Source organism: Limnohabitans sp. (genome assembly GCF_031539175.1).
Lineage (GTDB): Bacteria > Pseudomonadota > Gammaproteobacteria > Burkholderiales > Burkholderiaceae_C > Limnohabitans.
Genome location: NZ_JAVKLQ010000049.1, coordinates 1 through 56,617 on the forward strand (window position 1 = coordinate 1; position 56,617 = coordinate 56,617).

At 56.8% G+C, this 56,617-nt stretch carries 53 protein-coding genes, 1 pseudogene and 1 CRISPR repeat array (1 of these 55 cut by a window edge); of the genes and pseudogenes, 22 read left to right on the plus strand and 32 right to left on the minus strand.

The window, feature by feature from the left end:
* Both RMS95_RS08510 and RMS95_RS08515 read left to right on the plus strand, forming a co-directional pair.
* A pseudogene (locus RMS95_RS08510) lies at positions 1-131 on the plus strand (IS30 family transposase); the annotation flags it as partial.
* Positions 132-241: 110 nt separating this feature from the next.
* Entirely contained in the window at positions 242-412 is a 171-nt protein-coding gene (locus tag RMS95_RS08515) for a hypothetical protein (protein WP_199171996.1), read from the plus strand.
* A 67-nt stretch (positions 413-479) separates the two neighbouring features.
* On the opposite strand, the gene minE is transcribed toward RMS95_RS08515, so the two are convergent.
* Genes minE through minC form a run of 3 tightly spaced genes read right to left on the minus strand, consistent with a single transcriptional unit; the run spans position 480 to position 2,341 of the window.
* Positions 480-737: a cell division topological specificity factor MinE gene (minE, locus tag RMS95_RS08520; RefSeq protein ID WP_310645294.1), complete on the minus strand. Its 258-nt coding sequence runs from the start codon at positions 735-737 to the stop codon at positions 480-482.
* Between the two features lie 3 nt (positions 738-740).
* The gene (gene minD, locus RMS95_RS08525) at positions 741-1,556 is read right to left on the minus strand and encodes a septum site-determining protein MinD (protein ID WP_310645296.1); all 816 of its coding nucleotides are present in this window, start codon (positions 1,554-1,556) and stop codon (positions 741-743) included.
* Between the two features lie 38 nt (positions 1,557-1,594).
* A complete protein-coding gene (gene minC, locus RMS95_RS08530; RefSeq protein WP_310645298.1) occupies positions 1,595-2,341 on the minus strand; it encodes a septum site-determining protein MinC in 747 nt (248 codons plus the stop codon).
* Positions 2,342-2,413: 72 nt separating this feature from the next.
* Here minC and RMS95_RS08535 point away from each other — a divergent pair, with 72 nt between their 5' ends.
* Together RMS95_RS08535 and RMS95_RS08540 are read left to right on the plus strand one after the other, a co-directional pair.
* The gene (locus RMS95_RS08535; RefSeq protein WP_310645299.1) at positions 2,414-4,567 is read left to right on the plus strand and encodes a TonB-dependent receptor; all 2,154 of its coding nucleotides are present in this window, start codon (positions 2,414-2,416) and stop codon (positions 4,565-4,567) included.
* Entirely contained in the window at positions 4,564-5,421 is an 858-nt protein-coding gene (locus RMS95_RS08540) for an alpha/beta hydrolase (RefSeq protein WP_310645301.1), read from the plus strand. Before RMS95_RS08535 ends, RMS95_RS08540 begins: the two co-directional genes overlap by 4 nt.
* A 105-nt stretch (positions 5,422-5,526) precedes the next feature.
* Here the strand turns inward: RMS95_RS08540 and RMS95_RS08545 are convergent, their stop codons facing one another.
* A complete protein-coding gene (locus RMS95_RS08545; RefSeq protein WP_310645302.1) occupies positions 5,527-6,504 on the minus strand; it encodes a GMP reductase in 978 nt (325 codons plus the stop codon).
* A gap of 139 nt (positions 6,505-6,643) precedes the next feature.
* Here RMS95_RS08545 and RMS95_RS08550 point away from each other — a divergent pair, with 139 nt between their 5' ends.
* Positions 6,644-9,025 (plus strand): UvrD-helicase domain-containing protein, encoded by a 2,382-nt coding sequence (locus tag RMS95_RS08550; protein WP_310645303.1) that lies wholly within the window; start codon positions 6,644-6,646, stop codon positions 9,023-9,025.
* 76 nt (positions 9,026-9,101) lie between these two features.
* On the opposite strand, the gene RMS95_RS08555 is transcribed toward RMS95_RS08550, so the two are convergent.
* Together RMS95_RS08555 and RMS95_RS08560 are read right to left on the minus strand one after the other, a co-directional pair.
* Positions 9,102-9,878, minus strand: a complete 777-nt coding sequence (locus RMS95_RS08555) for a BPSS1780 family membrane protein (RefSeq protein WP_310645305.1) — start codon at positions 9,876-9,878, stop codon at positions 9,102-9,104.
* Positions 9,879-9,881: 3 nt separating this feature from the next.
* On the minus strand, positions 9,882-10,844 hold the full coding sequence (locus RMS95_RS08560) for a homoserine kinase (RefSeq protein WP_310645307.1): 963 nt from the start codon (positions 10,842-10,844) through the stop codon (positions 9,882-9,884).
* 125 nt (positions 10,845-10,969) lie between these two features.
* Here RMS95_RS08560 and polA point away from each other — a divergent pair, with 125 nt between their 5' ends.
* Positions 10,970-13,765, plus strand: coding sequence for a DNA polymerase I (gene polA / locus RMS95_RS08565; RefSeq protein ID WP_310645309.1), 2,796 nt, complete (start codon positions 10,970-10,972; stop codon positions 13,763-13,765).
* Between the two features lie 51 nt (positions 13,766-13,816).
* Positions 13,817-14,644: direct repeats of the CRISPR family, unit length 36 nt; unit sequence GTTCCGGCTAGAGCGCATATCCCAATCGTCTAGACT.
* Positions 14,645-14,711: 67 nt separating this feature from the next.
* On the opposite strand, the gene cas2 is transcribed toward polA, so the two are convergent.
* The 5 genes from cas2 to RMS95_RS08590 all read right to left on the minus strand — a co-directional run bounded on the left by cas2 (position 14,712) and on the right by RMS95_RS08590 (position 20,164).
* Positions 14,712-15,017, minus strand: coding sequence for a CRISPR-associated endonuclease Cas2 (cas2, locus tag RMS95_RS08570; protein ID WP_310645310.1), 306 nt, complete (start codon positions 15,015-15,017; stop codon positions 14,712-14,714).
* 29 nt (positions 15,018-15,046) lie between these two features.
* The gene (gene cas1, locus RMS95_RS08575) at positions 15,047-15,973 is read right to left on the minus strand and encodes a type II CRISPR-associated endonuclease Cas1 (RefSeq protein WP_310645312.1); all 927 of its coding nucleotides are present in this window, start codon (positions 15,971-15,973) and stop codon (positions 15,047-15,049) included.
* A 2-nt stretch (positions 15,974-15,975) separates the two neighbouring features.
* Positions 15,976-19,014: a type II CRISPR RNA-guided endonuclease Cas9 gene (gene cas9, locus RMS95_RS08580; protein WP_405023374.1), complete on the minus strand. Its 3,039-nt coding sequence runs from the start codon at positions 19,012-19,014 to the stop codon at positions 15,976-15,978.
* A gap of 156 nt (positions 19,015-19,170) precedes the next feature.
* Positions 19,171-19,596, minus strand: coding sequence for a hypothetical protein (locus RMS95_RS08585; protein ID WP_310645316.1), 426 nt, complete (start codon positions 19,594-19,596; stop codon positions 19,171-19,173).
* Positions 19,544-20,164 (minus strand): nucleotidyltransferase domain-containing protein, encoded by a 621-nt coding sequence (locus RMS95_RS08590; protein WP_310645317.1) that lies wholly within the window; start codon positions 20,162-20,164, stop codon positions 19,544-19,546. Before RMS95_RS08590 ends, RMS95_RS08585 begins: the two co-directional genes overlap by 53 nt.
* Before the next feature lie 77 nt (positions 20,165-20,241).
* Here RMS95_RS08590 and RMS95_RS08595 point away from each other — a divergent pair, with 77 nt between their 5' ends.
* Entirely contained in the window at positions 20,242-21,105 is an 864-nt protein-coding gene (locus tag RMS95_RS08595) for a ZIP family metal transporter (protein WP_310645318.1), read from the plus strand.
* A gap of 1 nt (position 21,106) precedes the next feature.
* Here RMS95_RS08595 and RMS95_RS08600 read toward each other — a convergent pair whose 3' ends face one another.
* From RMS95_RS08600 to RMS95_RS08610, 3 genes are read right to left on the minus strand one after another with little or no spacing between them, the layout of a single operon-like run.
* Complete coding sequence (locus tag RMS95_RS08600; RefSeq protein ID WP_310645320.1) at positions 21,107-21,976, minus strand: sulfurtransferase; 870 nt, start codon at positions 21,974-21,976, stop codon at positions 21,107-21,109.
* 28 nt (positions 21,977-22,004) lie between these two features.
* The gene (locus RMS95_RS08605) at positions 22,005-22,901 is read right to left on the minus strand and encodes a DMT family transporter (RefSeq protein ID WP_310645321.1); all 897 of its coding nucleotides are present in this window, start codon (positions 22,899-22,901) and stop codon (positions 22,005-22,007) included.
* Between the two features lie 9 nt (positions 22,902-22,910).
* Positions 22,911-24,035: an aromatic ring-hydroxylating dioxygenase subunit alpha gene (locus RMS95_RS08610; protein ID WP_310645323.1), complete on the minus strand. Its 1,125-nt coding sequence runs from the start codon at positions 24,033-24,035 to the stop codon at positions 22,911-22,913.
* Positions 24,036-24,207: 172 nt separating this feature from the next.
* Between RMS95_RS08610 and RMS95_RS08615 the strand changes: the two genes are divergently transcribed.
* The 4 genes from RMS95_RS08615 to RMS95_RS08630 all read left to right on the plus strand — a co-directional run bounded on the left by RMS95_RS08615 (position 24,208) and on the right by RMS95_RS08630 (position 28,507).
* Positions 24,208-24,444 (plus strand): exodeoxyribonuclease VII small subunit, encoded by a 237-nt coding sequence (locus tag RMS95_RS08615; protein ID WP_310645325.1) that lies wholly within the window; start codon positions 24,208-24,210, stop codon positions 24,442-24,444.
* Positions 24,445-24,446: 2 nt separating this feature from the next.
* Positions 24,447-25,382, plus strand: coding sequence for a farnesyl diphosphate synthase (locus RMS95_RS08620; protein ID WP_310645327.1), 936 nt, complete (start codon positions 24,447-24,449; stop codon positions 25,380-25,382).
* Positions 25,383-25,384: 2 nt separating this feature from the next.
* The gene (gene dxs / locus RMS95_RS08625; protein WP_310645329.1) at positions 25,385-27,241 is read left to right on the plus strand and encodes a 1-deoxy-D-xylulose-5-phosphate synthase; all 1,857 of its coding nucleotides are present in this window, start codon (positions 25,385-25,387) and stop codon (positions 27,239-27,241) included.
* 186 nt (positions 27,242-27,427) lie between these two features.
* Positions 27,428-28,507 (plus strand): TRAP transporter substrate-binding protein, encoded by a 1,080-nt coding sequence (locus RMS95_RS08630; protein ID WP_310645330.1) that lies wholly within the window; start codon positions 27,428-27,430, stop codon positions 28,505-28,507.
* 79 nt (positions 28,508-28,586) lie between these two features.
* Here the strand turns inward: RMS95_RS08630 and RMS95_RS08635 are convergent, their stop codons facing one another.
* The 4 genes from RMS95_RS08635 to RMS95_RS08650 all read right to left on the minus strand — a co-directional run bounded on the left by RMS95_RS08635 (position 28,587) and on the right by RMS95_RS08650 (position 32,498).
* Positions 28,587-29,105, minus strand: coding sequence for a hypothetical protein (locus RMS95_RS08635; protein WP_310645331.1), 519 nt, complete (start codon positions 29,103-29,105; stop codon positions 28,587-28,589).
* Positions 29,106-29,171: 66 nt separating this feature from the next.
* Positions 29,172-30,692, minus strand: a complete 1,521-nt coding sequence (locus RMS95_RS08640; RefSeq protein WP_310645333.1) for a TRAP transporter large permease subunit — start codon at positions 30,690-30,692, stop codon at positions 29,172-29,174.
* A gap of 12 nt (positions 30,693-30,704) precedes the next feature.
* Positions 30,705-31,244: a TRAP transporter small permease subunit gene (locus RMS95_RS08645; protein ID WP_310645334.1), complete on the minus strand. Its 540-nt coding sequence runs from the start codon at positions 31,242-31,244 to the stop codon at positions 30,705-30,707.
* A 123-nt stretch (positions 31,245-31,367) separates the two neighbouring features.
* Entirely contained in the window at positions 31,368-32,498 is a 1,131-nt protein-coding gene (locus tag RMS95_RS08650; protein WP_310645336.1) for a substrate-binding domain-containing protein, read from the minus strand.
* Between the two features lie 62 nt (positions 32,499-32,560).
* Here RMS95_RS08650 and RMS95_RS08655 point away from each other — a divergent pair, with 62 nt between their 5' ends.
* The 3 genes from RMS95_RS08655 to RMS95_RS08665 are packed head-to-tail and all read left to right on the plus strand — an operon-like array spanning position 32,561 to position 34,814.
* Entirely contained in the window at positions 32,561-33,298 is a 738-nt protein-coding gene (locus RMS95_RS08655; protein ID WP_310645338.1) for an ABC transporter permease, read from the plus strand.
* Positions 33,295-33,996, plus strand: coding sequence for an ATP-binding cassette domain-containing protein (locus RMS95_RS08660; RefSeq protein WP_310645340.1), 702 nt, complete (start codon positions 33,295-33,297; stop codon positions 33,994-33,996). Before RMS95_RS08655 ends, RMS95_RS08660 begins: the two co-directional genes overlap by 4 nt.
* The gene (locus RMS95_RS08665; protein WP_310645342.1) at positions 33,993-34,814 is read left to right on the plus strand and encodes a substrate-binding domain-containing protein; all 822 of its coding nucleotides are present in this window, start codon (positions 33,993-33,995) and stop codon (positions 34,812-34,814) included. The genes RMS95_RS08660 and RMS95_RS08665 overlap by 4 nt, the downstream gene beginning before the upstream one ends.
* A gap of 18 nt (positions 34,815-34,832) precedes the next feature.
* Here RMS95_RS08665 and modA read toward each other — a convergent pair whose 3' ends face one another.
* Entirely contained in the window at positions 34,833-35,612 is a 780-nt protein-coding gene (gene modA, locus RMS95_RS08670) for a molybdate ABC transporter substrate-binding protein (protein ID WP_310645343.1), read from the minus strand.
* Between the two features lie 11 nt (positions 35,613-35,623).
* Positions 35,624-36,721: a helix-turn-helix domain-containing protein gene (locus tag RMS95_RS08675; RefSeq protein WP_310645345.1), complete on the minus strand. Its 1,098-nt coding sequence runs from the start codon at positions 36,719-36,721 to the stop codon at positions 35,624-35,626.
* A 165-nt stretch (positions 36,722-36,886) separates the two neighbouring features.
* Between RMS95_RS08675 and RMS95_RS08680 the strand changes: the two genes are divergently transcribed.
* Genes RMS95_RS08680 through RMS95_RS08705 form a run of 6 tightly spaced genes read left to right on the plus strand, consistent with a single transcriptional unit; the run spans position 36,887 to position 41,470 of the window.
* Positions 36,887-37,363, plus strand: coding sequence for a 4Fe-4S dicluster domain-containing protein (locus RMS95_RS08680; RefSeq protein ID WP_104798980.1), 477 nt, complete (start codon positions 36,887-36,889; stop codon positions 37,361-37,363).
* Positions 37,364-37,385: 22 nt separating this feature from the next.
* On the plus strand, positions 37,386-39,233 hold the full coding sequence (locus RMS95_RS08685) for an aldehyde ferredoxin oxidoreductase family protein (RefSeq protein ID WP_310645347.1): 1,848 nt from the start codon (positions 37,386-37,388) through the stop codon (positions 39,231-39,233).
* Positions 39,234-39,244: 11 nt separating this feature from the next.
* Positions 39,245-40,585 carry an FAD-dependent oxidoreductase gene (locus RMS95_RS08690; RefSeq protein ID WP_310645348.1) on the plus strand — a complete coding sequence of 447 codons (1,341 nt, stop codon included), beginning with the start codon at positions 39,245-39,247 and terminating at the stop codon, positions 40,583-40,585.
* A 41-nt stretch (positions 40,586-40,626) separates the two neighbouring features.
* Positions 40,627-40,881, plus strand: a complete 255-nt coding sequence (locus RMS95_RS08695; protein ID WP_104798983.1) for a MoaD/ThiS family protein — start codon at positions 40,627-40,629, stop codon at positions 40,879-40,881.
* A gap of 33 nt (positions 40,882-40,914) precedes the next feature.
* A complete protein-coding gene (locus RMS95_RS08700) occupies positions 40,915-41,229 on the plus strand; it encodes a hypothetical protein (RefSeq protein ID WP_310645350.1) in 315 nt (104 codons plus the stop codon).
* A 1-nt stretch (position 41,230) separates the two neighbouring features.
* On the plus strand, positions 41,231-41,470 hold the full coding sequence (locus tag RMS95_RS08705) for an oxidoreductase-like domain-containing protein (protein WP_405023375.1): 240 nt from the start codon (positions 41,231-41,233) through the stop codon (positions 41,468-41,470).
* On the opposite strand, the gene RMS95_RS08710 is transcribed toward RMS95_RS08705, so the two are convergent.
* The 12 genes from RMS95_RS08710 to gyrA form a co-directional block, all read right to left on the minus strand.
* Positions 41,467-41,757 carry a helix-hairpin-helix domain-containing protein gene (locus RMS95_RS08710; RefSeq protein WP_310645352.1) on the minus strand — a complete coding sequence of 97 codons (291 nt, stop codon included), beginning with the start codon at positions 41,755-41,757 and terminating at the stop codon, positions 41,467-41,469. The two genes, RMS95_RS08705 and RMS95_RS08710, sit on opposite strands and share 4 nt — an antisense overlap.
* Before the next feature lie 52 nt (positions 41,758-41,809).
* A complete protein-coding gene (gene rfaD, locus RMS95_RS08715) occupies positions 41,810-42,811 on the minus strand; it encodes an ADP-glyceromanno-heptose 6-epimerase (protein ID WP_310645353.1) in 1,002 nt (333 codons plus the stop codon).
* Positions 42,808-43,752: a D-glycero-beta-D-manno-heptose-7-phosphate kinase gene (gene rfaE1, locus RMS95_RS08720; RefSeq protein ID WP_310645354.1), complete on the minus strand. Its 945-nt coding sequence runs from the start codon at positions 43,750-43,752 to the stop codon at positions 42,808-42,810. Before rfaE1 ends, rfaD begins: the two co-directional genes overlap by 4 nt.
* Complete coding sequence (gene lapB / locus RMS95_RS08725; protein ID WP_310645356.1) at positions 43,749-44,900, minus strand: lipopolysaccharide assembly protein LapB; 1,152 nt, start codon at positions 44,898-44,900, stop codon at positions 43,749-43,751. The genes rfaE1 and lapB overlap by 4 nt, the downstream gene beginning before the upstream one ends.
* Positions 44,890-45,201 carry a LapA family protein gene (locus tag RMS95_RS08730; protein WP_310645358.1) on the minus strand — a complete coding sequence of 104 codons (312 nt, stop codon included), beginning with the start codon at positions 45,199-45,201 and terminating at the stop codon, positions 44,890-44,892. The genes lapB and RMS95_RS08730 overlap by 11 nt, the downstream gene beginning before the upstream one ends.
* Before the next feature lie 61 nt (positions 45,202-45,262).
* Entirely contained in the window at positions 45,263-45,580 is a 318-nt protein-coding gene (locus RMS95_RS08735) for an integration host factor subunit beta (protein ID WP_310645360.1), read from the minus strand.
* On the minus strand, positions 45,580-47,262 hold the full coding sequence (rpsA, locus tag RMS95_RS08740; RefSeq protein WP_310645361.1) for a 30S ribosomal protein S1: 1,683 nt from the start codon (positions 47,260-47,262) through the stop codon (positions 45,580-45,582). Before rpsA ends, RMS95_RS08735 begins: the two co-directional genes overlap by 1 nt.
* A gap of 161 nt (positions 47,263-47,423) precedes the next feature.
* Entirely contained in the window at positions 47,424-49,463 is a 2,040-nt protein-coding gene (locus RMS95_RS08745; RefSeq protein ID WP_310645363.1) for a bifunctional 3-phosphoshikimate 1-carboxyvinyltransferase/cytidylate kinase, read from the minus strand.
* A 46-nt stretch (positions 49,464-49,509) separates the two neighbouring features.
* On the minus strand, positions 49,510-50,439 hold the full coding sequence (locus RMS95_RS08750) for a prephenate dehydrogenase/arogenate dehydrogenase family protein (RefSeq protein ID WP_310645365.1): 930 nt from the start codon (positions 50,437-50,439) through the stop codon (positions 49,510-49,512).
* A complete protein-coding gene (gene pheA, locus RMS95_RS08755) occupies positions 50,436-51,536 on the minus strand; it encodes a prephenate dehydratase (protein ID WP_310645367.1) in 1,101 nt (366 codons plus the stop codon). Before pheA ends, RMS95_RS08750 begins: the two co-directional genes overlap by 4 nt.
* A 27-nt stretch (positions 51,537-51,563) precedes the next feature.
* Entirely contained in the window at positions 51,564-52,673 is a 1,110-nt protein-coding gene (gene serC / locus RMS95_RS08760) for a 3-phosphoserine/phosphohydroxythreonine transaminase (RefSeq protein ID WP_310645369.1), read from the minus strand.
* A gap of 6 nt (positions 52,674-52,679) precedes the next feature.
* A complete protein-coding gene (gene gyrA / locus RMS95_RS08765; RefSeq protein ID WP_310645371.1) occupies positions 52,680-55,388 on the minus strand; it encodes a DNA gyrase subunit A in 2,709 nt (902 codons plus the stop codon).
* Between the two features lie 226 nt (positions 55,389-55,614).
* Between gyrA and ompA the strand changes: the two genes are divergently transcribed.
* Both ompA and ubiG read left to right on the plus strand, forming a co-directional pair.
* Complete coding sequence (gene ompA / locus RMS95_RS08770; protein WP_310645372.1) at positions 55,615-56,232, plus strand: outer membrane protein OmpA; 618 nt, start codon at positions 55,615-55,617, stop codon at positions 56,230-56,232.
* A 69-nt stretch (positions 56,233-56,301) separates the two neighbouring features.
* A protein-coding gene (gene ubiG, locus RMS95_RS08775; protein WP_310645374.1) for a bifunctional 2-polyprenyl-6-hydroxyphenol methylase/3-demethylubiquinol 3-O-methyltransferase UbiG crosses the window boundary here: on the plus strand, positions 56,302-56,617 show its beginning. Its footprint extends 401 nt past the window's final position; 316 of the gene's 717 nt are visible here — the first part of the coding sequence; its start codon is at positions 56,302-56,304; the stop codon falls past the right edge of the window.

Genomic DNA, 56,617 nt, shown 5'->3' on the forward strand with positions numbered 1-56,617 from the left:
AAACCGTGACGGATGAGGAATTGACTATGATTGAAAACCGATTGAATCATCGCCCCAGAAAGCGACTAGGATTCAAGACACCTCACGAGGTATTCCATGCCTCGTTAAAGCGTGTTGCACTTCGTCCTTGAATCCGCCGTTCATAAAAGCCTCGATTCAAAGTCATTATGAGTCGGCTCGGGCTAAAATGCTGGGCACATGTGGCCTAATTAGGGGCTTTAACTTTTTATTTGGAAATCTCATGGGAAACAAAATCGTCACTGAAGCGGATCGCAAGCGTTCACCTAAGCCTATCGCCCTGCCAGGTACCTCGTTGCCAACAATGGGCAAAGGCCAGCGCATCAGCTTGGAGCGTGGTGTTGCAACGCGTAGCAAAAAGAACCCAGGCAAGCGTTCTTCCAAAGGCGGTTAAGTCCTCCGAGTCTGCGAAGACCCATAAAAAAAGCGACCTTTTCAGGTCGCTTTTTTGTTGGCGCTGATCACACCGCGTCAGGTAGCTCGATTTTGACTTCGAGCACTTCGAGGTTGTCGTGACGCTCCAAGTTGACCTTGATGTCATTGGGATTGATGTTCACGTACTTGGAGAGCACGGCCACCAAGTCACGCTGCAACGCTGGCAAGTAATCTGGCTGTGCGTTGCGACCTGTGCGCTCGTGCGTCAGGATGAACTGCAAACGCTCTTTCGCAACGTTGGCTGTTTTTTTCTTTTCACCGAGTAAAAAAGACAAAAGTGACATGGCTTATTTCCCGCCGAAAAGACGTTTCAGCAGACCTGGTTTGACGTGTTCAGTGAAGCGCATGGGCACTTGTTCGCCCAAGAAGCGGCTGATCACGTCTTTGTAGGCTTCCGACACATCGGTGTTGGCCAAATGCACAGCAGGCAAACCTTGGTTCGATGCGGTCAGCACGGTTTCTGATTCGGGGATCACGCCGATCAATGGAATGCGCAAAATGTCTTGGATGTCTTCCAGCGACAGCATGTGGCCTTCTTCGACGCGGCTGGGGTTGTAGCGCGTGATCAACAGGTGCTCTTTGATCGGCTCGCCGCCATCGATGGCGCGTTGTGTTTTGCTGCTGAGCATGCCCAAGATACGGTCTGAATCGCGCACCGAAGACACTTCAGGGTTGGTGACCACCAGCGCTTCATCTGCGAAGTGCATGGCCATCATGGCGCCAATTTCAATGCCCGCAGGTGAGTCGCACACGATGTAGTCAAAGCCCATGCCTGCCAACTCTTTGAGCACGGTTTCAACGCCTTCTTTGGTGAGTGCGTCTTTGTCGCGCGTTTGCGAGGCGGCCAGCACAAACAGGTTGTCGCATTGCTTGTCTTTGATCAAGGCTTGATTCAACGTGGCTTCGCCGTTGATGACGTTGATGAAGTCATACACCACGCGACGTTCGCAACCCATGATCAGGTCGAGGTTACGCAAACCCACGTCAAAGTCGATGACCACCGTTTTGAAGCCTCGCAATGCGAGGCCGGAGGAAAAACTGGCGCTGGTCGTGGTCTTGCCTACGCCGCCCTTGCCAGATGTCACCACAACGATTTTTGCCATGAAAAGCCCTAAGTTGTTCTAAATATCAAATGTCAATTTTACAGTGCTTGCATGATGAGTTTGTCATCTTGCAGGCTGATCTGCGTGGGTTTTCCCATCAGTTCTTTGGGCAGCGGTGAGTCACCACTGGTTCTGTAAGTGCCAGCGATAGACACCAGTTCTGCCTCTAAGGACGCCGTGAAGATGCGCGCTTGCGTATTACCGCGTGCGCCTGCAATGGCTTTGCCACGCAAAGGCGCGTACACGTGAATGTGGCCATCCGCCATGATTTCCGCACCGGGGTTGACCATGGCCAACACCACCAAGTCTCGGCCTTTGGCATACACGTGCTGTCCCGAGCGCAGGGGCTTGTCGATCACCATGGCAGGCAGACTGGGGGCTTGTACTTCGCGCACCACTTCGACTTCGCGAATCACCTCTTGCACCACAGTTTCAACGCGCGGCGCCACCGGTATTTGCACGTTCACGTCGCGTGCTTCAAACAAGCCTGCGGCACGGGAGTTAATCAATTGGTGTTCATTGGCGCCTCGCACGGCCACAGGCACGAGGTGGTGGGCACGCAAACAGTCGCACACGGCAGGCAAATCGAGGAGGTGGTCTGGGTCATCCAAGCCGCTGAGGTCAATCACCACCGCATCGTTGTCAAAGAAATCGGGGGTGGCACCCAAGCGACGCGACAAATCGGCTTTCAGGGTGGCGGTGTCAGCTGTTTTGAGAAGAAAAGCGACCAAAGGCAGCGTGGCACTTTTGATCTCGTAGGCGTGTGGCGCAGAGGCTTGGCTCATGGATAGACCGGCAGAAAATAAAAGGTGAACTTTACACGGCAAGGTCTTGCCTGCCCCATTAAACTTTTTGGCATGAATTCATTTCCCTTCGCGCGCCGTCTTGTTGCCACATTTCCTTTTGTTTGTACCGCTGTGGCGGTCATGGCCCAAACTGCGCCCACTGTAGATATGGGGCGTGTCGAAGTGACCAGTGGCCGCGACAACGACACGCAGCAGCGCCGCGAATCGACCGCCAGCAAAATCGTCATTGGTCGCGAAGAAATTGAGCGTCAAGGTGACTCCAACCTTGGCGAAATTCTGAAGCGCATGCCTGGCATCACCTTGGGCGGTGCGCCCGGTCGTGGCAGCGGCATTCGCATGCGTGGTTTGAGCCAAGGCTACACACAAATTTTGCTGGATGGGCAACGCGTGCCACCAGGTTTCAGTGTGGAGTCCCTCACACCCGAGATGATTGAGCGCGTCGAAATTTACCGCGCACCCACGGCAGAGACCGGCGCACAAGCCATTGCGGGCACCATCAACATCATCACGCGTGAGGGTCGCAAAGGCATGCCCACGGAGTTGAAAGCGGGCTCATCGTTTCAAGGCGGCTACGCGTCGCCCAGCGCGTCGTTGGTCAAGTACCACGATGCTGAAAAATGGACAGCCAACTACACCTTGTCCGTCAACCGTTATGCCGCACCGGATCACAGCGAGAATGATTTGACCCGTACAAACAGCGCGGGCACCACCGTGCGCCATCGTGTGAGCGACAGCCATTACGGGCGTGAGGGCATGAATGCCACCGCACGTTTGCAGCTCAAAGGTGATCCGGGTGAAACCTTGACCTTGATGCCCTTTGTGGCGCTGTCACAGGGGCGCACGCCAGGGGTGATGCAAGCGACTGAAACGCTCAACGATGTGGCGGCTGTGGGCAATCCCGCCACCGCGAACAATGAAAACAAAAACCACTTTGCAGTCGCACGCCTCAACGGCCAGTGGCGACGCAAGCTGTCGGCGGACAGCAACATGGAGTGGAAATTCAATGTGGGTGGCTGGAACAGCCACAACGAATTTCAGCAAAGCTCAACCAATCCCTTGCTGATTCCGCGTGTGGCAGAAGATTCCCATGTGCAAGACCGCTCCGCCAACCTCAGCGGCAAATACACCAATGTGATGGGTGGGGGACATCAGTGGGTGAGTGGCGCAGAAGTTGAGTCCGTGCGTCGTACCCAAAGTGTGGTGGGGGCCTACCAAGCCGTGTCTGGCAGCGCAGACTACAGCGCCAGTTCTATGCGCTACGCGATGTATTCGCAAGACGAGTGGCAACTAACCCCCAAATGGTCCTCGCATGTGGGGGCTCGCTACGAAGGCTTGACGACCGAAGGCAACACCAGCACCGGTTTGGTAACGAACAACAACAGTGTTTTTACCCCTTTGCTGCACGCCATGTGGCGTCCCAACCCCGACAGTCGCGATCAAGTGCGCATGAGCCTCACGCGCAGTTTTAAAACGCCCACCATGCCCACCTTGTTAGCGCGTCGCACGTACACGCGTGACGAGAACAGCGCCACCAACCCAGACGTGTCGGGCAATCCCAACTTGAAGCCTGAAGTGGCCACCGGTGTGGATGTAGCGATCGAGCGTTACTTGCCGCAAGGCGGTGTGTTGAGTGCCAGCGCATTTCACCGCCGTGTGCAAAACCTCATTCGCAATGTGACGACACAAGAAAGCAGTGGCCGCTGGCTGTCTAGCCCACAAAACATCAGCGAAGCCGTGACCGAAGGCATTGAGCTGGAAGCCAAGTTCCGCATGGACCAGTGGATTGCGGATGCCCCACACATTGACTTGCGCAACAACCTGAGCTTTTACCGTTCACGCGTGCTCAGCATCATGGGGCCAGACAACCGCCTCGATCAACAGCCCAGCATGACCGCCAATTTGGGGGGCGATTACCGCTTGAAAACGGTGTCACTCACCATCGGCGGCAACATCAATTACAACCCTGGGTACACCACCCGCTTGAGTGCCGAGCAGCTGACCACCATTTCGCAAAAGCGTGTGATGGATATGTATGGTTTGTGGCGCGTGGACAGCAGCACCGCATGGCGCTTGACCTTGAGCAACCTTGATCCGCGCAACTACAACACGGGCAGCGTCTACAGTGGCAATGGCGTGGTTGAGAACAGTCACACCCAAAACCGCACTTGGACCAACGTGCAAATTCTTCTGGAGAAAAAACTATGACGCAACGCGACGGCGCTTGGTATGACCGCATGTACAACAACCGCGCCTTGGTGCCCGAGCACGCGGCGCACTTCGACCATTGGCGGGAGGCATCTGCGCAGGTGCGTGCCTCGCAGCGTTGCTTTTTAGATGTGGCTTATGGCCGTGACTTGAACGAAACCTTAGACATTTTCCCCAGCGATACCGCGCAAGACAAAGCGCCAGTGGTTGTGTTCATTCACGGCGGCTATTGGCGCTCGCTTGACAAGGCCGACCATTCGTTCATCGCACCCACCTTCACGGCGCAAGGCGCGCATGTGGTGATGCCCAACTACGCGCTGTGCCCTGCGGTGACGGTGTCTGACATCACCTTGCAAATGGTGAAGTGTGTGGCTTGGGTGTGGCGCAACATCCATCGCTTTGGGGGTGATTCCAGTCGCATCACGTTGGTCGGGCACTCGGCAGGCGGCCACTTGGTCGCCATGTTGCTCGCTTGTGATTGGAAAGCTTATGCGTCTGACTTACCTGCCCATTTGGTGACCAAAGCGTTGTCAATTTCTGGTTTGTACGAGCTTGAATCCGTGCAAGCCACGCCGTATCTCAAGGACAGTCTGCGTCTTACCGATGAGGTGGTGCTGCGCAACAGCCCAGCGTGGATGCCTGCGCCCAAGCAAGGCACGCTCTACAGCGTGGCGGGTGGCATTGAGAGCGAAGAGTTCTTGCGCCACAACCTGTTGATTCAGCAAGCTTGGGGCAAAACCCGTGTACCCGTGGCTGAGTCGTTGGACGGCTTGCAACACTTCAGCATCGTCGAGGCGCTCACACAACCCGGCCATCGCTTGCACACGCTGGCGCTTGAGCTGCTGCAGAAGTAAATCGCTCAAGCAAAGCGCAGCGCCGTCAAAGCCCAATAAAAAAGCCTGTCATGCATGCAGCAGACAGGCTTTTGATGGGGCCGAAATTTGGCCACTGACTGAGGTTTACATCAACAGATGTTCGCCCGCGTTATCGCCACCCAAGATGACGTAGTTCACCTTGCGCACGTCCATCAGCTTGGTGCCGCCGGCGTAGCTGATCGAACTTTGCACGTCTTGTTCCATTTCGATCAGCGTGTTGGCCAGTTTGCCTTTCACGGGCTCAAGAATGCGCTTGCCTTCTACGTGCTTGTATTCGCCTTTGTTGAAGTCAGAGGCAGAGCCGTAATACTCTTTGAACAACTCGCCGTTGACTTCCACGGTCTTGCCGGGCGACTCTTCGTGGCCTGCAAACAGCGAACCAATCATCACCATGCTCGCGCCAAAGCGGATGCTCTTGGCAATGTCACCGTGGCTGCGAATGCCGCCGTCCGCAATGATGGGCTTGGTGGCCACGCGGGCACACCACTTGAGCGCTGACAACTGCCAGCCGCCGGTGCCAAAACCTGTTTTGAGTTTGGTGATACACACCTTGCCAGGGCCCACGCCCACTTTGGTCGCGTCAGCGCCCCAGTTTTCGAGGTCAATGACGGCTTCTGGTGTGGCCACGTTGCCCGCGATCACGAAGCTGTTGGGCAGTTTGGCTTTGATGTAGCCAATCATGTCACGCACGCTGTCGGCGTGGCCGTGAGCGATGTCGATGGTGATGTATTCAGGCGTGAGGCCAGCGGCGGCCAAGGTGTCCACGGTTTCGCGGTCTGGGGCTTTCACGCCCAAAGAGATAGAGGCGTATACGCCTTTGGCGTGCATGTCTTTCACGAATTGGACGTTGTCCAAATCGAAGCGGTGCATCACGTAAAAGTAATTGTTTTGCGCCATCCACAAGCAGATGTTTTCATCCACCACGGTCTTCATGTTGGCGGGCACGACGGGCAAGCGGAACTTGCGGCCACCGAGTTCAACACCTGCATCGCATTCAGAGCGGCTTTCCACGCGGCACTTGCGTGGCAGCAACAAGATGTTGTCGTAATCAAAAATTTCCATATCCCAAGCTCCAGAATAAAACGTTCGAAGATTGAGCGCTTGGCTTGGCCGGTTTTTTCAGGTGCAAAAGGCAGACATAAAAAAACCGAGCGCAAGAATCTTGGGCCCGGTGGCTGATTCTAAACTCTAAAATCTTCGCATGCACTCTTTTGATGGGTTTGACACCCAATCGGCTTCGGCCCCTTCCCACGCTGGCGCGTTTTCCTCTTCCTTGTTAGAGGGCCTCAACCCTGAGCAAATGACGGCGGTCACTCTGCCATCAGCCCACGCGCTGATCTTGGCGGGCGCGGGTTCAGGCAAAACGCGGGTGCTCACCACCCGCATTGCGTGGCTCATGCAAACGGGGCAAATCTCGCCCGGTGGCATTTTGGCGGTCACCTTCACCAACAAGGCCGCCAAAGAAATGTTGACGCGCCTTTCCAGCATGTTGCCCGTCAATGTGCGCGGCATGTGGGTGGGTACTTTTCATGGCTTGTGCAACCGCTTTTTGCGGGCGCATTGGAAACTGGCGAACTTGCCCCAAACCTTTCAAATTTTGGACACCCAAGACCAACTCAGTGCCATCAAGCGTTTGAGCAAACAGTTTCAGGTGGACGAAGAGCGCTTTCCTCCCAAGCAAACCATGCGTTTCATCGCTGCTTGCAAAGAGGATGGATTGCGCCCCAAAGACGTTGAAGTACGCGACCCCGACACCCGTAAAAAAGTAGAGCTGTACGAGCTGTACGAAATCCAATGTCAGCGCGAAGGCGTGGTGGACTTTGGCGAGCTCATGCTGCGCTCCTACGAACTGCTGCGTGACAACGAGCCAGTGCGTGAGCATTACCGTCGCCGCTTTCAGCACATCTTGGTGGATGAGTTTCAAGACACCAACAAGCTGCAATACGCCTGGCTCAAACAGCTGGCGGGGCCCGTGGGTCAAGGCGGCGGCTCTATTTTGGCCGTGGGCGACGATGACCAAAGCATTTACGCCTTCCGCGGCGCGCGCGTGGGCAACATGGCCGACTTCGTGCGCGAATACAACGTGCAACACCAAATCAAGCTGGAGCAAAACTACCGCAGCTACAGCAATATTTTGGACAGCGCCAACGCGCTCATCAGCCACAACAAAACCCGCTTGGGCAAAAACCTGCACACCACGCAGGGGGCGGGTGAGCCTGTGCGCATTTATGAGTCGCCCACCGACTTGGCCGAAGCCCAGTGGATGGTGGAAGAAATGAAGCAATTGCTGCGTGAGGGCCAAAATGGCGATGGTCAGCAAGGCATTCAACATCGCACCGAAATCGCGGTGCTCTACCGCAGCAACGCACAGAGTCGCGTGATTGAAACCGCCTTGTTCAACGCGGCCATGCCGTACCGCGTGTATGGCGGTTTGCGCTTCTTTGAACGTGCCGAAATCAAGCATGCACTGGCCTACTTGCGCTTGCTCGAGAACCCCCGCGATGACACCAGCTTTTTGCGCGTGGTCAACTTCCCGCCGCGTGGCATTGGCGCGCGCAGCATCGAGCAATTGCAAGACGCCGCCCGCGCCATGGGCTGCCCGATTCACGATGCTGTGACGGCCGTGGCCGGCAAAGCGGGGGCCAACTTGAGCGCATTTGTCGCGAAGATTGATGTGTTGCGCGAGCAAACCCAAGGCAAAAACTTGCGCCAGATCATTGAGCTGTTGCTGGACCATTCGGGGCTGATTGAGCACTACCAGTCCGAGCGTGAAGGCCAAGACCGCATCGAGAACTTGCAAGAATTGGTCAACGCGGCAGAGAGTTTCGTCACGCAAGAAGGCTTTGGCCGCGAGGCGGTGGCGTTGCCCGTTGACGGGCAAATGATCAATGCCGACACGGGTGAAACCTTGTCACCCTTGGCCGCCTTTTTGACGCACGCCGCCTTGGAGTCGGGCGACAACCAAGCCCAAGCGGGGCAAGACGCCATTCAGTTGATGACGGTGCATGCCTCCAAAGGCTTGGAGTTCGACTGCGTGTTCATCACCGGCATGGAAGAGGGCTTGTTCCCCCATGAAAACTCCATGAACGATTACGAAGGCTTGGAAGAAGAGCGCCGTTTGATGTATGTGGCCATCACCCGCGCACGCCGTCGTTTGTATTTGAGCCACTCGCAAACACGCATGTTGCACGGACAGACGCGTTACAACATCAAGAGCCGTTTCTTTGACGAGCTGCCAGAACACGCGCTCAAGTGGATCACGCCGGCCCGTTCAGCCTTTGCAGATGCTCAGCCGTCGCGTCGCGATGCGTGGCAAAACCAATCGGGTTGGTCCAACAACCCGTGGGGTGGTGGTGCCGCTACGGCCGCCGCACCCGCGCCTGTGGTGCAACGTGCAGCCCCCGTCAGCAGCGGGCCCAATGCGTGGGTGCGCAGCGGTGTGCAGGTGTTTCACACCAAGTTTGGTGAGGGTACGGTCGTCAGCATCGAGGGTGTGGGCGATGACGCCCGCGCACAGGTGAAGTTTGGCCGCCACGGCGTCAAATGGTTGGCGCTGAGTGTGGCCAAGTTGACGCAGGTTTGATGAGGGGCTGCACGGCCAGATCAGGCCGCGCTCTGGAGGCGGCACACTTCAGGCCGGCCTCCTCACGCCGCGTGCCTTAGGCGTAAAGCGTGTCGGACGTGAAGCAGTCGCGAAAGCTGAAGTAGGTCGAGCAAAAGAACATGGCCGCCAGCATCAACATCGCGGGGAGCAAGGTCAGCGAGGCAAAGTCGCTGTCACCGATCAAGCCCGACAGCAGCGTGATGATCAGGGCGGTGGCCAAGAAAATCACCGACCACAGCGACCCAAACACCAAGAACGCACGCCAATTGCTGATGCACGCCACGGTGCTGAAAAACAAGCTCTTGACCGCGGGCACCCCGTGCCAGTGGACCAAGGCGGGGGCATGCCAAAACACGGCCGACAGGGGCATGTACAGCAGCAGCGACAGCCACATGGCGTTTTGAAACTCGGGTTTCATGACCGTGTCTGCATCGAGCGTGCCGCCCATGAGGTACAGCTTGGCAAAGTCGCCCCCGTCCATCAGGGCCGATACGCCCATCACGCCAATGAAGCAGCAGGCGTAGAGCACACCCAAGATCAGCATGTCGCGCAAGCGTTCTTTGCCTGCGCGAAAGCCGACCGCCAAGATCGCAGGCATGGGGAACTTGCCCAAATCCACCTCACGCGTGGCGGCCATCAGGCCAAGCGTGGCCGCAGGCAGCAAGGCCAGCGCCACAAAGCTGCCCACGATCGGTACCAACGACGACACTGACATGATGGCCATGAACATGAAGAACAAACCGCTCAAAGCGATGGGTTGTTTCCAAAATGCCCGAATGCCTTGGCGGACCCAAAGCTTGCCTGTGCTGGCGGGAACGACGTTGAGTTTCATGGCTCAGAGTGTGACAGGTTGGGCAACGCGCTGACGCAACACGCGCTCGAAGTGCGTGGGGTCGTGCGGTTGCAGCATGCTGGCTTCGCGTGGCAGGTGGAAGTCCCACAAGCGCGAGGTCCAAAAGCGCAAAGCACCGGCGCGCAGCATGGGATTGAGCAATTGGCGCTCGGCAGCGGTGAAGGGGCGCACGGCTTGGTAGGCGGTCAGCAGAGCCTGCGCTTTGGCGGCGTCGTGTGTGCCATCGGCGTGGTGGATGCACCAGTCGTTCAGGCACACCGCCACGTCAAAGAGCCATGTGTCCACGCCTGCAAAGTAAAAGTCAAAAAAGCCGCTCAACTCGGGGGCCTCTGCGCTGCCATCAAACATCACGTTGTCGCGGAACAAATCGGCGTGAATGGGGCCGCGGGGCAGGGCGGTGTAGGCCGATGAGGCGGCGATGTGGTTTTGGTACGCCAGCTCGGTTTGAATCAGCGCAGCTTGCGAGGCGTCTAGATAGGGCAACACCACGGGCACGGTGTCGTTCCACCAAGCCAGACCGCGCAAATTGGGTTGCTGGCGCTTGTAGTCAGCACCGGCCAAATGCATGCGGGCCAGCATGTCGCCCACGGCGGCGCAATGGGCGGGGGTGGGGCTGAGTTCGCTTTTGCCTTTGAGGCGGTTCACCACAGCAGCGGGTTTGCCTTCGACGGTCAGCAAAATATCACCGTTTTTGTCGGACACGGGATCTGGCACCGGAATACCGCCTTGCGCCAAATGCTTCATCAGGTACAGATAAAACGGCAGTTGCTCGTGCGTGAGGCGCTCAAACAGCGTCAGCACGTAAGGGCCTTCGCTGCTGGTGAGAAAGTAATTGGTGTTCTCAATGCCGCCTTGGATGCCTTTGAGTTCAACCAACTCGCCGAGGCGAAGCTGGGTCAGCAGTTTTTGCGCGGAGGACTCGGAAACTTCGGTAAAAACAGCCATGACAACCAAGGGGTTAAAAAGTTCGCACATTGTAGTTTGCACGTTTGTCACGCTTTGGCAGGGTTCGCTCAGCGGTTCGGCTCCAAGACGAGGGCTTCGTTTTTGTCACGGCACAATTGGCCGCTATGAGTGAATCCAAAACATTGCTGCTGGTCGACGGCTCCAGCTACCTTTATCGCGCCTTTCATGCCATGCCCGATTTACGCGCGGTACCCGGTGACCCCACGAGTGCGGCCACCGGCGCCATTCGCGGCATGATCAACATGATGCAGGCGCTGCGCAAAGAAGTGCCCACCCAGTTGGCCGCGTGCGTGTTTGACGCCAAAGGCCCCACCTTCCGCGACGAGATGTACCCCGCGTACAAAGCCCACCGCTCGCCCATGCCCGACGATTTGCGCGCGCAAATCGAGCCCATTCACGCCATGGTGCGCATGTTGGGCTGGACGGTGCTGGATGTGCCGGGGGTCGAAGCCGACGACGTGATTGCCACCTTGGCCGTCACTGCCGCCAAACAAGGCGTGACGGTGGTGGTGTCGAGCGGTGACAAAGATTTGAGTCAATTGGTGAACGAACACATCACCATCATGGACACCATGAATGGCAAAAAACGCGATGTGGCGGGCGTGACTGCTGAGTTCGGCGTGCCCCCCAGTTTGATGATCGACTACCAAACATTGGTGGGCGATACGGTAGACAACGTGCCCGGCGTGCACAAGGTGGGGCCCAAAACAGCGGCCAAATGGCTGCTGGAATACGGCTCACTCGACAACTTGCTACAAAACGCTGCCGCCATCAAAGGTGTGGCCGGCGAGAATTTGCGCCAAGCGGTGGAATGGTTGCCCACGGGCCGCCAGCTGGTGACCATGAAAACCGATTGCGATTTGTCGGCCTATGTACCGGGTTTGCCCGCGCTTGATGCGCTGCACTTGGCCGAGCCCGACAAGCCCGCACTCAAAACCTTTTACGAAACCTATGGCTTCAAAGGGCTGGCCCGCGCTATCAGCGAAGGCACCGATGTGTTGACGTCGGCACCCGCTGCCGCTGCAACGCCTAAGCCCAAGTTTGAACCCAACCTTGGCTTGTTTGACGAACCCGAACCCACCACCTCCCAAGTGACCGATAAGGCCTATGACTGCGTGCTGACGTGGGAAGCCTTTGACACCTGGCTAGCCAAGCTACAAGGCGCAGAGCTGGTGGCGTTTGACACCGAAACCACCTCACTTGACGCCATGCGCGCCGAGATTGTTGGCTTGAGTTTTTCGGTCAAACCCGGTGAGGCTTGTTACATCCCGCTCGCCCACAGCTACGGTGATGCACCCACGCAGTTGCCCATCCACGAGGTGTTGGCCAAGCTCAAGCCTTGGTTTGAAAATTCAGCCATCCACAAGTTAGGTCAGCACATCAAATACGACCGTCACGTCATGGCCAATCACGGCATTGAGGTGAAGGGCTATGCGCACGACACCATGCTGCAAAGCTATGTGCTGGAAGTGCACAAGCCTCATGGCTTAGCCAGTTTGGCCGAGCGTCATGTGGGCCGCAAAGGCTTGAGCTATGAAGACTTGTGTGGCAAGGGGGCCCACCAAATTCCGTTCTCGCAAGTCGATGTGGCGCGAGCCACGGAGTATTCGTGCGAAGACTCTGACATGGCGCTGGAAGTACACCACGTGCTGTGGCCACGTCTGCAGGCCGATGACAAACTGCGGTTCATCTACCAACTGGAAATTGACAGCAGCGAAGCGCTGTACCGCATTGAGCGCAACGGTGTGTTGATTGATGCCCCCACACTGGCCGCACAAAGCCACGCGCTGGGTCAGCGCATCGTGCAGCTCGAAACTGAAGCGTATGACATTGCAGGCCAGCCGTTTAATCTGGCCAGCCCAAAGCAACTGGGCGAAATTTTCTTTGACAAACTGGGCTTGCCCGTTATCAAAAAAACCGCCACGGGCGCACGCAGCACCGACGAAGAGGTGCTAGAAAAGTTGGCTGAAGACTACCCACTGCCTGCCAAAATTTTGGAGCATCGTTCTTTGAGCAAACTCAAAGGCACTTACACCGACAAGCTCGCGCTCATGGCCTTGCCACGTACTGGCCGCGTGCACACACACTACGCGCAAGCCGTGGCCGTGACGGGCCGCTTGTCTAGCAACGACCCCAACTTGCAGAACATTCCAATCCGTACCGCCGAAGGTCGCAAAGTGCGTGAGGCTTTTGTGGCCCCCGTTGGTTGCGTGATTGCCAGCGCCGACTACAGCCAGATTGAGCTGCGCATCATGGCGCACATCAGTGGTGATGAGGCCTTGGTCAAAGCCTTTCACGAAGGCTTAGACGTGCACCGTGCCACCGCCGCAGAAGTGTTCGGTGTGGCTGTGAGCGATGTGAGCACCGAGCAACGTCGCTACGCCAAGGTGATTAACTTCGGCCTCATCTACGGCATGAGCGCCTTTGGTTTGGCCAAGGCGTTGGGCATCGACAATACCGCCGCCAAGAACTACATCACCCGTTACTTCGAACGCTTCGCAGGCGTCAAGCGCTACATGGACGACACACGCGAACAGGCCAAAGCCCAAGGCTATGTCGAGACCGTGTTTGGCCGCCGCTTGTACTTGCCCGAAATCAACAGCCCCAACGGTCCACGACGCGCAGGCGCAGAGCGTGCGGCGATTAATGCGCCTATGCAAGGCACAGCGGCCGACCTGATTAAGTTGAGCATGGTGAAAGTGCAACAAGCCATTGACCAACAACAACGCCAAACCAAAGTCATCATGCAAGTGCACGATGAACTGGTGTTTGAAGTGCCCGAGTCAGAAGTGGCATGGGTGCGCACCGAAGTGCCACGCCTCATGGCTGACGTGGCGCAGCTGAAAGTGCCGTTGTTGGCTGAGGTTGGGGTGGGGTTGAATTGGGATGAGGCGCATTGATCGACCTGTAGCCATCTTGCTTCACGGCCCTCTTTTGAGGGCCTTGTTTTTTTATCACGCAGAGCGCATATCCCAATCGTCTAGACTCCAATGAGCGCGGTGATGTGTGAGGCCTTGGTTCCGGCTAGAGCGCATATCCCAATCGTCTAGACTCACCCCAATGTGGTCAAGGTCGGCTCCTGTGTTCCGGCTAGAGCGCATATCCCAATCGTCTAGACTTGCGCGCGGAGGTCAGTGTTGAAGGACGCTGTTCCGGCTAGAGCGCATATCCCAATCGTCTAGACTTGGTGCAGCCAGTGATGGCCAGCAACATTGGTTCCGGCTAGAGCGCATATCCCAATCGTCTAGACTCATCCACAAGCAAGTGGGCGAGTGGGAGCTGTTCCGGCTAGAGCGCATATCCCAATCGTCTAGACTCCACTCGCCAACGGCAACTACTGCATTTTGGTTCCGGCTAGAGCGCATATCCCAATCGTCTAGACTCAATGTTCGCAAGGCTTCCACCGATCATTCGTTCCGGCTAGAGCGCATATCCCAATCGTCTAGACTCCCAACCTTGCGCAATACCGTGCTGCGTTTGTTCCGGCTAGAGCGCATATCCCAATCGTCTAGACTTGTTGTCGGGCGCGCAAAAAATAGCCCCTGGTTCCGGCTAGAGCGCATATCCCAATCGTCTAGACTCTGGCCTTGAGGCACAAATCCGGTCTTGGAGTTCCGGCTAGAGCGCATATCCCAATCGTCTAGACTTTGATGTGTTTTGATGCGCTCTGCGGCCGCGTTCCGGCTAGAGCGCATATCCCAATCGTCTAGACTTCCCTCGATGTAGTCAACCAAACGTATGAGGTTCCGGCTAGAGCGCATATCCCAATCGTCTAGACTAGGCAGCACGTAACCTCTTGTTTTACAAGAGGTTATTTGCTTTTCGGCGTTCAAAAAACCGGCTGATTCAAAACAAATCAAACTGATCTGGCGTTTTTTTAGCAGGCATGCATTTGCGTCCCTGAAAGCTAATGATGCGTTCGTACTGCTTGTCGGTCATTTGCAGAATGTTGACTTGTCCTCCTAGCGGAAGTGCCTGTTCTACACGTTGGCAATAGGTTTGCACTTGCGTGTGGCTGGTGCAAAAGCGCATGTACACACTTAGCTGGCTGCGCAGAAAACCCATGTCTAATAAATTGAGCCGAAACTCATTGGCCGCTTTGCGTTCGGGTTTTGTCACCACGGGTAAATCAAACATCACTAGCATCCACATGAGTCTGTATCCGCTCAGCATGTTGCAAATCAATCGCGCATGTCCTGCACATGCGCTGCGGGCACGCATGGGGGCGGCAGGTCAAGTGCCGTGCGCTCGTTGGTCAGCACTTGGGCCAAAGATGTAGCCAGTTTCTGTATAGCCACCAATACAGGTGTGTTGCCAGCTGGTGTAGCAAGGTCTAGGTACAGGCTTTTGACCAAGGCGCGTTTGGTGTCAGGGTTAACGTGGCAGGGCTGGTTGTGTTGCAGTTGCCAAACGGTCCAATCAACCACAGGTCTGAACGGCTCCATCAAGTCATCCACCAATCGCATGGCGTTGTTGTCATGGCTATGGTGCAGCCCAATGCTGGGGTGCAAACCTGCGGCAACTACTGCACGGGCCGTGGCAGCCCGCAGCACGGTGTAGCCATAGTTCAGCAGCGCATTGAGCCCGTCAGCGTCTTGATCGCGCCTAAACAAAGTGCCAAACAACAGCCCCCAATATTTGCGTGCGCCTTGGGCTTCAAGATTTTCGGGGTCACCACTGCGTACGTTTTTGGCCAATGTTTTTAAATGCGCTGCAGCTAAGCCTGTGGCTTCTAGAACTGTTGCTTGTTGCATCAGTTTGGCTTTTACAAGTCTGGCCCACAAACGTTTTTTAGTAGGCAATGGGCAGGCGATTTGGGCATCAAATCGGTGGGCTTGCAAGTGGTGGCCATCTAAGGGCCACAACATGCCAACAGGTTTGTGATTGGCTGCGCACAGCACAAAAGGCACGCCTCGTTCAGCCAGGGCTACCAGCAAGTTGTTGGTGTAGCTGATGCCGTGCGCGCTGGCAATGAGCGCAGCCATATCGTCCAGCGCTACACGGCCTAACTCTTGGCGTTCATCGCCTGTGCTGTGCACCAGCATGAAGCCGCGATAGACCGACAGGTGTCTTCGGTCATCGGCAACTTCAACGATGCGGCCTTGCATGCTTAGCCTTGAAAGCCTGGGTCTTTGAGTTCGCCAATGGGGGAAACGGTGACGCGGCGACCATTTGCTTTTTGAAGTGAACCTGCCGTTTTAAATATGTAGGCGAGTTCTTTGCTTCGTGTCCGCCTATCGACATTGGCTTCGTGACATTCAGCGAATGCCATAGTGCCTACCGATGCCATGTAAGTCAGTCGCAAAACGTTTTGGTTGCCATCAATTGTCAAAATCACAGTGTCATCAATGATGAGCCTCATCACTAGCGGTTTTCCAGTAAGGCTAATTTTTTTATTCCTAAGTCTTTGCGTGCCATGAGTGCGTGCGATTTGATAGGCCTCAAATGTAGAGACAACTTCGCCCTCCCATTTGCCTTTTTCATTGCGCACAATTTCGATGCAATAGTTGCTGTCGCCTTTGTAGCCTTTATAAGGTTTGGGTTCGCCAGTGGGTAACACACCGTGACGTGCTGGTGCTTTGGGTTCGCTGAATGCAATGACTTTCAGTGAGCTTTCTTCCAACGTACGAACGCCTTCCACCATTTTGTGTAGGCGTACTTTTCCATTTGCGCCCAAACCATAGGCTGTGTCGTTATGCATGGCTCCTTCATGCCCATGATCAGGCTTATGACTGACCCAAATGTTTTCGATGGCACGTTGCACATGCTCACGGTAGGTGGTCCAAGGCATGGGCATGGTGTCTACCAGTTTGCCAAGCTGCTGCTGGCGTGCGCTGGCGCTGGCTTGTGCAAAGCGTTGCAGCATGCCATGGTCTGTCACTGCAATGACGCAAGCATCTACCGCGTGATGTCGGTGGTCGTTGCGGTTTTTCTCACCATCTAGGCCAAGTATGTTGTTAAGCCCAAACTTGCCACGCAACATGGCGGTCAACTGGCCTGGCACAGCACGCGTGTCTTGGGGGCAGATAAGGCTCATGTATTCCTTGGCCACGCGGCTAAGGTGGCGTGTGTCGTTCAGTGCGCGCGCTAAAAAGCCTTTGTCATCACGCAGCCACTGTGCGTAGCCGGTCTCGCTAAAGCGATAGCGTTTGTTTCTTGGCATCAGTTCGGCGCGTGCCAGCATGTCTTCTGTAGCCCATCCTTGTTTTGCAAAGTCATCTTTGGCTTGCCAAGGGGTGCGGTTGCCTTTGATGCGGTTGGCTTGGCGCATGGCCACTGTTTTGTTGCTCAGGCTGTCATCCAAAGTTTCTGAGAAAGGCAAGATGTGCTCAATCTCCACTTGGTCGCTAAACAGCATTTGCGCGCTAATTTGCACACCGCTGTAAGGGCAGCGTCGGTCGGCCACATTGAAACTCAACTCTTCCCACAAAATCATTTTTTGAAGATCGGCAGTTTTGACACGATCTGCACTGATGTGCAGCAGCGCAGCAATGTCTTCGCGCATACGTTGGTTGCGCTTTTGGTTAGCGGCTTGGCGCTGTTGTTCTTCTTTGCGTTGCTCTTGGCTTTGTTTCAAATCGCGGGCCAGTTCAATGATGACTTCACTTGGGTGGCCATAGCGCTTGATCAGCGCGTTCACCACCGTGCGAATTTGGTTCAACCCAATGTGTACGGTGGGGTTGGCAATCTTGCCGTAACGCTTCTCTGGCGTGTCTTCTGGCTTGCCTGTGCCAAAACCAACATGGCGTTGCAAGTATTCGCCGTAGTAGGGTAGGCAAGGCAATATCTCGCCTGTACTCGCATGACTGATGTTGCTGTGATGGTCAAACCCAGCAGCTAAAACAGCCCTGTCATAGGTGATGACTTCAGCCTTGAGTGCTGGCAATATATTTTGCAGTGCCTTGGAACAAAGGCTGCCGTAGCCTTCGGCTAAGTTGGTGTTGGCCACGCGTTCTGCGGTGGCTTCGTCGATGCCCGTGTTGTGTTGCAACCAGCGCACCAGTGTGGCTTCGTTTTCTTCTTTGACTAGCTGAATAACGATGCTGTCTTGTTGTTCTTCTCTCAGGTCAAACCATGCAGGACCAAACAAATCTTTTTTGCTGAGCATTGCACTGGTGCTGTTACCTTTGAGTTCCGTGCGTTTTTCGTCTTCTAAGTTGAAGTCGCCAGCAAATCCAATCAGCTTTTTAATTTGCGTGAAGGTTCGCTTGGTATTGCCTTCAAGTGCTTGCACGATGAGGTTACGTTGTTCTAGCGTGAGGGTTTGCTCATTCAGGCCTTCTTTCAACAAACGCAGGTTGTTGACCTCTTGGTAAATGCGAAAGCGTTGTTGGCTAGGCAGTGCCAATGGCGCTCGCTCTTCTTCGGGCATGAGCGTGCATCGGCCAGGCTTGACGGGTCTGAGTGGGCGCTGGTGAAGCAAGCAATCCTTGAGTTCTGCGCGCGCTGTTTCGTTAAACAGTTGTGGGTTGAGTTCGGATTGTTTTTTCCAGAGCGCATCAAACTCGCCTTCGATCATGGCCCGATCGATGTAGAGGTCGTAGCGCATTTCGGTTTTGGTTTTGCCATCCTCTCGCGCCACCATGTGTGGGCGATAACGCGCACGCACAGATAGCCCCGACTGATGTCGAGCATTCAGCCACTCACCGACGGTGCGGCATTGTGTGACTTGCATAGCCTGACGCAGTTGGCTGATAGCAGTTTTGAGCGCACCACTGTCGTTCTCTTTTTTATCTGTTTTTCGGTTGCTCTTAAAGCCACGACGCTGATTGATATGGAACAGAGCCCGCGCAAACTCTTCGGGTTTGAGTACTTGGTCAAGGCCTTTGGCGCGAAGCGCAAACGGGTCTGTTGGTTCTAGTAACTTTCGCTCATCGGTATCTTCTGGAAAGAAGCCATGTGCGATGAGTGTTTTTATCATCCGTGCTTTGCGCTTAAGTAGTCTGTCCCGGCGACGGCGCATAGCGCGAGCTTCACGCCTTGTGACGGCAAGCGATGAGCCATCTTTAGGGTTGCGTCCATCGCTAAAAATGCGGACACCCGCTTTGACAATGGCACATGTTGCTTCGTTTGAATTCAGCCTGACCATTGCCCAGCCCAGTGATGTCGAACCAAGGTCAAGGGCGAGTCGGTAGCGCATTTTGTTCATGGAGTAACCGTGCTTGTTATCTAAAAGTTAAACCTATTGTGCTATATTTGATTCGCATAAAACGATTGGGATATGCGCTCTGGACGCTAACAAGCAGAAAGATGCACCAAATGAAAGGGCCGCTATATGCGGCCCTTTATCTATTGACGGCTGCGTTTAAAGAGTTGTACTGACTACGTTTTCAACATCCCTAATTAGATTTGTCACCAACGCACACAACTGCGCAATGTGCGATTCCTCAATTTCCAAATAGCCTTCGTATTCAGCCAAGTTGCGTTTTTGGTGGGCCATGTCCAACGCACGCCATTGGTGTGCGGGCCAGTTCAGTGTGTGGGTGAGGCACTGAAACACGGTGTAGCGGTTTTCACTTCGGTAGCCGTGCCATCGCAGTGCGGCTAGTGCGGCGGCGTGCGCTGCGTTGTAGGCGCTGGTAAATCGGCCTTCGGCAGAAAGGCGGCTAATTTGCGCATCTGCCAGCCGTGTGCGTGCCATGTCAAGCATGCGCTGCACTTCGGCATTGTTGCGTGGTTCAACTTTGAGTTGGCCTATCCGAGCCAAGTTCTCCAGAGCGTTGGGTGGCATTCACATCTCCAATCAAAGGCAGCGTGGGCTGCGCCAAGATGCGGTTCACAAAAGAATCCGGCTCTGCCAAACGCTTGGCGTATTCACGAGGCGTGTAGCAGGTCGGATTTATTTTGCGGCCCAACAAGGTTTCTATTGGAAGTAGCAGTTGAAGAATGTCACTCAGCACCAAGCCATCACCCACCAGTAGCACATCCACATCGCTGTTGACCGTTTCTGTGCCTTTGGCCACAGAGCCAAAGATAAACGCGGTGCTGATGTTGGTGGCCATGGGCTGCAAGGCTTGTTGCAGCAGCGGTGCAGCGCCCATGGTTTTGCGAGTGAGGGCAACCAGCTCTGCGTAAACAGGGCTTTGTGGGTTGGCCTGAAAGCAGCGCAAGTTGCCCACGCGTGTGGACTGCACCAGCTGCGACGCTTCCAAGCGGTTGAGTTCGCGCTGTAGTGACGCGCTGCCTAGCGCCGTGAGACGGCGCAGCTCACTCAGGTGATAGCTGCGCTCAGGCTGGCCAAACAGCCAAGGCAGCAGCCGTGTTTGGCTGTCGCTGAACAGAGATGAAGCGATAGACATAGCCAAATATTAGCATGATCATGCTAAATATTGGCTTAATGATTTTAGGCTGCAAGAAGGCACGGGATAATCCCCCCATGACTTTGATTTCTATTCTTGTCGGCACCTTGGTCGCAGGCATGGGCAGTGTGTGGCTGGCGGCGTTGCTGGCCTATGCCTTGCTGTCGCGATTTACCCAACATTTGCTCAGCTTGGCTGCTGGTGCTTTGATGGCCACGGCCTTCACGCGCTTGTTACCTGAGGCGTTTGAGTTGTCGGTGGTCGCGGGTATTTCTCCGCAGACCATGTTTGCCGCGCTGTTGGTGGGCTTGGTGTTCTTCTTTTTGCTCGACAAGGCGGAGTTGTGGCACCACGGGCACGAGCATGGGCACAGCCACAACCATGCAGACGCGCATTCCGTGCATCACGTACACGACTTGCATGCCCATTCGCATGACCACGACACACACGCGACGCACCATGCACATGACGATCACCATGGTCATACCCACCACAGCGGTGGTTGGGCGGTGCTATTGGGCGACAGCGTGCACGCCTTTGGCGATGGCATTTTGATTGCGGCGGCGTTTGTGGCTGACCCACGTTTGGGCGTTGCGGCTGCATTGGCCGTCATGGCGCACGAGGTGCCGCACCATGTGGGCGATTTGGTGGTGCTGCGCCAAACGCTGAGCAACCCGCGGGCTGCTTTGTTCAAGCTCAGCTTGGCAGGGGGCGTCACGGCCATTGGCGGCGTGGTGGGTTATGTGTTGGTGGGCGCCTTGCAGGCGTATTTGCCGTACTTTTTGGTGGCAGCGGCCAGCAGCTTTATTTATGTGGCGCTGGCCGATTTGATTCCACAGTTGCAAAAGCGCCTTTCACCGCGTGAGACGGCTGCGCAAGTGGCGTGGCTGTTTGCAGGCATCGCTTTAGTCGCCGCTTTGGGCGAGTGGGCGCAGCACTGATTTAAGATTTTTCGCAGGGCAAGCCGGGTGTGTTGCACCACTCGCTCCAGCTGCCCGCATACAGCGCAGTGCGGCCAAGGCCCGCGACTTCCATGGCCAACACATTGGGCACGGCGCTCACGCCGCTGCCGCAATGGTGCACCACGTTTTCTGGTTTTGCGTTGCCCAGCAAGGCGGCAAATTCAGCACGCAACTCCGCGGGGCTTTTGAAGAAGCCTTCTGCGTTGAGGTTGGTGTTGAACGGGCGATTAAGCGCCCCCGGAATGTGGCCAGCCACGGGATCGAGGGGTTCTACTTCGCCGCGATAGCGTGGTGCTCCGCGTGCATCGACGATGGTTTGTGTGCCCGTGTTCAAGCGTGCAGACACGGTGGTGGTGTGGACCAACTCCACCAAAGGTTCGCGCAAGGCAAAGTTGCCTTCAGCGGACGTTGCCGCGGAGGGGTGATCTTCCCCAGCTGTGACCGCACCGCCTGCTGCAACCCATGCTTGCAAGCCACCATCGAGCACGGCGACCGCGTCGTGGCCGCACCACTTCAGCATCCACCACAAGCGGCCGCAATAGTTCATGCCGTTGCGGTCGTAGACCACCACTTGGGTGTTGTTGTTCACGCCCGTACTTTGCAGCCATGCAGCAAAGACTTCACGCTGAGGCAAGGGGTGACGCCCCCCGTTGACACGCAGGGCTGGGTCGTGTGTGGCGAGGTGTTCATCCAAGTCTGCGTGTTGCGCACCTGCGATGTGTTGCGCCATATATTGGGCATGGCCTTGTGTGGGCTGCATCAGGTCAAAGGTGCAGTCAAACACAGCCAACGGCTGGCCGCTGTGTTGCAGGTCTTGCAGTTGAGCGACGGAAATGAGGGTGGTGTACATACAAAATTTCCTTAGGCTTTGAGCCGAGTCAATGTTCTTCGGCGGGGGCGTTGGGGGCCGCGCGTGCACGCAACAAGGTGGCGGTCATGCCGCTGGCCACGATGAGGGCCATGCCCATCCAACCGATGAGCGGAATGTCATCCCCAAACAGCAGCAAGCTGTAAAGCGCTGCAAACACAATGCCTGAGTACTGCAAGTTGGCTACCACCAGCGTTGCGCCTTTGCTGTAGGCGCGTGTCATGCACAACTGGCCCAGTGAGGCAAACACGCCCACGGGCAGGAGCCAAATGGCGTGCGCCCAGTTCCATGCCGACACGCCTGCAAAGCCCATGCCGATGGCCCCTGCGATCAGCGTGCCAATGGCAAAGTAAAACACGGTGCGGGTTTCAGGCTCGCCCAAGCGTCCGAGGGCCATCACTTGCATGTAGGCAAAAGCGGCGGCAAAGCCTGACATCAGGCCAATCAGCCCTGCAAAAATTTGGTTTTGTTCGAGGGTGGGGCGCAGCATCATCACCACGCCCGCAAAGCCTGCCAACACGCTCAAGGCAAGGGGGCCTTGTGACCAAGCGCTGCGGTTGTCTTGGCCGTTCCAGTTGATGAGCGAGCCGCCTACCAAAAACGCCGCTACCCAGACGCCGCTCATGTAGTTCAGCGTCATGGCGGTGGCCAAGGGCAGGTGGGCAATGGCATAAAACCAAGCGCTGAGCGAGAGCACGCCAATGGTCGAGCGCCACAAATGTGCCCCCGGGTAATCCGTGCGCAGCGAGACCTTTTTTTGTTTGGCAATGACCGCCAAAAATACGATGCCGACCACACCTCGGTAGAACACCAACTCAGCGGAGTTGAAGTGCTCAGAACCAAATTTCACACACACGCCCATGGTGGCAAAAAAGGCTGCGCCTAGCAGCATCCAAAGGGCTTGCATGCTGTGAGATCAGGTAAAACTGAGTTTGCCGCGGTACCACTCATGGAAATGCTGCATGCCATCTTCCATGGGGCTTTGGTAAGGGCCCACTTCGTTGTCGCCGCGTTGCATCAGGGCTTTGCGGCCCGCGTCCATGCGCTCAGCGATTTCATCGTCTTCGATGCATGTTTCCATGTAAGCGGCTTGCTGGGCTTCGACAAATTCGCGTTCGAAGGCAACGATTTCTTCGGGGTAATAGAACTCCACCATGTTCAGCGTTTTATTCGGGCTGACAGGGTGCAGCGTCGACACGGTCAACACATGGGGATACCACTCCACCATGATGTGGGGATAGTAGGTGAGCCAAATGGCCCCTCGCTCAGGCAGCTCGCCATTGCGGTACTTGAGCAACATGTCGTGCCAAGTCTTGTAGGTTGGTGAGCCGGGTTTGCCAAAGCCAGCAGACACGCCCACGGTTTGCACCGAGTAGTTGTCTTGAAACTCCCAGCTCAGATCGTCGCAGGTGACAAACTGACCCAAGCCTGGGTGGAAGGGGCCGACGTGGTAGTCCTCTAGGTAGACCTCGATGAAGGTTTTCCAGTTGTAGTTGCACTCGTGCAGTTCTACGCGGTCAAGTGCAAAGCCCGTGAAGTCCAAGGCTGCACGTGGGCCCATGTTGGCCAAGTCGGCCTCAATGTCGATGCCATTGTCTTCAAACAGCAAGCCGTTCCATGTGCGCAGTTTGTAGTTGTTCAGGTTCAGGCAAGGGTCGTGCGAAAAGTGGGGGGCGCCCAGCAGTTCGCCTGAAGGGGCGTATGTCCAGCGGTGCAATGGGCACACAATGTTGCCGCCTGCCGAGCCCGGGGCTTGCGTTTGCAAAGAGCCACGGCCTTTGAGCATCACCGCTTGGCGGTGGCGGCATACGTTAGAGATGAGTTCTACGCCTTGGGCCGAGCGCACGAGCGCGCGCCCTTCGCCTTCATGGGGCAAAGCGTAGTAATCGCCCACATTGGGCACAGCAAGTTCGTGACCCACATAGCGTGGGCCGCGTTGAAAGATGGTCTCCAGTTCACGCTGAAACAGCGCCTCGTCAAAGTAACTGGTAACTGGTAGTTGGCTATGAGCCTGCTGCAGTTGAAGACTTAAATCAGACATGGGTGACCTGACCTAAAGACTCCCCACAGGGAGGTGAGTGAAAAAAATAAATCAGCCCGCAAGCTGATGAGAGAAGCCTCATTGTAGCCAAGGGGTGCGCACCCACCTTGGAGCCGCCTAAAATGTTGCGTTACTTGCTACACACAGATCAACTTAAATACTGCGCACCACGATGACCAAGGCCAAGACCCCCGCAACCACCGCGCCCGCCAGTTACGAAGCGGCTTTGAAAGAGCTAGAAGGCTTGGTGGCCCAAATGGAGTCGGGCCAATTGCCCTTGGCCGAATTGCTGTCTGGCTATCAGCGTGGCGCCGAATTGTTGGCCTTTTGTCGCGCCCAGCTCGACGCGGTAGAGCAGCAAATTCAAGTGCTTGACAACGGCGTGCTCAAGCCTTGGTCGGGCGCGTGAACATGGCCGTTCCAACTTCTGCCATGTCTGTGCGTTCGTTTGACTTAGAGTTTTGGAGCCAAACGCGTCTCGATCAAGTCGAACAGGCACTCTCCCATTGGATCAACCCCCAAGCGCCTGCCGCTTTGGGCGAGGCCATGCGCTACGCCGTGTTAGATGGCGGTAAACGTTTGCGTCCTTTGTTGGCGCTGGCGGCTCGCGAAGCAGTGGCGCAAAGTGACGCCAGTGCTGACATGGACGAAGCCGCTTTGCGCGCAGGCTGTGCGGTCGAGCTGATTCATGCGTATTCGCTGGTACACGACGACATGCCCTGCATGGACAACGACGTGCTGCGCCGCGGCAAACCCACGGTGCATGTGCAGTTTGGCGAAGCGCAAGCCCTGTTGGCTGGCGATGCGCTGCAAGCCTTGGCATTTGAAGTGCTCACGCCTGAGGTGTCCAACATCCGCGGTGATGTGCAAGCGCGCTTGTGCCGCTTGTTGGCTGTGGCTGCGGGTTATCAGGGCATGGCCGGTGGTCAAGCGATTGACTTGGCCAGTGTGGGCCAAGCCTTGAGCCAAGACCAATTGCGCCAGATGCACCGCTTGAAGACGGGGGCGCTGCTCGAAGCCAGCGTGATGATGGGCGCCGCTTGCGGCTCCGCCAGCTCGCACGCGTTGAGTGCTTTGCAGCGCTACAGCCAAGCCCTCGGATTGGCGTTTCAGGTGATCGACGATGTGTTGGATGTCATCTCTGATTCAGCCACACTTGGTAAAACCGCAGGCAAAGACGCTGCGAATGACAAACCTACGTATGTGTCCTTGCTCGGCCTCACCCAAGCGCAAGCTTATGCCGATGCCTTGCTGCAAGAAGCATTGGATGCCTTGCAAGCCAGTGGCTTGACACACACCCACGCGTTGGCTGCTTTGGCGCAACGCGTCGTGAAACGGAATACCTGAACATGCCCACTTTGTTGCCCACCATCAATTCGCCAGCCGACTTGCGCGCCTTGTCGCGTCAGCAACTCAGCACTTTGGCCGATGAATTGCGCTCGTATGTGTTGCAAAGCGTGGCCAAAACGGGTGGCCACTTGAGTTCCAACTTAGGCACGGTCGAGTTGACGGTGGCGCTTCATTACGTGTTCAACACCCCGCACGACCGCATCGTGTGGGACGTGGGCCACCAAACGTACCCCCACAAAATTTTGACGGGCCGCCGTGACCAAATGAGCACGCTGCGTCAACGTCATGGCTTGAGTGGTTTTCCCCGTCGCGACGAAAGCGAATACGACGCTTTTGGCACCGCTCACTCGTCCACCAGCATTTCGGCGGCCTTGGGCATGGCCGTGGCCGCGCAGCAAAAAGGTGAGCAGCGCCACGCCATTGCCGTGATTGGTGACGGCGCTATGACGGCCGGTATGGCCTTTGAAGCCTTGAACAACGGCGGTGTGACCCATTCCAAACTGTTGGTCATCTTGAATGACAACGACATGTCGATCAGCCCGCCCGTGGGCGCGCTCAACCGCTACTTGGCCCAATTGATGAGCGGCAAGTTCTATGCGGCCGCCAAAGAGGTGGGCAAACAGGTGCTCAAAGGCGCACCGCCTTTGTTCGAGCTGGCCAAACGTTTTGAAGAGCACGCCAAGGGCATGGTGGTGCCTGCCACTTTGTTTGAAAAGTTCGGCTTTAACTACATTGGCCCCATCGACGGTCACGATTTAGAGTCGCTGATTCCGACGCTCGAGAACATCAAACATTTGGAAGGCCCGCAGTTTTTGCACGTGGTCACCAAAAAAGGCCAAGGCTACAAATTGGCCGAGGCCGATCCTGTGGCTTACCACGGCCCAGGTAAGTTTGACCCCGCTGTGGGCTTGGTGCCCAGCACGGGCGTGGCTAAAACCACGTTCACTCAAGTTTTTGGCCAATGGTTGTGCGACATGGCTGAACACGACCCCTTGCTGGTGGGCATCACGCCCGCCATGCGCGAGGGCTCGGGTATGGTGGAGTTTCACAAGCGCTTTCCTGATCGGTATCACGACGTGGGCATCGCCGAGCAGCATGCGGTGACGTTTGCGGCCGGTTTAGCTTGCGAAGGCGTGAAGCCTGTGGTGGCGATTTATTCCACCTTCTTACAGCGCGCCTACGACCAAGTGATCCACGACGTCGCTTTGCAAAAGTTGCCCATGGTGCTGGCGCTCGATCGCGCAGGCATTGTGGGGGCCGATGGCGCGACGCACGCCGGTTTGTATGACATTCCGTTCATGCGTTGCATTCCTAACGTCAGCATGGCCTGTCCTGCCGATGAAAACGAATGCCGCCAGCTGTTGACCACAGCTTACGAGCAAGACCACTGTGTGGCCGTGCGTTACCCCCGTGGCGCTGGCGTTGGGGTGCCCGTGCAACCGGGTTTGCAGGCTTTGCCGTTTGGCAAAGGCGAAGTGCGCCGTGCAGGTCAGCGCATCGCGATTTTGGCGTTTGGCACGCTGCTTTATCCCGCCTTGGAGGCCGGTGAGGCGCTCAACGCAACCGTGGTGAACATGCGTTGGGCCAAGCCTTTGGACATCGAGCTCCTTGCACACATCGCTGCCACGCACGATGCCTTGGTGACGGTGGAGGAGGGGGCCGTCATGGGCGGCGCTGGTTCGGCCGTGCTCGAAGCTTTGCAAGACCTCGAACAACCCAAGCCCGTGTTGGTTTTGGGTGTGTCCGATGTGTTTACGGAACACGGCGACCCTGTGAAGCTGCTTGCCGAATTGGGTTTGGATGCGGCAGGCATTCAAGCCTCTATTGCGAAACGATTTTTAAATCTTTTGAATTAATTTTTAGATTTGAATGCGATGTGAAGCAATTTCACACGTTTTGAATTTTTAAATCGCTTATTTTTTTGCGGGCAAACCCGTGGATTTTGAGCGTTAAGCCTGCATACAATCTCGCCTCGTTGCGTGTCATTCAGGTGATACACCTGAGATTGACAAGCACACTGGTTTAACTATTTGGAGTCTTACATGGACCGTCGTTCCGTTATCAAAAATGCAGGCATTGCTGGCATTTTGGCCGCAGGTGCTGCCCCAGCCGTTCACGCTCAAGCGGCTATTCGCTGGCGCTTGGCTTCAAGCTTTCCTAAGTCGCTTGACACCATCCATGGTGCTGCTGAAACTTTTGCTAAGGCTGTCAAAGCTATGTCAGGTGGCAAGTTTGAAATCTCGGTGCACGCTGCCGGTGAAATCATGCCAGCTTTTGGTGTCGTTGACGGTGTGCAGCAAGGCTCCATCGAGATGGCGCACACAGCCCCTTACTATTTTTTCGGTAAGGATGAGACTTTTGCATTGGGTTGCGCCATTCCCTTCGGATTGAACAGCCGTCAGATGACGGCTTGGATGTATGAAGGCAACGGTTTGAAGTTGATGCGTGAGTTCTACGCCAAGTACAACATCGTCAACTTCCCAGGCGGTAATACAGGCGCTCAAATGGGTGGTTGGTTCCGTAAAGAAATCAAATCTTTGGCTGACCTCAAAGGTTTGAAGTTCCGTATCGGTGGCTTCGGCGGCAAAGTGTTGGAGCGTTTGGGCGTTGTGCCACAAAACATTCCTGGCGGCGATATTTATCCCGCTTTGGAAAAAGGCACCATCGACTCAGCCGAATGGATTGGCCCATACGACGATTTGAAATTGGGCTTCAGCAAAGTGGCGCCTTTCTACTACTACCCAGGTTTCTGGGAAGGTGGTCCTCAGCTCGACTTCTTCATCAACGACAAAGCATTTGCAGCTCTCTCGCCAGAGAATAAAGCCATTGTTGAAGCGGCCGCTGCGATGGCTCACACAGACATGCAAGCCAAGTACGACGCACGCAACCCTGCTGCCTTGAAGCAGTTGGTGGGCTCGGGTACCAAGCTGCGCGAGTTCCCCAAAGACGTGATGGCTGCGGCTTTCAAAGAGTCTATGGCCTTCTACAACGAAATTTCTGCAAAGAACGAAAACTGGAAAAAGGTCTACACCGATTACGCCAAGTTCCGTGGTGATCAAAACTTGTGGTTCCGTTTCACGGAAGCCAAGTTTGACTCCTTCATGCAAGCACAAAAGCTGTAATTTAGTTTTTGTCTCGTGCATTAAAAAGCCGCGCTCAGCGCGGCTTTTTTTTATGCCTGAAGCGTGGGGGTCATTGACTTCACATGCGTCGAAAGGTTTCCAATTCCTGGGCCAAGCGACGGCAGTTTTCCAGCATATCGGGTTGGGTCACATAGAACACTGTGAACTTGCCCGCCAAGGTTCGTGTGTAAAAGCGTGGTGCCATCAGCCATTCCAATCCGCGAACGCGCAGCAGCTTGGCGTAGGCCAGTTCATCCAAATTTTGGTGCTTATCCCAAATCCAAGTTTGGTGAAGGCCCGTTGCGTCGATGCGCACTCGGCTGCGCAGCACATGCCAAGCGGTCCATGCCAGCAGGGCCCAGCCCATGACAAACCAGCCAGCGCTGCGCAAGCCTTCCCAGCCCGTGTCGCCACCGAATTTGCCTTGTTGCCATAAACGCAATAACCAGTAGCCCGACCCCAACACCGTGAGTACGGTGATGCCTTGAAAGGTGCGCGAGAACGCAGGGCCTTCTAAGACGTCGGGTGAGGGGGCAAAGCGAAAAGGTTCAGGGCCCATGAGCGGGGCGGGTGAGGGTGTGGTGTGAAAATCTGTCATGGTATGTGCCGCCAACAAAAAGCCCCTCTCGGAAATGCCGGAGGGGCTTGTGTGTCAAGTCAATGGTTACTTCTTGAAAAGCTCATCCATCTTCTTTTGCTCTTCAGCCGCGTTGTCAGCGTCTGTCGGTTTGGTGCCATCGAGTTTGAGTTCAACGTCTGGCACTTCTTGTTCAGAAGGCATCTCGATCACGACTTTGTCGAGGTCGACTTTTTCTTCTTTGTCCAAGAACATGGTCACAGTCTCGGGGATGAAGATCACGATCACCACCAGCACCAGCTGCATGATCACCCAAGGAATGGCGCCCATGTAGATGTCGTTGGATTTGACGGGCTTCTCAATGCGGCCTTCTTTGAACAAGGTGTCAGCAATGCCGCGCAAGTAGAAGAGGGCAAAGCCGAACGGTGGATGCATGAAGCTGGTCTGCATGTTCACGCACAGCAGCACGCCGAACCACACCATGTCGATGCCCATTTTGTCGGCCACGGGGCCAAGCATGGGCAAGATGATGAAGGCGATTTCAAAGAAGTCGAGGAAGAACGCCAAGAAGAAGATGAACACGTTCACCACAATCAAGAAGCCCACTTGACCGCCCGGCAAGCCCGACAGCAAATGTTCAACCCACTTGGCACCGTCGACACCTTGGAACACCATCGAGAACACACGTGAGCCGATCAAGATGAAGACCACCATCGCCGTCAGGCGCATGGTGCTGTGCATGGCGTCCCAAATCAGGTTTTTGTCCAAGCGGTTGTGCATGGCGGCCAAGAGCAGCGCACCCACGCAGCCCATCGCACCGGCTTCGGTGGGGGTCGCGATGGCGGTGTTGATGCCGGGCAAGCCGCCCATTGAGCCGAGCACGGCAAAGATCAAGAAGGCAGAAGGCACGATACCGCGCAAGCACTTGGCCCACAACGCCCAACCGTTCAAGGTGCGCGCTTCTTTGGGCACACCAGGCACATGCTCAGGTTTGACCAAGCTCAAGCCAAAGGTGTAGAGCGCAAAAATGCCCACTTGCAGCAATGAGGGCCCCCACGCGCCTTTGTACATATCGCCCACGGAGCGACCGAGTTGGTCAGCCATCACCACCAAAACGAGCGACGGTGGCACCAGCTGTGTGATGGTGCCTGAGGCCGCCAGCACGCCCGTGGCGTAGCGCATGTTGTAGCCGTAACGGATCATCACAGGCAGTGAAATCAAGGCCATGGCGATCACTTGACCAGCCACGGTGCCCGTGATGGCGCCCAAGATAAAGCCCACGATGATGACCGAGTAGCCCAAGCCGCCTTTGACAGGGCCAAACAATTGGCCCATCGAGTCGAGCATGTCTTCCGCGAGGCCACACTTTTCAAGAATGGCACCCATGAAGGTGAAGAACGGGATGGCGAGCAACAAGTCGTTGCTGAGAATGCCAAAAATGTTCAGTGGCAAATTGGCCATGAAACTGGCGGGGAACCAGTCCATGCTGATGGCAAAGAAACCACAAGCGAGGCCCAAAAACGCCAGCGAGAACGCGACGGGGAAGCCAATGAGCATCGTGAGGACAAGCCCCCCGAACATGAAGGGCGCGAAGTTTTCCATTTGCATGATCGTGTGTCCTTATTGCACGGGCTTTTCGTAGTGCGTGTCCATTTCAAACTTGCCTTGCAAGTAAGCCACGCGCTTGATGATTTCACTGAGTCCTTGCATGAACATCCATGCAAAGCCCAACGGCAATAACAACATGGCTGGCCAGCGGATCAAGCCGCCAGCGTTGCTAGACATCTCTTGTGTGACGAACATTTTGAGAAATAGCGGAAAGCTCAACCAAGCCAGCATGACCATGACCGGCAGCAGGAAGATCACCAGGCCAAACAAGTCGACATAGATCTGGAGCCGACCTTTGAGCTTGCCGTAGAACAAATCGACACGTACGTGCTCGTTAAGTTTCAGGACCAAGGGCGAACCCAGCATCACGGTGGCCGCAAACAAGTACCACTGAATTTCGAGCCAGCCGTTAGAGCTGATGTCGAAACCGTAGCGAATGAACGCATTGCCTGCTGAAATTAAGGCGGCAGCCATGACGGTGAAAGCCGCGACAGCGCCAAAACGCTCGCTCACCCAATCAACGCCTAACGCAAATTTAAGAAGTTTTGACACAGTGTGCCTCCAGTTTTTTGCCAACCCTTGATGGTACCAAGCCCAAAGGCGAGGGGCCTGTTTAGGCCGTGAAGTTTGTGATGCTGCTGTGAAAAATACTTCAACGGTGTCTGAATGAGCGCATCAAGTCGCGGTTTGTGCTGTTTTTTTGGTTTTTCGGAACGTCCACCAAGGCAACAGCGCACTCAGCGACTGCACGTCACCACTCGACTGCGCCGCGTAGCCGGGCAGGGCGTTCAGCACATCGCGCCAAGCGCGCTCTTGCAGCAAGTCGCGCAGTGCTTGGGTGGCGGGGGTGTCCAAAGCAGACTTGAGGCAGACCAAATGAAAGTGCTCTTGCAACAAAGGCACAAAGCCCAAGCCGCGTGCACGGGCCGTGCTCTCAATGCCCAAACCCACATCACTGCGACCGGAGGCAATCGCCTCGGCCAAGGCGGTGTGCGAGGGCTCATCGTCCGGTAAAGCGTTTAAGTCGCTCAATGTCAGTTGGGCTTGGTCCAGCACATCGTCGAGCAAAACCCGGGTGCCTGTGCCGAGGCTGCGGTGCACAAAGCGGGCACGGGTTTGGACCACGTCTTTCAGGCTATGAAGTTGCAACGGGTTGCCAGGGGCCACGATCAGCCCCTGTACGCGCGTCGCAAATCCGATGATTTTGTGCAGGCCTGGCTGCAGCAAGCCTCGGTACGCTTTGGCCGCGTGCGAGGTTTTGCTGGCTTGCGACTGTGTGTGAAAGCCAGCCAAGGTGCAGCGTCCCTCATTGAGTGCCCGAATCGCGTCCACGCTGCCGCAAAACCGAATGTCTAAATGAAGGCCTTGTTCGGCCGCGTATTCGCGCAGGCGCGGCAGGGCGTCGTCGTGACTGGCGTAGAGCGTCAGCACATGCGCGTCGGGGTCAAACGCGACGGCAAAGGTGCGCTCTAAGTCGGCACGCAAGGCTTCGATTTGCGGTGCCAAGCGCGCTTGGGTTTGACGCTCTGCCCACATCAGCTTGTCGCCAAACTCTGTCAGACGCGCCGATTGGCCTTTTTCCCACACGATGAGTTCATGTCCCATCACCTCTTCCCAGCGTTTGAGTTCGCCCCAGACGTGACGGTAAGACAAATTCAATTGACGGGCGGCTGCTGAAATCGAGCCTTGCTGGGCGACCGCTTGCAGCAAATCCATCAAGGGATGGCGCAGCAACGCCGCGTCAGGCGGGCTGCTCTCTTTGTCGCTGTGGTGATTGAGGGTGTAGTTGAGACGAACGCTATGCACGGGTTTACATATGGTGAGGTTTTAAGTGCCTGGCTAGGATCATGCAAAGTCTAACTGTCCTTATGTCTACGTTCACAGATACCGCTACGGCTTCGCTACAACTCCTCATCGAATTTGACCCTTTGCTCTGGTCCATCGTCGCGCGCTCCTTATGGGTGAGCGTGTTGGCGACCGCCATGGCTTGTAGTTTGGGCATGGTGTTGGGGGCTTGGTTGGGCGTGGCACGGTTCGCGGGGCGTGATGCGCTGCTGACGGTGCTCAACACCTTGTTGGCATTGCCATCTGTGGTGGTTGGCTTGTTGGTGTATTTGCTGCTGTCGCGCACAGGCCCTTTGGGCTTTTTGGGTTGGTTGTTCAGCCTCAAGGCGATGGTGTTGGCCCAAGCCATGCTGGTGTTACCGGTCGTCACAGCCTTGACGCGTCAGTGCGTCGAAGATGCTGAGCGCAGCCATGGCGAGCAATTGCAGTCCCTGGGCGCTGCGCCTTGGATGCGCAGTGTGTTGCTGGCTTGGGATGAGCGCTACACCTTGCTGACCGTGTTGATTGCCGCCTTCGGTCGTGCGATTTCTGAGGTGGGTGCTGTGATGGTGGTGGGCGGCAACATCGAAGGTTTCACACGCGTGATGACGACCGCCATTGCCCTCGAAACCAGCAAAGGTGACTTGCCCTTGGCTCTTGCCTTGGGGTTGGTGTTGATGGCGGTGGTGCTGCTTTTGAACGTGTGCATTTCGGTTTTGCGGCGCTGGCGTCAAGGTTCAGAAGGCGCGATGTCGGGCGCCGTGCAAGGCGTGCTGGCATGAGCGCGGTGCTGGATTTGAAGCAGGTGTCGGTCCAATTCGGCACCCACACGGCGTTGCGTGAGGTGAGCCTGAGCATTCGCGCCGGAGAGCGTGTGGCGTTGGTCGGCGCCAATGGGTGTGGCAAAAGCACGCTCTTGCGTGTGGCGCATGGTTTGTTGCCAGCGTCGCAAGGCCAAGTGCGTGCAGCACCCTCGGTGCGTCAAGCCATGGTGTTTCAGCGACCGCACATGTTGCGTACCTCGGTTGTGCGTTTTGTGATGTGGGGCTTGTGGTTGCAGGGCGTGCCTTGGCGTGCGGCCAAGGCGCAGGCGATGGTCGCGTTGCATCGTGTCGATTTGCAAGACTTGGCCGAGCGTCCCGCGCGCACCTTGTCGGGCGGCCAGCAACAGCGCTTGGCGTTGGCCCGCGCTTGGGCTTTGCAACCCGACTGTGTGTTGCTGGACGAACCCACGTCGAGCCTCGACCCGCATGCCAAGCGAGAGGTGGAGCAAATGATGGCCGATTGGGTGGCCACCTCTGGGGTCACCTTGCTGTTCAGCAGCCACAACTTGGGCCAAGTCAAACGCTTGGCGACGCGCGTGATTTATTTAGAAGTTGGTCGCGTGTTGGCCGATTTGCCCGTGGATCATTTTTTCAATCAGCCGTTGGCAGACAGCCATCCGCAGGCGCATTTGTTTCTTAAAGGAGAGTTGGTATGACAGGTCGCACACATTTGTTGTCGTTGGCCGCAGGGTTGGCATGGGGCCTGTGTTTGGGGGGCAGCGCGGTGCAGGCGCAAACGCCGAGCATCGTCATGGCCTCGACCACGTCGACAGAGCAGTCGGGTTTGTTTTCACACCTGCTGCCCGCTTTCAAACAGGCCACGGGCATTGAGATCAAAGTGGTGGCCTTGGGCACAGGGCAAGCCTTGGACACGGGCCGTCGCGGTGATGCCGATGTGCTGTTCGTGCACGACCAAGCTGCCGAAGAAAAGTTTGTGGCCGAGGGCTTTGGCGTGAAGCGCTACCCCGTGATGTACAACGATTTTGTGTTGGTTGGCCCTGCGAACGATCCCGCCAAAGTGCGCGGTAAAGACATTGTGTCTGCCTTGCAAAAAGTCACGTCCATGCAAGCCAACTTCGTGTCGCGTGGCGACAAAAGTGGCACCCACGCCGCTGAGTTGCGTTACTGGAAGTTGGCGGGCTTAGACAACAAAGGCGTAGGCTACAAAGAGTGCGGTTGTGGCATGGGCCCTGCGTTGAACATCGCGTCTTCTACGGGGGCCTATGCCTTGACCGACCGAGGCACATGGCTGAACTTCAAGAACCGCCAAGATTTGCAAGTGCTGGTGGAGGGGGACAACCGCTTGTTCAACCAATACGGCGTGATGGTCGTCAATCCGGCCAAGCACCCGCACGTCAAAGCAGATCTGGCACAGAAATTTGTGGACTGGGTCGTCTCGCCTGCGGGGCAAGCGTTCATCGCCAGCTACAAAATTGGTGGCGAGACGTTGTTCTTCCCCAACGCCAACAAATAAGGCCTTGAATTGGCCGTTTTAAATCGTGTCAAAGCCATGCCGTTTCAGCACGGCTTGGCTGAATGGTGATTGCAAGAACGCGATGAACTGACGGGCTAAAAAGGGTTGTTTGCTGCTGCGCACTTGTGCCACGGGGTAAACAACGGGCGCATGCTGGGTCAAGGTCATCACGGTGTTGACGCGGCGTAATTCGCGCAGCGCGTCTGTTTTGTACACAAAGCCTGCATCGACCTCGCCCAAGGCCACAGACTGCAGCACTTGTCGCACGTTCTCCGCGCGTACCCAACGCGGGCGCAACAGGTCTGACAAACCCTCTTGCGCCAGCACTTGTTCAGCGTAGCGGCCTGCGGGCACGGTGGCAGGGTTGCCGATGCCGAGTCGTTTGAATTCGGGTTGCAGCAAGTCTTGCAAGCGTGTCGGGGTGGGGCCCGTGCGTGGTGTGATCAACACCAAATCATTCGCGGCAAATGGCGTTCGGCTGGCGGGTTCAATCAAGCGCTCTGCTTGCGCACGGTCCATGGTCTCGACATCGGCGGTTGCCAGTACATCGATGTCTGCACCGCGTTCGAGTTGATTCAACAACAGTGTGGAGGCTGCAAAGTTAAACAGCACGCGCCGATTGGGCTCGGCACGCTCGAAGGCTTGGCCGATTTCCACCATCGCGTCACTCAAACTAGATGCCGCAGAAATGACCAATCGTTGGGGGGCAGCTTGCGCGTGTACGCCGACGAGCATCAACCCCAAGCCAAATAAGGCGCGGCACTGGAACGATCGACGGGTGTGTGGGGCCTTAGACATGTGGGGCGTGACTACGTGTCTGGATGGCGTTTGGGGGGGGAAATTTTTCGATACAACGTGGCGCGGCTGATGCCCAGTCGCTTGGCTGCTTCGGTCACATTGCCGCGCGCTTGTTGCATCACGCGTCGGATGAGGTCGGATTCAACATCTTTCAGCACCTGCGGCGCGGCAGCCAGCGTGGTGGCGCGCTCGGTGGTCGCTGCTGCTTTGAGTTGCACACGTAAGCCTGACCACAGCGGCACTTCGTGCGGTGTATCTCGCTGTCCCACGTCGTGCAGCGATTCCCAAGGCAGTGAAAAGATATCGCTGGCGTGTTCGCGTGCCGTGGGGTTGAGGTGCAAGATTTGGCGTGCATGGCGGTTCGCACCGACGATCCAACCATCTGCGTCGATGCCAATCAGACCGTCGTGCTCGTTGCCTTGCAGCAGCCCTGTCCAGTTCACATGCAGCAGCAGGGCGGGGCCATGCTGGCGCAGCAAAGCATTTTCAATGGAGCGCGCAGATTGCGCTGCCAAATGTTGCAACTCAGGGCGTTCGGGCACGTCCACGCCCGTGAGGTCGAGCATGCCCACACATTGCCCGTCGGGCCCAAACAACGGCGAACCTGCGCAACTGAACACGCGGTTGTCTTGCAGAAAATGCTCGCCACGGTGCAGCCAAATGTCGCGATGCTCAGCCAAGGCTGCTCCGATGGCGGAGGTCCCGATGTTGCGTTCAGACAGATCCACACCGACACGCGCGATGGCGTTGGCGTGTTTGTTTTGGCGGTCAATCTCGCCCCGCGTGTCGATGACGATGCCTTGTGCGTCGGTCAGCAAGGCGAAGTAACGTGTGCCTGCGATGGCACGACTGAGCCTGTCTAACTCGGCGCTGGCCGCGTGAAGCAACTGTTGGTTTTGGTCTTGCAGACGTCGCAGTTGTTGCTGGCTGATGGCGTCAAAACTTGCGGCTTGTTGGGGGCTGTGGCCCCAAGACAAACAGCGCTGCCAAGAACGCTCAATCCAATCTTGAATCCACGGGCTGGGGAGCTGCTGTCGCTTGTCCAACACATGTTGCCGCGCACGGTCAATCTGTTCGAGTCGGTCGGAGGGCGGTATGAGGCTGCGCATGGCTCGGATTTTGACCAGATTTTTAAAGCTGTTGTGGTCTGTTGTCTCAATTTGAGAAATTCTGAGGGCTAACCCCTCTGGATCAAGGGTTATTCCTTAGGCACGTCTTTGCACAAGGTTCTCAAAATCTTATGCAAATACATTCATAGCCAACTGGAGACCCAGATGCAAAAAATCCTGCACATCAACCCAGACAAATGCACGGGCTGTCTGCAATGCGAGATGGCCTGTTCGTTTGAGAACTACGGCACCTTCGCCACAGCCAAGTCGCGCATCAAAGTGTTTGACTTTCACGAGACGGGCAAAAAAGTGCCTTACACCTGCACGCAATGCGACGAAGCTTGGTGTTTGCATGCCTGCCCCGTGGAGGCGATCACCAAAGACAAAGTCACGGGCGCCATGGTGGTGAACGAAACCACCTGCGTCGGTTGCAAGGTGTGCACCATCGCTTGCCCCTTCGGCACCATCAACTACGTGCAAGAGACCGGCAAGGTGCAAAAGTGCGATTTGTGCGGTGGCGATCCTGCCTGCGCCTCTGCTTGCCCCACCGGCGCCATCACCTTTGTGGACGCCAACTGGACCGGCCTCGACAAGATGAAGCAATGGGCCGACAAACTCGGCAACCAGCCTTCCGCCACTTAAACCCGAATTAGGAGCACACATCATGACTTGGGCTGGAAAAATTCTCCGCATCAACTTGACCACAGGCACGGTCAAAACCGAACCCCTCAACATGCAATGGGCCCGCGACTATGTTGGCTCGCGCGGCTTGGGTTCTAAGTACCTCATCAGCGAAATCGACCCGAAGGTGGATCCGCTGTCACCCGACAACAAGATCATTTGGGCGACGGGCCCTTTGACAGGCACGATGGCGTCGACCGGTGGCCGTTACACCGTCATCACCAAAGGTCCGCTGACAGGTGCCATCGCTTGCTCTAACTCGGGTGGCTACTTTGGCGCTGAGTTGAAGATGGCAGGCTGGGACATGGTGATTTGCGAAGGCAAGTCACCCACGCCGGTTTATCTGTACATCAACGATGACCAAGTGGAACTGCGTGACGCCTCGGGTCTGTGGGGCAAGAGCGTTTGGGAAACTGAGCACGAGTTGAAGAAAACCCTGCAAGACCCGCTGACCCGTGTGTCGTCCATCGGCAAAGCCGGTGAGAACCACGTGTTGTACGCGGCCATCGTGAACGATTTGCACCGCGCTGCGGGTCGCTCAGGCGTGGGCGCTGTGATGGGCAGCAAAAACCTCAAAGCGGTGGCGGTGCGTGGCACCTTGGGTGTAGGCAATGTGCGCGATCCCAAAGCTTTCATGAAGGTCACAGCAGAGAAGAAAAAGATCTTGGCCGACAACGCGGTGACTGGCCAAGGCTTGCCCGCGTACGGCACGCAAGTGCTGATGAACGTGATCAACGAAGTGGGCGCCTTGCCCACCCGCAACCACCGCGATGTGCAGTTCGAAGGTGCCAAAGACATTTCTGCGGAAGCCATGGCCACCCCGCGTGAAACCGATGGCAAGAAGCACTTGGTGACCAACCAAGCGTGCTTTGGTTGCACCATCGCCTGCGGTCGCATCAGCAAGATGGACGAGACCCACTTCACCGTGCAAAACAAGCCGCAATACTGGGGCGCATCGGGTGGTTTGGAGTACGAAGCTGCGTGGGCGCTGGGCGCTGCCAACGGCGTGAAGGATTTGGAAGCGCTGCAATACGCCAACTTGCTGTGCAACGAAGAAGGCATTGACCCCATCAGCTTCGGTGCGACCGTGGGTGCGGTGATGGAGTTGTACGAAATGGGCGTGCTCACGCAAGAGCAACTTGGCATCGATGCCAAGTTTGGTTCGGCACAGGCGCTGGCCTTCTTTGCCGAAGAGACGGTCAATGGCCGCGGCTTTGGCGTCGAAATCGGCCAAGGCTCTAAGCGTTTGACCGAAAAATACGGCCACCCTGATCTGAGCATGAGCGTGAAGGGCCAAGAGTTCCCCGCTTACGACGGTCGCGCCATTCAAGGCATTGGCTTGGCCTACGCCACATCCAACCGTGGTGCTTGCCATTTGCGTGGTTACACCATCGCATCGGAAGTGTTGGGCATCCCAGTCAAGACCGATCCGTTGGAGCACGAAGGCAAGCCTGAGTTGGTCAAAGCGTTCCAAGACGCGACGGCTGCGTTTGATTCGTCGGGCCTGTGCATCTTCACGACCTTCGCTTGGGGCTTGGCCGACTTGGCCCCCCAAATGCAAGCCGCTTGCAACGAGGACTACACCACCGAAGAACTCGAAAAAATTGGCGAGCGTATTTGGAACATGGAGCGCGAGTTCAACAACGCCGCAGGCTTTACCGCCAAAGACGACAGCTTGCCCAAGCGGTTGCTCACCGAAGCCGCCAAAACGGGCCCCGCCAAAGGCAAGGTCAGCATGTTGCCAACCATGTTGCCCAAGTACTACAACGTGCGCGGCTGGGACAGCGAAGGTCGTCCGACGGCTGAAACCAAAGCCCGTTTGGGACTCTGAGGTTCAGCACCATGACACATCACGTCATTCTTGGCGCCGGGCCTGCTGGCGTGATCGCTGCCGAAACCATCCGCAAACACGCGCCCAACGACCGAATCACGCTGGTGGGTGATGAGGTCGAGCCGCCGTATTCGCGGATGGCCATTCCTTATTTGCTGATTGGCAACATCGACGAGCGCGGCACTTATTTGCGCAAAAGTGCCGATCATTACGCGCGTCTGGGCGTGACGCAGGTGCAAGCCCGCGCCGTTTCGGTCGACGTCAAAGCCAAAACCATCCAACTCAGCAACGACCAAGTGCTGTCGTATGACAAGCTGTTGGTCGCCACAGGCTCGCGTCCTGTGCGGCCACCCATTCCTGGCATGGACAGCCCGCAAGTGCATCCTTGTTGGACTTTGGACGACGCGCGCGCCATCATGGCTTTGGCCAAACCTGGCGCCCGCGTGGTGCAAATGGGGGCGGGCTTCATTGGTTGCATCATCATGGAGGCGTTGGCCTCGCGTGGGGTCACGCTCACGGTGGTGGAGATGGGTGACCGCATGGTGCCTCGCATGATGGGCCCAGTCGCTGGCGGCATGATTCGCGCCTGGTGCGAAACCAAAGGTGTGCGCGTGTTCACTGGCGCCAAGGTGGAGGCCATCGTGCCCAATGGCAGCGAGAACCCCGGCTTGTTGTCTAAGTTGGCACAGGCGGTGGGGCTGAATGACGCACCGACCGATGCAGCCTTGACCGTGCGTTTGTCGACGGGTGAAAAAATCCCTGCCGATTTGGTGATCAGTGCCACGGGTGTGAAGCCTTGTATTGATTTTCTCAAGTCATCAGGCATCACCTGTTTGCAAGGCGTGTTGACCGACGAGCACATGCAGACCAACGCAGACGGCGTTTACGCGGCGGGCGATTGCGCCGAAGCGTTTGACAAAGTCAGCGGCACGACCATTGTGAGTGCCATTCAACCCAACGCGGCAGAGCAGGCACGTGTGGCGGCGCTCAACATGGTGGGTCAACAAGCCAGCCTCAAGGGCGTGACGCAAATCAACGTGCTTGACACCTTGGGTTTGATTTCGACCAGTTTTGGCAATTGGCAAGGCGTGTCAGGGGGAGAGCAAGCGTCGCTCACCGCTGATGGTCGTCATTTGAGCTTGCAGTTCAATGGCGACGTGATGGTGGGCTGCAACAGCGTGGGCTGGACCGACCATGTGGGGGTGATGCGCGGTTTGGTGGAAGGGCAAGTGCATTTGGGTGAGTGGAAAGACAAGCTCATGCAAGACCCCACCCAACTCATGGCGGCTTACTTGGCTTGCGCGCAAGGGCAAGGGGCTTGGACAGGTGCGGCTGACACGCGTCGGCGTTGACGTGAAAATTGAGCCGACGCCAATGCGCTAACCTAGGCCCCATGGACATCACTTTCAAACTCTTCGCCACCCTGACCGATTATTTGCCACCTGCCGCACGCCGCAGCAACGTGCTGAACATGGAGGTGGACGATGGGATGACGATTGCGCAAATCATCGAACCTTTCGGGATGCCCGAAAAGTTGGTGCATTTGGTGCTCGTCAATGGCACGTTTGTGCCACCAGAGGACAGGGCCAGCAAGGTTCTGAACGACGGCGATGTGTTGGCTGTTTGGCCGCCCGTCGCTGGGGGTTAAGCCCCGTTCGGTTCGGCGCTTTGTCACGCCACGATGCAGTCCGCTTACGACGCTGTTTTTTCCCGCGAAATGGGATGTACCGAAGCCGAATGGCTGGGATGGTTGCCTGCCGCCATTGGGGCGCACGCATGGGAACGCAACGCCACTTCGGTGCTGATTCGTCTTCAAGAAGAGGGCGTCCTGCTGGGACAGCTTCGGATCGATTGGGAACAAGCTGCACCGCGTGCGATTGCGCAAGTGCGCATCCCGTGCTTGAAAGTCAACTTTTGCTTTGAAGGCTTAGACGCCGCTCAGCGCTACCGATTCATGCGCCGCTTTGATTTGTACATGCAACGTGGCGGAGGCTGAGGTGAGTGTTGTGTGGAAGCGTTTGACGCAGTCGGTGGTGGACGGGCCTTCGGCATTGGCGATGCTGGCAGAGGGCGAAGCCTTGCTGCACGCGCAGGGCTTGGTCTTGCGCCGTCCCCCAGTTGCACCCACCACCTGCTGTGGACGCGGTTGCAATGGCTGTGTGTGGGAGGGCTTTGTGGACGCGGCGAATTATTGGCGAGAAGACGCGCTCGCGCTGTTGCAAGCCCAGTTGGCTTAACGCGCTTCAGAAAATGGTTGGCCGTTGACGGTCAAGCCTTGCGCCGAAAACTGTTTGGCTTTGCCCCGTCCCATGCCTGAGACGCGCTTGCGCACATCGGCCCAATTTTGAAACGCGCCTTGAGCCCGCGCGTCGAGTACATGACGGCTGAGCGTCGGGCCCATGCCTTTGAGGCTGTCAAGTTCGGCTTCGTTGGCTTGGTTGATTTCCAAGGCGGATGCCGCAGCGCAGATGACCCAGCAACCCAAGCCGATGAGCGTTCGTTGTACGCGCGACACCTTGGACATGCCGAGTGCTGTTTTTAGCCGTTCAGGTGTTTGAGCTTCCAGACTTGGCGCGTCAGGCTTTGCCCAGCGTGGCCATGTATTGCGTCACACCGCTTTGCACATCGGCAAAAGCATGGTCGCAACCGCTGGCGCGCAGATTGGTCAAGTCGGCTTGGGTGTAGCACTGGTATTTGCCACGCAAGGCGTCGGGGAATGCGACGTATTCGATCAAACCCGCTTGTGCCGCACCGGCCAAGTCGAGTGCCGCCTCACCTTTGCTGGCACGCATGGCGTTGACGACCGACAAGGCCACATCGTTGAAGGGTTGTGCACGGCCCGTACCAAGGTTGAAGATGCCCGACTTGTCGGGGTTGTCCAAGAACCACAGGTTCACCGCCACCACATCGTCGATGAACACGAAGTCGCGCAGTTGAGCGCCGGGGGCATAGCCGCCGTACTCGCCAAACAGCTTCACTTTGCCTTCGGCGTTGAATTGGTTGAATTGGTGGAACGCCACACTGGCCATGCGGCCTTTGTGTTGCTCGCGTGGACCGTAGACGTTGAAGTAGCGAAAGCCCACCACTTGGCGCTTGAACTTCTTGAAGTTGTTGCCGCATTCACGGCGCATGCGTTGGTCAAACAGCAGTTTGGAGTAGCCGTAGACGTTCAGCGGTTGCTCAAACTCAGGCGTTTCGCGGAAGGTGTCGCTACCGCCGTAAGTGGCGGCTGAGGAGGCGTACAAGAGGCGTGTGCCCGCTTGCTGGCAAGCGTTGAACAAACCGCACGACAAGGTGTAGTTGTTGTCCATCATGTACTTGCCGTCGCTCTCCATGGTGTCGCTGCACGCGCCTTCATGGAACACGGCTTCGACTTTGCCAAACGCGTTTTCGGCAAAGAGTTCGTAGAACACATCTTTGTCGAGGTAGTCGGCAATCTTCAAGTCGGCGAGGTTGCGGAACTTGTCCCCTTCGGTCAAATCGTCGACGGCGATGATGTTGTCGATGCCTCGGGCGTTCAAGCCCTTGATGATGTTGCTTCCAATGAAGCCAGCGGCTCCGGTGACGACGATCTTCATGCGAATAACTCCTGATAACTGACGGTGGCCGTGCCAAATTTGCCCACCACCACACCACCGGCCTTGTTGGCCAAGGGCATGGCGTCGCGCAAGCTCAGGCCTGCGGCCACCAAGGCGGCGAGGGTGGCGATGACGGTGTCGCCCGCGCCGGTGACGTCAAACACTTCACGCGCTTGGGCGGAGACATGCAACTCACCTTGGGCATCAAACAAGGTCATGCCTTCTTCGCTGCGGGTGAGGAGCAAGGCGTCGAGTTGCAACGCTTGGCGCAAGGCATGGGCTTTTTGGTTCAACTCCGCTTCGCTGGTCCATTTGCCAATGACTTGCTCCAACTCAGCGCGGTTCGGCGTGATGCAGGTGGCGCCGCTGTAGCGCGAGTAGTCGCTGCCTTTGGGGTCGATCAACACGGCTTTGCCAGCGGCACGGGCGGCGGTGATCATTTGTGTGACGTGGGCCAAACCGCCCTTGCCATAGTCGGAGAACAGCACCACGTGGTGGCTGTTCAAGAGCTTTAGAAATTGGTCGGTCTGCGAGGCCAGCACTTCGTTTTGGGGGGTGTTCTCAAAGTCCACGCGCAACAGTTGCTGCTGGCGGCCAATGACACGCAGTTTGACTGTGGTTTTGAGTTGTGCATCGCGGCCCAAATGGGGCGTGATGCCAGTTTTGGCGACCAAGTCTTCGAGCAAATGGCTGGCATCATCGTCGCCCACCACGGACAACAACGAGGCTTGGGCGCCTAAGCTGACCACGTTGTAGGCCACGTTGGCGCAGCCGCCCAAGCGGTTTTCTTCGCGGGTGATGCGCACCACGGGCACGGGTGCTTCGGGGCTGATGCGGTCAACCGCACCGTACCAATAACGGTCGAGCATGACATCGCCCACTACCAAGACGCTGGCGTGGTTGAGTTGCGCTTGGGGTACGGAAAGAAGTGGGGTGTTCATAGTTCTTCGACGCGGCGGGCGGGGTAGCTGTCCCAAGCTTGGCAGCCGGGGCATTGCCAAAAGTGCTGGGTGGCTTCAAAGCCACAGGCGGCACAGCGGTAGCGTTGTAAGGGTTTGGCCGCACGCTCGAGGGCGCGCTGCACTTGGGGGTGAAATTGCTCGTGTTCGAACTTTTCGTTGGCCACCCACTGCGTGGCGGCCACCAATGATGGTTCGCGTTCTAAATGTTTGGCAAACAAACTGCTGGTGTCGGTTTCGCCTTTGGCGGTACGCAATTGAACGATGGCGCTGAGCACATCCAATGACGCTGTTTTGGCGTAGCTGGTTTCCAGCAAGTTCAAGGCGGCATCCACGCCGTTGAGTTTTTGCGCCAAAGCGGCCAGCTTCGGTGCGAGCAGTGGCAGTGCGGAGGGTACTTGCGAGGCCAGCGTTTCTAGCGTGGCGTAAGCGTCTTGCAGCTGGTCTGTTTGTTCGTAGGCTTTAGACAAAGCCATGCGCGCGCGTGCGCCTTGAGATGCCACTTGAATGGCTTGCTGAAGCAAAGCGATGACTTGGGCACTGTCTTGGGTGACATCGAGTGCTGCGGCTTGTTCGCACAGGTAATGGGCTTGTCGGCCATGAAAGCTGCCTTGGCCGTTGTCGCTGAGTTTTTGGGCAACTGCCGAGGCTTTGGCCCAGTCGCGTGAGCGTTCGTAAATGCCCAACAGCGCCAAGTGTGCTTGCGAGGTGTGTGCTGTGCCTTCGAGTTTGGTAAGGGCATCTTCGGCGCGATCAAGCAAACCTGCCTTCAAGTAGTCTTGTGCCAATGCGTACTGGGCGCGGTCGCGGTCGGTTTGCGTCAGGTCAGCGCGCGACAGCAAATGCTGGTGCACACGCACCGCGCGTTCATACTCGCCACGGCGGCGAAACAAGTTACCCAGCGCAAAGTGCAGCTCGGACGTGTCTGGGTCGTGTTGCACCGCTTCAATGAAGGCGTCAATCGCTTGGTCTTGCTGTTCGTTTAGCAAGTAGTTCAAGCCTTTGAAATACGCCTTGGGGGTTTGACGGTTTTCGAGTCGCAGCTGGCGCAAATCCATGCGCGAGGCGAGCCAACCCAAACCAAAGGCCAAAGGCAGGCCAAGCAAAATCCAGCTGAGGTCAAATTCCATGAGGGGTGTCTGCAGAGGTCGTTTTGGCAGCTTCAGGTTTGGCTGAAGCATCGGTAGGGAGGTGGTGTGCGTGCTGCGCCAAGCGGCGGTGTTTCCACCAGCGCGGCACCATGCCGAGCACGCCAAGGGCGACGCCCAGAATGAAGGCGGCCAACACCACCAGCACCAAGGGGGCTTGCCAAGTGGTGCCAAAGAAAAAATGGACCACGGCTTCGTGCTGGTTGTTCAGCGCAAAAGCGAACAGGGTAAAAAAAATGGCTGCTTTCAGTAACAACTGAAGCAGCCACATGAGGTTTTTCAAGGTAACTCCTCTGTGACGAGGAGATTTTAGCCTTGCAGCCTCTTGAACCGGAGGTTCAAACTCAACGGTTGGGTGCAGACCCCACCATCAATTCCTGAGTTCGTGCATCCACCGCTTCGCGCAGGGCTTTGCCCGGTTTGAAATGGGGCACACGTTTCTCAGGAATTGCCACGCTTTCGCCGGAACGCGGATTGCGTCCCATGCGAGGCGGACGGCGGTTGATCGAAAAACTGCCAAAGCCCCGCAATTCAATGCGGTGCCCGCGCACCAGCGCGTCGCTCATCGCGTCAAGAAGGGTCTTGACAGCGAACTCGGCGTCGCGGTGCGTGAGCTGCCCAAAACGGGCAGCCAGTTCTTCGACCAAGTCTGAACGCGTCATCAGTTGTTGTTGTCGAGCTTAGCGCGCAACAAAGCGCCCAAGCTGGTGGTGCCAGCGTTTTCACGCGAAGACTGTTGCGACAACGAAGCCATGGCTTCTTGTTGGTCAGCTTGGTCTTTGGCTTTGATTGACAACTGGATGTTGCGGGTCTTGCGATCCACGTTCACCACAACTGCAGTCACTTCGTCGCCGACTTTCAACACTTGGCTGGCGTCTTCCACGCGGTCACGCGAGATTTCGCTGACGCGCAAGTAGCCCACGATGTCTTCGCCGAGGTCGATTTCAGCGCCCTTGGCATCCACCGTCTTGACCTTACCGGTCACGATTTGGCCTTTGTCGTTGATCGACGTGAAGGTGGTGAATGGGTCAGAGTCGAGCTGTTTGATGCCCAAGCTGATGCGTTCGCGGTCGACGTCCACAGCCAAGACCAAAGCCTCAACTTCTTGACCCTTCTTGTATTCGCGCACGGCGTTTTCGCCAGTTTCGTTCCAAGACAAGTCAGACAAGTGAACCAAACCGTCGATGCCGGCAGCCAAGCCCACGAACACGCCGAAGTCGGTGATCGATTTGATGGGGCCCTTCACGCGGTCGCCGCGCTTGGTGTTTTGAGCGAAATCTTGCCAAGGGTTAGCTTTGCATTGCTTCATGCCCAAGCTGATGCGGCGCTTGTCTTCGTCGATCTCGAGGACCATGACTTCGACTTCGTCGCCCAATGACACGATCTTGGAAGGAGCCACGTTCTTGTTGGTCCAGTCCATTTCAGACACGTGCACCAAGCCTTCGATGCCGGGTTCGAGTTCCACAAACGCGCCGTAGTCGGCGATGTTGGTGATCTTGCCGAACAAGCGGGTGCTTTGTGGGTAGCGGCGGTTGACGCCCATCCAAGGATCGTCGCCCATTTGCTTGAGGCCCAAGGACACGCGGTTTTTCTCGGTGTCAAACTTGAGGATCTTGGCGGTGATTTCTTGACCTGCCGTGACCACTTCAGAGGGGTGACGGACACGGCGCCATGCCATGTCGGTGATGTGCAACAGGCCGTCGATGCCGCCCAAGTCCACGAATGCACCGTATTCGGTGATGTTCTTGACCACACCGTGAACGATGGAGCCTTCTTTCAAAGTTTCCATCAACTTGGCGCGCTCTTCGCCCATCGAAGCTTCCACCACAGCGCGGCGTGACAACACAACGTTGTTGCGCTTGCGGTCCAACTTGATGACCTTGAATTCCATGGTCTTGTTCTCGTAAGGAGACAAGTCTTTGATCGGACGTGTGTCGATCAATGAACCAGGCAAGAAGGCGCGGATGCCGTTGACCAACACGGTCAAGCCACCCTTGACTTTGCCGCTGGTCGTGCCAGTGACAAATTCGCCAGATTCCAGAGCTTTTTCCAAGCTCATCCACGATGCCAAACGCTTGGCAGTGTCGCGGCTCAAAATGGTGTCGCCGTAGCCGTTTTCAACGCTACCGATCGCGACCGACACGAAGTCGCCAGCTTGGACTTCGAGTTCGCCCTTGTCATTCTTGAATTCTTCGATTGGCACGTAGGCTTCAGACTTGAGGCCAGCGTTCACCACAACGTGGTTGTGCTCAATACGGATCACTTCAGCAGTGATCACTTCGCCTGTGCGCATTTCGGAGCGCTTCAGGGATTCTTCAAATAGGGCGGCAAAAGATTCGGACATTTTTTTCCTTGTGTCTAACCACGGGAAAGAGGACAGCGGAATTGCTGTGCCACATGGGCCTGGGGTTAGCGGTGGGTTGTGGCGTGAGCCACGGGTTAAGTTTTAGATCCGTTGAGCCAATGCGCCAATGCAGCGCGAGGTGAGCCAAACGGGCCAAGTTGTCAGCCTTTTTGAAAGGGCTGTTTGCTTTGCCACCAGTTCAAGACCTGATCTACCGAGGCTTCGATAGAGAGCGAGGAGTTGTCTAGCAGCACCGCATCTTGTGCCGGTTTCAGAGGTGCCACGCTGCGCGATGAATCGCGTGCGTCACGGGCCTCTAAATCGGCGCGAAGACTGTCGAGTGTAGTCGAAATACCCTTTGAAATCAATTGCTTATGACGACGTTCGGCGCGTTGTGCGGCACTGGCGGTCAAAAACACTTTCAGAGGGGCTTGGGGAAAAATGACCGTTCCCATGTCGCGCCCATCGGCCAAAAGACCTGGCAGGCGTTGAAAGCTGAGCTGTAAGTCCACCAAAGCGGTGCGAACCGCAGGTAAAACGGACACTTTCGAGGCATTCATGCCCGCTTCTTCGGTGCGAATGGCGTCGCTCACGTCGGCGTCGCCTAGCCACACGGTCTCACCCTCAAAGCGCACGGGAAGGGCGCGAGCGAGGTCGGCAATCGCGGCTTCGTTTGCCAATTCCAGCGCCAAACCCGCTTGCAAAGCGGCATAAGCGGTCACGCGGTAAAGCGCGCCTGAGTCGAGGTAGTGGTAGCCCAACGCTTGTGCCACGCGGCTGGCCAATGTGCCTTTGCCTGAGGCCGTGGGGCCGTCGATGCAAATGACGGGGATGTCTTTGGTATTCGCATGGGCGACTGAAAACAGGGCTTCGAAGTAGTCGGGGAAGGTTTTCGCCACGCACTTGGGGTCTTCGATGCGCACCGGTACTTGGTCGGCATTGAAGGCCGCAAGCGAGAAACACATGGCGACACGGTGGTCGTCGTAGGTGTGGATGCTGGCGGCTGTCCATTGGCCCTGCGCCGAGGGTGGGGTGTGCTTGCCATGGCTGTGCTGGCCATTTGGCAACGGGTAGATCGTGATCCAGTCTGGGCCTTCTTCTACCGTTGCGCCCAACTTGCGGCATTCGGTCGCCATGGCCACGATGCGGTCGGTTTCTTTGACCCGCCAGCTGGCAATGTTGCGCAGCGTGGTGGGACCGTCTGCGTACAGAGCCATCACCGCCAAGGTCATGGCGGCATCGGGGATGTGGTTGCAGTCAAGGGTGATGGCTTTGAGCGGCCATGCGCCACGTTGGATTTCGAGCCAGTTCGGGCCGCTGGTAATTTTTGCGCCCATTTGTGCCGCCGCATCCATGAAGCGGATGTCGCCTTGGATGGAGTCTGCGCCCACGCCTTGGATGCGGATGCCGTGGCCTTGCGCGATGGCGCCTAAGGCGATGAAGTAGCTGGCTGACGATGCATCGGCCTCGACGTGAATCGTGCCTGGCGACTGGTAGCGGCAGCCTTGCGGAATCGTGAAGCGCTGCCAGCCATCGCGCTGAACGGCAATGCCGTAACGTGCCAACAGGTTGAGCGTGATGTCGATGTAGGGTTTGCTGATGAGTTCGCCCACGACTTCAATCACGATGTTTCGGTCTTTGGCCGCAAGAGGCAGCGCCATCAACAAGGCGGTGAGGAATTGGCTCGATACATCGCCGCGCACTTGAATCGGTGCGTCCACGTTGAGCGAAGGTTGGCCAATGTGCAGTGGTGGGAAGCCGTCGTTGCCTAAATAGTCAATGGAGCAGCCGAGTAAGCGCAGCGCATCGACCAAATCGCCAATGGGGCGCTCATGCATGCGTGGCACGCCTTTGAGGGTGAAGTCGCCACCCAACACGGCCAACGCCGCGGTGAGCGGCCGCATGGCTGTGCCTGCATTGCCCATGAAAAACTCAATGGCATCGTGGTGCTTGAGTTCACCGCCCAATCCCGTGATGGTCACGGTGGTGCCTTGCACGTCCACGCCACAGCCGAGTTGGCGCAGCGCGGCCAGCATCACGCGGGTGTCGTCGGAGTCGAGCAAGTCGTGCACCACGGTCGTGCCTTGGCACAGGGCCGACAGCAACAGCACGCGGTTGGAAATGCTTTTAGAGCCGGGCAACGTGACGGTGCCAGAGGCGCCTTGCAGCGGGGGAAGGTCGAGGAAGGCGGTGGAGAACATCGGGATTAACGTGAAAGGACGTTCGTGGCGGAGATGCGGTGCATCGTCATGAACGTTGGGTTTCAGAAGCTGTGTTGCAAGCGTTGCCTGCTTGAAGTGTCCAAGCCGAGCGCACATCGCTGGCTTGTTGAATCAGGTGTTGAAGCGCTGCGGTGTCGCCTTGTTGCATGGCTGCTTCAAACGCATCGAGGGCCTGGCGAAAGTGCGCCATTTGAGCCAATACTTCGACTTGGTTGGCGCTCAAAATGTCGCGCCAAACAGCAGGGTCACTGGCTGCGATACGCGAAAAGTCGCGAAAGCCGGGGCCCGCCATTTGCAAAAACGTGTCGCCTTGTGCTTGTGCGGTCAAGGCATTGACCGCCGCAAACGCGAGCAAATGTGGCAGGTGACTGACGGCGGCAAATGTCGCGTCGTGCACTTCAGGGGGCATCACCGTGACATGGCTGCCCACGGCTTGCCAAACGGCTTGGGCCGCTTCTAATTGGGTCGTGCCTGTTTCGGGCAAGGGGGTGAGGATGGTGCGGCGCGCTTGGTACAAACCGCTTTCGGCGTGGTCGATGCCTGCCACTTCTTTGCCCGCAATGGGGTGGGCCGGTACAAAGCATGACAAGCGTTCACCCAAGTGCTGCTGTGCCGCGGCGACCACATCGCATTTGGTGGAGCCCACGTCCATCAACAAAGCGTTCGCAGATAAAGCGGGGCGCAGGGCTTGAAAGCTGCTTTGCATGGCGCCCACGGGCACGGCGAGCAGCACCAAATCGGCGTCTTGTACGGCTTCAGCCACGCTGTTGCAGGCTTGGTCAATGACCTGAAGTTCGACGGCGCGTTGACGGGTTTTTTCAGACGCGCTGAAGCCAACGATGTGTTTGACCCAACCCGCCTCGCGCAAGGCTAGCGCGAAGGAGCCGCCCATCAACCCGCAGCCAATGAGCGCCAGTTTGTCGAGTCGCGGTGTCAGCGGCGATCCGGACGTCATTCCGACACAGGGTAAGAACCCAACACCTTGTAGAACGCGCACAAACCTTGCAGCTCTTGCAGCGCAGCCGCCACATGAGGTTGGCTGATGTGGCCTTGGATGTCGATGTAGAAGTAGTACTCCCACTGGCCAGATTTGGCTGGGCGTGACTCAAAGCGCGTCATTGAGACGCCGTTGTTTTTGAGCGGCACCAGCAAGTCGTGCACAGCACCCGGACGGTTGGGCACCGACACCACCAAGCTGGTGCAGTCGTTGCCCGACGCGGGAGGCGTGGCCAAGGTTTGGGGCAAGGCAATGACGGCAAAGCGCGTGCGGTTGTAAGCCTCATCTTGGATGGCGTGGTGCACGATGTGCAGACCAAACTGGCTGGCCGCGCGCTCGCTGGCTAAGGCGGCCCACGTGGGATTGGTGGCGGCCAAACGGGCACCTTCGGCGTTGCTGGCCACCGCTCGGCGTTCGACGTGCGGCAAGTGTTGCGACAACCAGCCTTGGCATTGGGCCAGGGCTTGTGGGTGGGCCATGACGACTTCGATGCCAGCATCTGAATTGATTTGGCGCATCAGGTTGTGGCGAACCAGCAAGCTGACTTCGCCCACCACATGCACGGGCGAGCGCAAGAACAAATCGAGCGACCGAGCGACCACACCTTCGGTGGAGTTTTCCATGCCCACCACGCCATATTGGGCGGTGCCCGCCGCGGTGGCGTGGAAGACTTCGTCGAAGTTGGCGCAGTAAATCAAATTGGCTGCGCTGCCGAAAAACTCAATGGCGGCTTGCTCGCAAAACGTGCCTTGAGGGCCGAGCACGGCCACGCGTTGGGGCGCTTCAAGAGCCAAGCAGGCCGACATGATTTCGCGCCAGATGGACGCGATGTGTTCGTTTTTCAGCGGGCCTGGGTTGGCTTGGGTGATCTTGTCGATCACTTGTGCCACGCGATCGGGGCGGAAGAAGGGGGAGCCTTCGGCGCGTTTGATGTCGCCCACTTGTTCGGCCACTTTGGCACGGTCGTTGACCAATTGCAGCAGCTGTTTGTCGAGTGCGTCGATTTGCACGCGCAAGGCGGCGAGGGCTTCGGATTGAACGGGTTGTTGGCTCATGGTGTTGTTGTTCGTTCAGATGCTCAATCAAGCCTGTGTTTTTTCAAACGCTTGCATGTAGCTCACCAGCGCTTGTACGCCTTCGATCGGCATGGCGTTGTAGATGCTGGCACGCATGCCCCCGACCGATTTGTGGCCCTTGAGTTGCAGCAGGCCAGCGGCTTTGGCACCAGACAAGAATGCCTCGTTGCGTGATTCGTCGGCCAAGAAGAAGGGCACGTTCATGCGCGAGCGACAGTCGTGCGCAACCTTGTTGCTGTAGAAGTCGGAGCTGTCTAAAAAGTCATACAGCAACTTGGCTTTGGCGATGTTGCGCTGCTCCATCGCAGTCACGCCACCTTGACGTTTCAGCCACTGGAAGGTCAGGCCCGCCATGTAGATGCTGTACGTGGGCGGCGTGTTGTACATCGAGCCGTTGTCAGCCACGGTTTTGTAGTTAAAAGCGCTGGGGCAAACTTTCAGCGCATGGCCCAGCAAGTCTTCGCGCACCACCACCAGCGTCACGCCCGCAGGGCCAATGTTCTTTTGTGCGCCACCAAACGCAACGCCGACTCGTGCCCAATCGACGCTGCGTGAGAGCACGTGCGACGAGAAGTCGATCACCAGCGGTGCGTCAGAGCCCAAGGCTTTGAGGTCAGGCAGGCTGTGAAATTCCACGCCATGAATGGTCTCGTTGGTGCAAATGTGCACGTATTGCGCGGCTTTGCTCAACTGCCATTCCTTGGGGGCGGGCAAGGCGGTGAAGTGGCCTTCAGCCCCAGTGGCGGCTAGATGTGGCGTGCAATATTTACCCGCTTCTTTGAACGATTTTTCGCTCCAGCTGCCCGTCACCACCACGTCAATGGTTTCGCCGCGTGAGAGGTTCATCGGCACGATGGCGTTTTCAGCCAAACCGCCACCTTGCATGAACAAGATTTTGAAATTGGCAGGCACCGCCAAGAGTTCGCGCAGGTCTGCTTCGGCTTGTTCGTAGATGCTGATGAACTCTTTGCCGCGATGGCTCATTTCCATCACGCCCATGCCTGATGAACGGCCTTGTGCATCGCGCCAGTCAGTCATCTCGGCAGCCGCTTGTTGCAATACTTCCAGCGGCATGGCCGCAGGGCCCGCCGAAAAGTTGTAGGGACGAACGCTCATGCTGATTTAGGCCTCGCTGGGCGCACCAGTGCCGCTGTCCGTACCGCCGTCTGCTGCGGGTGTGTCAGTGTCACTGTCAGCTTCGCCTTCTGCGATGGCGGCGTCGTTTTCGACGATGCGTTGCAAACCGCTGAGTTTGGCGCCTTCGTCCAAGCCGATCAAGGTCACGCCTTGGGTGGCGCGGCCGAGTTCGCGAATTTCAGACACGCGGGTACGCACCAACACGCCGGTGTCGGTGATGAGCATGATTTCGTCTTCCGCATGCACCAAGGTGGCTGCGACGACTTTGCCATTACGCTCAGATTGCTGGATGGCAATCATGCCTTTGGTGCCACGGCCGTGGCGTGTGTACTCGGTGATGCTGGTGCGTTTGCCGTAGCCGTTGATCGTGGCGGTCAACACGCTGGCGCGTGGTGTGGTTTCGTCGGCGGGCGCGTTGGGGTCTTCTTGTTCAGACACCAACATGGCGATCACGCTTTGACCTTCTTCGATCATCATGCCGCGCACGCCGCGCGCGCTGCGACCCAAGGGGCGCACGTCGTTTTCGTCAAAACGCACAGCTTTACCACCGTCGCTGAACAGCATCACATCGTGCTTGCCGTCGGTCAGGGCTGCGCCAATCAAGAAGTCGCCGTCGTCCAAGTTGACCGCGATGATGCCGCCCTTGCGTGGATTGTTAAATTCATCCAAGGAGGTCTTTTTGACCGTGCCCATTGAGGTACCCATGAACACGTAGTGATCACTAGGGAAGGTGCGCATGTCGCCCGTGAGGGGCAACACGACGTTGATTTTTTCGCCTTCTTGCAAGGGGAACATGTTGACGATGGGGCGGCCGCGTGAGCCGCGTGAGCCCGCCGGCACTTCCCAGACCTTGAGCCAATACAGGCGACCACGGTTGGAGAAGCACAAGATGTAGTCGTGCGTGTTGGCGATGAAGAGTTGGTCAATCCAGTCGTCTTCTTTGGTTGCTGTGGCTTGTTTGCCGCGACCGCCGCGTTTTTGGGCACGGTATTCAGACAGAGGTTGGCTCTTGATGTAGCCGCTGTGGCTGAGCGTGACCACCATGTTGGTGGGCGTGATCAGGTCTTCAGTGGCCAAATCTTGGGCGTTGTGCTCAATCAAGCTGCGGCGAGCGCCGAGTTTGGTCTGGCCGAACTCTTGTTTGACCACCGCCAATTCGTCACCAATGATGGTCGAGACGCGCTCGGGTTTGGCCAAGATGTCGAGCAAATCGTCGATCTCTGCCATCACGTCTTTGTATTCTTTGACGATCTTGTCTTGTTCCAAACCGGTCAGGCGTTGCAGACGCATCTGCAAAATTTCTTGGGCTTGGGTGTCGCTCAAACGGTACAGACCGTCTCTGCCCATGCCGAATTCTTTTTCCAAGCCATCGGGGCGGTAGTCATCGGCGTTGATCACGCCACCGTCGAGGCGGCTTCGGGTGAGCATTTCGCGCACCAGCTGGCTATCCCATGACTTGGTCATCAACTCGGCCTTGGCCACAGGGGGCGTAGGCGCATTGCGGATGATGCGGATGAACTCATCGATGTTGGCCAAAGCCACCGCCAAACCTTCCAGCACATGACCGCGTTCGCGGGCTTTGCGTAGGGTAAAGATGGTGCGGCGTGTGACCACTTCGCGTCGGTGACCCAAGAACACAGCAATCAAGTCGCGCAAATTGCACAGCTTGGGTTGACCGTCAATCAAGGCCACCATGTTGATGCCGAAGGTGTCTTGCAGTTGCGTCTGTTTGTACAGATTGTTCAGCACCACTTCAGGCACGGCGCCGCGCTTAAGTTCAATCACCAAGCGCATGCCCGATTTGTCGGACTCGTCTTGGATGTGGCTGATGTCTTCGATCTTTTTCTCGTGAACCAGCTCGGCCATGCGTTCTTGCAGGGTCTTTTTGTTCACTTGGTAAGGCAGCTCGTCCACGATGATGGATTGGCGCTGGCCTTTGTCGATGTCTTCAAAGTGGCACTTGGCGCGCATGACCACGCGGCCACGGCCCGTGCGATAGCCATCTTTGACGCCGCTCATGCCGTAAATGATGCCGGCGGTCGGGAAGTCGGGGGCGGGGATGATTTCCATCAACTCGTCGATGGTGGCCTCGGGGTGACGCAGCATGTGCAAGCACGCGTCCACCACTTCGTTCAAGTTGTGAGGCGGGATGTTGGTCGCCATACCCACGGCAATGCCGGAGGAGCCGTTGACCAATAAGTTGGGGATGCGGCTTGGCAAGACCAACGGTTCTTTTTCGGAACCGTCGTAGTTAGGGCCGAAATCGACGGTTTCTTTGTCGATGTCGCTCAACATCTCGTGAGCGATTTTGGACAAACGGATTTCTGTGTAACGCATAGCCGCAGCGTTGTCGCCGTCGACCGAGCCGAAGTTACCTTGACCGTCCACCAACATGTGGCGCAACGAAAAGTCTTGAGCCATACGCACAATGGTGTCGTACACCGCGCTGTCGCCGTGCGGATGGTATTTACCGATCACGTCACCCACGATACGAGCGGACTTTTTATAAGGACGGTTCCAGTCGTTGTTGAGCTCGTGCATCGCAAACAAGACGCGACGGTGCACTGGCTTTAAGCCGTCACGCGCATCGGGGAGGGCGCGGCCCACAATCACGCTCATGGCGTAATCAAGGTAGCTGCGGCGCATCTCCTCTTCTAGGCTGATGGGCAATGTTTCTTTAGCGAACTGGGTCATGAAAGCGGCCGTAAAGCAGGAAACCTGACATTTTAGGCGGTTTAACAGCGCCATTGGGTGTGGCTGACTTGCAACACGCTGTCGGCTTAATTTCTTAAGGCTTGTTAATTCGAGCAGTAGGGCGTGTCGGCTATGGCACAATATTTCTAAGCGTTACGGTCTTTGCGCCTTGACTGCCTGAATTCGCAGAGTGTTCTGCGGCTTTTACATACCTCAGAGGTGAACTATGAAAAACTTGAAGAATTTGGCAGCTTTTGTTGCTACCGCCGCTTTGGCTACTGCTGCCGTTGCACAAAACGTTGACAACTGGCGCAATGCCTCCGGCGACACATGGAAAAGCGGTACAGGCCTGTGCTGGCGCGATGCCAGCTGGACGCCAGCCACTGCCGCCAAAGGTTGTGACGGTGCTTTGGTTGCTCCTGCCGCCGTGGTTGCTCCTACAGTTGCGCCAAAGCCAGCACCAGCTCCAGCACCTCAACAGCCAGCTGCTGCCAAGGTGACTTATGCTGCTGACGCATTCTTCGACTTTGACAAATCTGTCATCAAGCCCGCTGGCAAAGCCAAGCTGGACGACTTGGTCGCTAAAGTCAAAGGCATCAATTTGGAAGTCATCATCGCTGTGGGTCACACTGACTCTGTCGGTACAGATGCTTACAACCAAAAACTGTCGGTCCGCCGCGCTGAGTCTGTCAAGGCTTACTTGGTGTCCAAAGGTATCGAAAAGAACCGCATCTACACCGAAGGTAAAGGCGAGAAGCAACCTGTTGCTGACAACAAGACCAAAGAAGGTCGCGCTAAGAACCGTCGCGTTGAGATCGAAGTGGTTGGCACACGCGCTAACTGATCTTCATTGATCTTCCAAAGAAACCCCGCTTCGGCGGGGTTTCTTTTTGCTTGAACGACAATTGACTTTATGCAAACGACAGCCCATACCAACGTAGATCCGGCCGAATTGGCCAAATTTTCAGACCTGGCCCACCGCTGGTGGGACCCTGAGAGCGAATTTCGACCTCTGCACCAAATCAACCCGTTGCGTTTGGAGTGGATCAAAGCCTCCGCGACCTTGCAAGGCAAAGACGTGTTGGACGTGGGTTGTGGCGGTGGCATCTTGACCGATGCGATGGCGCGATCGGGCGCCAACGCGCTGGGCATTGACTTGGCCACCAAGTCGCTCAAAGTCGCGCAGCTGCATGCGCTGGAGGCCCAAACACCCCATGTGCAATACCGTG

Bases quoted from the DNA above. Each gene is read 5' to 3' on its own strand.
- RMS95_RS08540 (WP_310645301.1), top strand. From the start codon at position 4,564: ATGACGCAACGCGACGGCGCTTGGTATGACCGCATGTACAACAACCGC.
- RMS95_RS08595 (WP_310645318.1), top strand. From the start codon at position 20,242: ATGACTTTGATTTCTATTCTTGTCGGCACCTTGGTCGCAGGCATGGGC.
- minD (WP_310645296.1), bottom strand. From the start codon at position 1,556: ATGGCAAAAATCGTTGTGGTGACATCTGGCAAGGGCGGCGTAGGCAAG.
- RMS95_RS08555 (WP_310645305.1), bottom strand. From the start codon at position 9,878: ATGAAACTCAACGTCGTTCCCGCCAGCACAGGCAAGCTTTGGGTCCGC.
- RMS95_RS08535 (WP_310645299.1), top strand. From the start codon at position 2,414: ATGAATTCATTTCCCTTCGCGCGCCGTCTTGTTGCCACATTTCCTTTT.
- rfaD (WP_310645353.1), bottom strand. From the start codon at position 42,811: ATGAAGATCGTCGTCACCGGAGCCGCTGGCTTCATTGGAAGCAACATC.
- gyrA (WP_310645371.1), bottom strand. From the start codon at position 55,388: ATGACCCAGTTCGCTAAAGAAACATTGCCCATCAGCCTAGAAGAGGAG.
- modA (WP_310645343.1), bottom strand. From the start codon at position 35,612: ATGTCTAAGGCCCCACACACCCGTCGATCGTTCCAGTGCCGCGCCTTA.
- lapB (WP_310645356.1), bottom strand. From the start codon at position 44,900: ATGGAATTTGACCTCAGCTGGATTTTGCTTGGCCTGCCTTTGGCCTTT.
- cas2 (WP_310645310.1), bottom strand. From the start codon at position 15,017: ATGTGGATGCTAGTGATGTTTGATTTACCCGTGGTGACAAAACCCGAA.
- ompA (WP_310645372.1), top strand. From the start codon at position 55,615: ATGAAAAACTTGAAGAATTTGGCAGCTTTTGTTGCTACCGCCGCTTTG.
- RMS95_RS08560 (WP_310645307.1), bottom strand. From the start codon at position 10,844: ATGGCTGTTTTTACCGAAGTTTCCGAGTCCTCCGCGCAAAAACTGCTG.
- minC (WP_310645298.1), bottom strand. From the start codon at position 2,341: ATGAGCCAAGCCTCTGCGCCACACGCCTACGAGATCAAAAGTGCCACG.
- RMS95_RS08620 (WP_310645327.1), top strand. From the start codon at position 24,447: ATGGCCGTTCCAACTTCTGCCATGTCTGTGCGTTCGTTTGACTTAGAG.
- RMS95_RS08655 (WP_310645338.1), top strand. From the start codon at position 32,561: ATGTCTACGTTCACAGATACCGCTACGGCTTCGCTACAACTCCTCATC.
- dxs (WP_310645329.1), top strand. From the start codon at position 25,385: ATGCCCACTTTGTTGCCCACCATCAATTCGCCAGCCGACTTGCGCGCC.
- cas9 (WP_405023374.1), bottom strand. From the start codon at position 19,014: ATGAACAAAATGCGCTACCGACTCGCCCTTGACCTTGGTTCGACATCA.
- RMS95_RS08600 (WP_310645320.1), bottom strand. From the start codon at position 21,976: ATGTACACCACCCTCATTTCCGTCGCTCAACTGCAAGACCTGCAACAC.
- RMS95_RS08695 (WP_104798983.1), top strand. From the start codon at position 40,627: ATGGACATCACTTTCAAACTCTTCGCCACCCTGACCGATTATTTGCCA.
- RMS95_RS08660 (WP_310645340.1), top strand. From the start codon at position 33,295: ATGAGCGCGGTGCTGGATTTGAAGCAGGTGTCGGTCCAATTCGGCACC.
- RMS95_RS08700 (WP_310645350.1), top strand. From the start codon at position 40,915: ATGCAGTCCGCTTACGACGCTGTTTTTTCCCGCGAAATGGGATGTACC.
- RMS95_RS08635 (WP_310645331.1), bottom strand. From the start codon at position 29,105: ATGACAGATTTTCACACCACACCCTCACCCGCCCCGCTCATGGGCCCT.
- serC (WP_310645369.1), bottom strand. From the start codon at position 52,673: ATGAGCGTTCGTCCCTACAACTTTTCGGCGGGCCCTGCGGCCATGCCG.
- RMS95_RS08745 (WP_310645363.1), bottom strand. From the start codon at position 49,463: ATGTTCTCCACCGCCTTCCTCGACCTTCCCCCGCTGCAAGGCGCCTCT.
- RMS95_RS08585 (WP_310645316.1), bottom strand. From the start codon at position 19,596: ATGCCACCCAACGCTCTGGAGAACTTGGCTCGGATAGGCCAACTCAAA.
- pheA (WP_310645367.1), bottom strand. From the start codon at position 51,536: ATGAGCCAACAACCCGTTCAATCCGAAGCCCTCGCCGCCTTGCGCGTG.
- RMS95_RS08545 (WP_310645302.1), bottom strand. From the start codon at position 6,504: ATGGAAATTTTTGATTACGACAACATCTTGTTGCTGCCACGCAAGTGC.
- RMS95_RS08515 (WP_199171996.1), top strand. From the start codon at position 242: ATGGGAAACAAAATCGTCACTGAAGCGGATCGCAAGCGTTCACCTAAG.
- RMS95_RS08605 (WP_310645321.1), bottom strand. From the start codon at position 22,901: ATGCAAGCCCTTTGGATGCTGCTAGGCGCAGCCTTTTTTGCCACCATG.
- RMS95_RS08590 (WP_310645317.1), bottom strand. From the start codon at position 20,164: ATGTCTATCGCTTCATCTCTGTTCAGCGACAGCCAAACACGGCTGCTG.
- RMS95_RS08680 (WP_104798980.1), top strand. From the start codon at position 36,887: ATGCAAAAAATCCTGCACATCAACCCAGACAAATGCACGGGCTGTCTG.
- rfaE1 (WP_310645354.1), bottom strand. From the start codon at position 43,752: ATGAACACCCCACTTCTTTCCGTACCCCAAGCGCAACTCAACCACGCC.
- RMS95_RS08610 (WP_310645323.1), bottom strand. From the start codon at position 24,035: ATGTCTGATTTAAGTCTTCAACTGCAGCAGGCTCATAGCCAACTACCA.
- RMS95_RS08675 (WP_310645345.1), bottom strand. From the start codon at position 36,721: ATGCGCAGCCTCATACCGCCCTCCGACCGACTCGAACAGATTGACCGT.
- RMS95_RS08630 (WP_310645330.1), top strand. From the start codon at position 27,428: ATGGACCGTCGTTCCGTTATCAAAAATGCAGGCATTGCTGGCATTTTG.
- RMS95_RS08615 (WP_310645325.1), top strand. From the start codon at position 24,208: ATGACCAAGGCCAAGACCCCCGCAACCACCGCGCCCGCCAGTTACGAA.
- RMS95_RS08550 (WP_310645303.1), top strand. From the start codon at position 6,644: ATGCACTCTTTTGATGGGTTTGACACCCAATCGGCTTCGGCCCCTTCC.
- RMS95_RS08640 (WP_310645333.1), bottom strand. From the start codon at position 30,692: ATGCAAATGGAAAACTTCGCGCCCTTCATGTTCGGGGGGCTTGTCCTC.
- rpsA (WP_310645361.1), bottom strand. From the start codon at position 47,262: ATGTCCGAATCTTTTGCCGCCCTATTTGAAGAATCCCTGAAGCGCTCC.
- RMS95_RS08735 (WP_310645360.1), bottom strand. From the start codon at position 45,580: ATGACGCGTTCAGACTTGGTCGAAGAACTGGCTGCCCGTTTTGGGCAG.
- RMS95_RS08685 (WP_310645347.1), top strand. From the start codon at position 37,386: ATGACTTGGGCTGGAAAAATTCTCCGCATCAACTTGACCACAGGCACG.
- minE (WP_310645294.1), bottom strand. From the start codon at position 737: ATGTCACTTTTGTCTTTTTTACTCGGTGAAAAGAAAAAAACAGCCAAC.
- polA (WP_310645309.1), top strand. From the start codon at position 10,970: ATGAGTGAATCCAAAACATTGCTGCTGGTCGACGGCTCCAGCTACCTT.
- RMS95_RS08665 (WP_310645342.1), top strand. From the start codon at position 33,993: ATGACAGGTCGCACACATTTGTTGTCGTTGGCCGCAGGGTTGGCATGG.
- cas1 (WP_310645312.1), bottom strand. From the start codon at position 15,973: ATGCAAGGCCGCATCGTTGAAGTTGCCGATGACCGAAGACACCTGTCG.
- RMS95_RS08710 (WP_310645352.1), bottom strand. From the start codon at position 41,757: ATGTCCAAGGTGTCGCGCGTACAACGAACGCTCATCGGCTTGGGTTGC.
- RMS95_RS08750 (WP_310645365.1), bottom strand. From the start codon at position 50,439: ATGACGTCCGGATCGCCGCTGACACCGCGACTCGACAAACTGGCGCTC.
- RMS95_RS08690 (WP_310645348.1), top strand. From the start codon at position 39,245: ATGACACATCACGTCATTCTTGGCGCCGGGCCTGCTGGCGTGATCGCT.